Consider the following 56,857-nt stretch of genomic DNA (forward strand, 5'->3'; position numbering starts at 1 on the left):
GAGCTTCTCGGTGTCCGGCAAGCATTCCTGCGCAGTCTCGACGCCGCGAAACTCCTCACCCCGCAGCGGTCCGGCGGCGGACATCGCCGCTACTCCCGTTATCAACTCCGTCTCGCTGCCCGCGCCCACGAGCTCGTCGCCGAAGGCACAGCTCTGGAGTCGGCGTGCCGGATCATCATCCTCGAAGACCAACTCGCCGAAGCTCGCCGTATCAACGCCGAACTCCAACACACCCAGCAGTGGAAAAACGGTTCCGGCGCCCCTCCCGAATGATTCCGATCCCGAACGCGGCCCCTGCGTAGTCACTCCGCGGTCAGGACCGGCTTGTACCGCGTGGGAGGATAGAGCCATCGAGATCGGGACTTCGATGTGAAACCCGGATCGATTTTGTTGGGAGTTTGTATGGCGCAGGGCATCGTGAAGTGGTTCAACGGCGAAAAGGGCTTCGGTTTCATCGCCCCCGACGACGGAACACCGGATCTGTTCGTTCACTTCTCTGAGATCTCGGGCAGCGGCTACAAGTCGCTCGAGGAGAACCAGCGTGTGGAGTTCGAGGTTGGCCAGGGCCAGAAGGGCCCGCAGGCCACCGATGTGCGCACTGTCTAGTTAAAAGACCATAAGGAGAGGGTCGCCCCCGCAAGGGTGCGGCCCTTTTCCTATGTCGCGGCGGTCTTTCGGGCTGCCAAACGAACACTTCGACAGAACCACCACACCCGATCGCGGCCCGAGAACACGACAGCCGGCCCGGTCCAAGACAGGAATCGCGACATGACCGAACCCACCCATCACGTACACCCAGTCACCATGCACGTGAATTCACGCCGCCCCCGCCAACCGCGGGCAACGATCACCAAAACAAAAATTCTCGAAGCCGCTGCGCGAGCATTCGCTGACGACGGCTATGCCGCCACCTCAATGACCGATCTCGTCGCTGCCTCGTCATCGACGAAAGGTGGAATCTATTTCCACTTCGACTCGAAAGAGGCGATAGCTCGAGAACTCGTCACGCACTGGTCGAGCGCGCTTCATCATGCATACTCCGCGACACAGGAGTCACCGCAACACTCCGTCGCCGACATCAGCTCGTTTTTCCGGGATCTTGCGGCCAGTGTTGCAGTCAGTTCACTGGCACGTGCCGGTCTCCGACTCGCTGCGGAAACCGGAATCGACGGCGCCCGAGAAGCATTTGCCTATTGGGTCGATATCACTAGCCGGCTCGTCGCTGCTGCGATCAAATCAGGAGAGCTTCCTGACAACTCCGTAACGCGTCAACTCGCGTGGAATCTGTGCGCGGGATTCTTCGGAACCGTCACTATCATCCGAGTCGTCGGCGACCCGGGCGATTTCACCACTCGGATGCAGAACCTGGCCGACGCGCATCTTTCGGCATGCGCGAGCGCGAAGATGAGTTGACAATCCGGAACCGCTATTGTCACCGCAGCAGGGGGACGCGCAGCAGTAGTCGGAATACCCAACCTCGGGCTCCTCGCAGCAATCGAGTAAGGGGCAGATTTGTCGCGATTATCGCTGCTCAGAGGGTCAGGACCGCATTGGAGTTCCCGGGTACCGACTGAATCCAGATGGGAGGGGATTTTGGAGAGGTCCGCGAACAGTCGCGAGAGTAGCGCTGCGCCATCGACCTTTCCTCGCCGACCGCCTGGTGCGGTAGCGAAGCTGGTTATGTGGGCGATGTACGAGAACGGTTATAAGTGCTGAATTATGCTGTGCTGCAGCGCCTTCGCTGGCGCAGGAAGGGAAGTATCGTGCAGCGATCTCAGATCAAGTTTCGGGTCAGGTAGGCAAGACGTGTCTGGTTCGCAGTCTGCGAGACAGCGGCGTGGGGCACGAGGCTGTTGAAACCGTGGAATCCGCCCGGCCATACGTGCAGCTCGACTGGCACGCCTGCGTGGGACAGTCGGGTCGCGTAGTCGACCGCCTCGTCCAGAAAGATCTCGCTGCCGCCGACGTCGATATAGGCAGGCGGCAGACCGGAAAGATCGTCGGCCCGCGCCGGGGAGGCGTATACGGAGACCTCCGGGCCGCCTGCGGCGTCTCCCAACAACGCAGTCCAGCCTGTCTCGATCCCCGTCTTGAAGTTGGTGCTCTCGACATCGGGCATGCAACTTGAAGGCGTCAGCATCCGGTCGTCGAGCATGGGGCAACCAAGCATCTGGTACCTCAGCGCCGGACCTTTTCGATCGCGTGCGAGTAGTGCCACCCCGGCGGCAAGGCCGCCCCCGGCGCTGCTCCCGAACACCACGATCCGGTCAGGATCGACTCGGAGCTCGTCGGCATTCTGTGCTATCCATTCCAGACCTGCATAGCAGTCCTCGACCGGGGCAGGATGGGGGTGCTCAGGGGCCAGTCGGTATTCCACGGACACGGCAACGATGCCGAGGGTTTCGACCCACTCCGCCAGAGCGATCGCCCCCAGGTATCGATCTCCAGCAACCATTGCCCCACCATGTGTGTGGTAAACGGCGGGCCACGGTCCTGCGCCGCGAGCGGGTGACATGATCAACACAGTGATGTCGGGAGCGCCTGCAGGGCCGGGAATCAGCTTCTCCGCGACGATGACTGTTCCGTCGCGTGTGAGTTGGTTCGGGCTCGGTCGATGGTTGGTAAATCTGCGCATCTCTGCGATGTTCATCGGTTCGATTCCGGCTCCGGGGAGACTGGCTCGCCCAACTTCGAGTTCGGGGTCGTAGGGCGGTCGGATCGATGTCACTGCGGTACTTCTCACGCTTGTTGCTCGTTCCTCGGGAAGCGTCGATATGGTCGTCACAATCGTCTGTGTTCGGCATCTGGAAGTCGACATCCAACTGTCGGCAATCTCTGCCGTCTGGCCGACATTTGGCGAATATTTATCCCGCCGTAGCGATTTCATCCCAGATCAGTGCGATCCAGGGCTGTCATTCGGCTCGTCCATCGGGCTGTGTACAAAATGGAGTGCTTGCAGCGCGATATTTGCGCGGAGTACCCCGCCCGAGGATCCCAAGTCCCATCCGACTTTCTGCTCAGTTCGCGCGATACGGGTGGCGATCGTGCTGTGATGCATGTGCAACAACACCGCGGCCTGTCGCAGAGAACCGGTTTTACACAGGGCAGCCAGAGCGGCAAGATCTTGTCTGCCGTGTTCTGTGGTGGCGAATTCGGCGAGCGCTGCGACGTCTGCGTTTGCGAGCAGTCGTTGCGACGGGATGTCTGCCAAAAGCGCGAGGGCACCGAGATCGTCGTGGTCGATGACAGCGGACTCGGTGCGGGCAACGCTGAACTTGAGCGCGAGCTTGCCTTGCATCCAGGACTGCGGTGCCTGGTGCGGCAGAACGGCGCTCCCCACTCCCGCTACTATGCCTGACGCCGCTCCCTTACCTGATTTCCAGTTAAGAGGTGACACGTGCAGATTTCCGCGAAGATTCGAGGGGATGGCGGAAATGTTCGACCGGGGCTGCAAAACGACTGCCGCGACTGTTCCGATCGTGGCAACCCTTACCAATTTGGCTGTCGGCAGCCCGTAGCCGACCAGTGTTTTTGCTGCTTCCCCGGGATTTTGCTGATCTACCGTGGATACTGCAACCATCCGCACCGGTCGTGACGGGTCGAGTCCGAGCAGACTGATCGCGCGAGCTCGATCTTCCGGGGAAGGTGACTTGGAGATCAGGAGTTCGATCAATGCGGGATCCGCCAAGTCTGTCGGTGCTAACCGGTTGGGGGGTGTGAGGAGGATTCGAGCGGCCATTGCAAACCGTTCGAGAACGAGCCCGTCCAAAGGATGGGGCGGTCCCGAGCGCTCGAGCCACACTGAATGTCCGTCGAACCAGCTGGCAGTGAGCGAGGACGTTGCGTGAACTCCGTCGAGCTGTCGGCCGTCGGAAGTGAAACGAATTACGGAATGATCGGGACGGTGGATTCCTGCAGTGCACTGAGCCAGCGCAGCAGTGGCCCGTGTCAGTGCTCCTGCCGGTACTCGCGCTTCGATGAGGGTATCGAATGCAGCGATGATGCGTACAGCTGCTTCCGCGCTCGTATCCAGCCCTGACAGCTGCGTGATCAGTTCAAGCATGCGTCCCACACTAGAGGGCCTCCCAAGTTACATGCCAGGTCAAAACAAGAATGTATTTCAGCGGTACGTGGAGTACGTCGTTCATCTCAGCCGCACCACACAACGTGCAGGTGTTGCGCGAATCGCACCATCACTAACTCAAATGTGTTCGATCACTGCGCCAGATTTGCGCGCACACTCACCACCCGACTGGTCGAGGAGTCCGCCACCGTCGTCGTTGAAGAGTTGAATGTCGCCAGAATGACCCGATCCGGAGGCGTCTACAAGAAAGGCTTGAACCGCGCTCTCCATGATGCGGCGCTCGGCGAGATCCGCCGTCAGGTCACCTACAAATTGGATTGGGCAGGGACCGGTCTGGTGGTGGCGGATCGTTGGTATCCGTCGAGCAAGGCCTGCTCGAACTGCACGGTAGTGAAAGCCAAACCGCCGTTGAAGGTTCGGATATTCGTATGCGATGCGTGCGGGTTTCGCGCGGATCGTGATCGCAATGCTGCCCCCAACCTTGCTGCACTCGCAGCGAGTATTGAGGGTGGCGCGTCTTCGGCGAGTTGCGGACGAGACGTTGATCAAGATGCTCGACAGAAACTAAACGTAAGACCCGCCACCCCGCGGGCGGACGGTATTGCTGCGGGAACTCCACATGGTGGTGAACGTGGTCGGGGCAATCCGGCCACTCGTGTTGGGTGCACCAAACACCGCTCAATGTGAACGGCTTCTAGGGTTGACGCGCTAGGCGTCGGCCAGCAATTGCTCGAGTCGGTGCTTGCAGAACGCGGTGATGTCCATGTGCTCACCGAGTTGCAGGTGAGTGGACAGGCGCAGCAGGGGTAGTGAGAGTTGCACTGCCGCCAGCACCTCGTTGAAATGCAGGTTTTGAACCTTCCATCCCGTCAGCTCCTCGTATCGAGCGACGGTTTCCTCCCGGGTTGGGGTGCCGGGAAGGGCAGGGTGTCCCTCGAACTCGCTGCATGCCCAGTCCAGGAATACCAGCCAGGCTAGGTCGGCCTCGTGGTCGCCTAGATACGCCATCTCCCAGTCCAATACTCCGGAGACTTCGAGGTCCGGGCTGTAGAGGATGTTCGACATGCGTGCGTCGCCCCAGACAAGAGTCACGTGCTCCGGCTCGTAGATATTGTCCTTGAGCCAGGCCAGGGCTTTCTTGAAGATGGGCGGCAGGTCCGGCGCCGCCCACGGCAGCGCCGCGTCGAAGTAGTTCACGGCCTGTTCGACGGGAGTAGTACCGAACCTGGGGTACGCGAGAAATCCGAGTTGGAGATCCGCTGGGTCCAGGCGGTGAACATGCGCGATGGTTTCGACGCACTCCCACCACATCTTCGCCCGGCCGACCTCGTCGGCTTCGAAGTAGTTTCCGGCGGTGTGGTACGACGGAAAGTCGCTGGGGGCCTCGGCATTTGCGATGCGATCCATCACGTAGTACGGGGTGCCGAGCGGGTTGTCTCCTTCTTCGATCCAACGCATGTGGGGGACCGCGAGGTCGGTCGGTTCGAGGCGTTGTGCCACCAGGAACTGGCGGCGAAGGTCGTAATCGGGGAACAGGGAAACCTCGGGCGGGCGTCGGAAGACGAATCCCGACGACTCGTAGGTGGAGCCTTCGAGGTCGAACAGGTATGTCTCTGTGGAGAATCCGCGTTCGGTGCGCTTGAAGTTGACAATCTTCGCCTCCTGAGCACCCGGGATGCGTTCCCGGACAATGGGTTCGAGGGCGGCCGCGAGTTCTTCCGGGGCGATGCGATCAGCCATTGTTCTGGCCGGTTCGGTTATTGCTCCAGTCGGTGTAACCGTAGCGAGGGTTGACGCCCATGAAGACCATCTCGACCAGGCCGTATCCGACCTTGTCGCCCATCTTGACCTCACAGAGCGTCTCGGACAGCATGCTGACCTGGCGGATCTCGTTCAGGTCGGAGAGGTCGACGTCGAAGCTGTCGCTGAAGTCCTTGCCGCGGTACATGCCTGACGCGTAGCCCTTGTACTCGTCGTAGCCTGCGAGTCCCGGCCAGAAGTCGCATACGGGCTTGACCTCGATGACGTCCGTGGAGCGGTCGGCGCGGTGCACGGTGAACGTGCCGGACTTGACGACGCGGAGGTCGTCGCGGAAGTCAAGGTCGTGCTCGACGTCGATGATGGGCAGCGGGTCCTTGCCGGAATCGATCGGGAAGAGCACCTCGCCCTCGAACTGCCAGCGCTCACCGGTGTGGGTCTCGCGTTGCGCGAAGTGCACCACTTCGTCGTCGAACTGGAAGATGCCCATGTAGTAGAGGACGCCGGCGGGTACCTCGGAGGGCTGCATGTTCCCGCCCTCGGTCAGGCTGCCGCCGCCGCCGCCGTGGCGCACGCCCCATGAGTGGTCGCGGCCGAACCACCAGTTGTCGGGGTCGATTTCGATGCGCTCGCCATCGATCTCGATCCAGCCGGTGATGGTGCCGTTTTGGTAGAACCGGCGCGCGTCCTCGCGGACCCGTCCGCGGCTGCGGTGGAAGGCCGCTGTCTGCTCGTAGACCGGGAAGTCGCCGGTGAAGTCGAGTTGCAGGCTCAGGCCGTGCTCGTTGGCCTCGACGGTGGAGCTCACCTTGCGCAGCGGCTCGACGATTTCGTAGGTGTACGGCCCGACGCTGAACGCGTTCAGGGCTCCGGTCTGCGGGTTCAGTTCGGTAGACAGGCGGACGACGCGAGCCTGCTCGCCCTTGCGGGTAACCATCGCGTAGGCGTCGAGAACGTTGCGGTTCGGGTATTTGGCGATGCCGGTCATGATGCTGATCTCGCCGGTTTTGTCGAAGCCGTACATCACGATGCGCTCGGTCCAGCGCAGGTCGCTCTGCGAGACGTGGTCGAGAGTCGTGGGGAGTTGGTGAATGAGCAATTCGTCGTGCGGAGTGATCACTGCCGGACCTTTCGTAGGTGAACGGGTGAAGTCGATGAACTGAAGCTAATCTATTACGGAGCACACCGCAACGTAATAGTTTCGGTGAAATTCGTCAGGTAGTGTCCGCGAATGTGGATGAACGCAAAGATCGTCGTATCGGCACCGCTGGAGTAGGGCGACCCCGTGACCCGCAGGTAGACCTGGCAATTCTCGCTGCCACCCGGGAATTACTGGCTGAGGACGGCTATCAGAAGACCACCATCACCGCGATTGCGCGTCGGGCGAACCTGGGTACCGCTGCGATCTACCGACGGTGGGCAACCCGGGAATCGATCATCGAGGACGCGGTTTTCAGTATGCAGGATGCGGCGTTGCCGGTGACTACGTCGAACCTGCGTGACGATCTCGTCACCTGGACGCGATGGTTCCTCACACAGGTTGCGGAACCGGCGACCCGTGCGGCTATTCCGGGTTTGCTTTCGGCCTATCACGTCGAGGATGGCGCGTACGAAAATTTGGTCCATCGGTCTGAAGATCCGGCCCGCTTCGCGATGGTCGAGCGGGTGCGTGCCGAGTTTCCGGAGCGTTCTGATGCTGACATCGTCGCCGCCGCCGATGTTGCGTTCGACTTCCTCGTTGCTGCCACCATCATGCGCGGGCTTACCAGCGGCCTCGCCGACGCCGATGCGTTCTGCTCCCGTACCGCCGGTTCGTTGCTTCTGCTGATTACTGAGACTCGCGCTGCGCTCCAAGGGAATTGACGGGCTCCGGCCGATCCGAGCCAGTGAGTAGTGTGACGAAATTGCGGAAGGCGGCCGGCATGTCCACCTCGTCCGGTGCGAGTAGCCATTGGATCTGTACGCCGTCGATGACCGCGATCAGTAATGGCGCGGCCTGTTCGGGGGTGAGTCCGCCCGGCAGTTGGTCGCCGAACTCCATGCGCAGCAACACGGCCATGCCCGCTCGTAGGGAGGCGTAGCGCTCGGTAAAGAACTCACGCGCGGGGTGCTGTCCGGTCGCGCTCTCAGCGGCAAGTGCAGTGAATGTCTGGACCATCCCGGGCCGTTCGACGTTGAACTCCACGACCTGTTCAAGGTGGGATAGTCGCACATCCGCCGTGTTCGCGAGAAGTGCAGCGGTATCCCATTGGTCGCGTGCTTCGAGCACCCCGATCAGCAGGTGTTCTTTGCTCGGGAAATAGTGCAGAACACCCGGCTGAGTCAGACCGACTCGCTCGGCCACCGCGGCGATGGTGGTAGAGCGATATCCACGCTCCGCGATCTCGGCCATCGTCGCGTCGAGAATGGCCTCGCGTCGGGCCTCGGCCTTTGCCGCGCGGCCACCCTTTTGTCGCTCAGTCATGACGTGAGCCTAGCGACGAGAGCGCTGGTCGGGCGCGGCGCCCCGTCAGGATCGGGTATGTCTCGGAGTCCATCAGGGACCGTTCTGGGAGAGTGCGGCGGCCATTAGCCCGGCCTCTTGGCTCTGGGTCGCCATGATGTCGCGAGCTGCCTGCTTGACCGGGCCATGGGTGAGCAGGGCGTCGGCGGCTCGAGCCATCTCGACGCCGCCGAGGTGATGGCGGTACATCAGCTGGAGGAACAGCACTTCTGCGTCGTGTCCGCGGGCGCTAGCGAGGCCGTCGAGTTCCGTCATGGTCGCCATTCCGGGCATGAGTCCGGTCGGCGAGTCAGCTGGGCGGGAGGAAGGTGAATGCTTATGTGCAGCAGTGGTATCTGCAAACATCCAGGACATGGGCTGCCGGTTGGTGGGTGGTGCTTCGGCGAGGCGAAGCCAGCCGAGGAACGTGCCGATCTCCACGGACTGGGCATCGCGAATCTGTCGGGCCAGTGCGGCGATACCGGGGTCGACGTCCGGATCGAGGCGCTGGACGATCTGTACGGCTTGCTGGTGGTGGGCCGCCATGTCTTGGATGAAACCGATCTCGGTGGCGTTCAGTACCGGGTCGGCGACGGGTGGGTTCACCGGCGCGAGCAACGGGCGCAGGGCTGCCCCGATCACCAGCAGCAGCACTGCCAGCGATGTGAATGCGAATGCGCGCACAACGGCGGATCGTGTCATGACCCGATGGTCGACTGCTGGTTCGCGGGCGGGCTGTACACGTCATTGTCGAGATGCAAAGCCAAGAAACCGTTGTCGGAGCACGTAACCCACAGTTCGTTGCCATGCCATGCCGGCGGTGAGAAGCACCAGTCGGTGGACAGGTCGCCGCCGGCGAGCATGCCGGTACGCGGCGACAGCGCTTGGGCGGGATCGAACTCCCCGCGACTGTTGGCCGCAAGCGCCGACGGAAGTGCGAGCACCGGGAACCCGATGATCGATGCCAACGCGTGCGGCGAGTTCCACCGCTCGAGGTTGCGGCCCGTCATTGCGGGCGGATTGAAGTAAGCGATCTCCCGTACATCGAATGGATCCCGCACATCGAAGACCCGGATGCCCGAGGATTCCCAGCCGCAGGCCAGTGCCGTCGGATCCACCGGCCGGTCCGCTGTGCAGTAGTGGGCATCGTAGGCGAAGGCAGATCCGCCTGCTGCCGAAGCCATTTGGCTGTCGATGTTCTCGGGGAGGTTGATCTCGAGTTTGATGCCACCGACGATCTTCGGGTTGGCGTCATCGGCGACGTCGATCAGTTTCACTCCTCCGGAACCGCCTTCGTCGACGGTGAACAGGTAAGGGTCGCCGCCGTACGTCACGGCGATGCTGTGCTGGGTTGCCACTCCGTCGGTCCAGGTCATCTGAGCCAGCACGGGCAGTTGAGGATTCGGGTCGCGCCGCTGCACCGCGCTGGTGTCGAGGACTCTGAGGCCGCCGGCGTTGTCCGACAGGAACATCCGGTTGCCGTCGGGGCTGAAGCCGAAGCCATGCGACGACGGGCCGGACATGCCCTGCCAGATCACTCGCGGGTTGGTGGGATCGTCGAGGTCGACTGCGCTGACGAGTCCCGGGGCTACGCCTGACGACCAGTAGGTACGGCCGTCGGGGGAGAACCCGCCCTCGTGGGACGTGATGGGCAACGGCATCTGCAGGTTGGTCCCCGCTCCCAGATTGAGCAGCCGGGGATGTGCGCAGTCGGAGATGTCGTAGACCGAGAGCAAACCCGACCCGGTGAGTGCCGGAACTCCGGTGCCTACCAGCAGCTTTCGTCCGGAGTGGACCTTGAGGCTTTCCCAGGTACCGGCGAGCATGGCCGGTTCGGTCAGGTTCACGGTCGGAACCGGGTTGGCGGGATCGGAAACGTCGAGAACTTGCACTCCTGGCGCCGGCCCGAGGAGGTTGCCCGGGAAGATTGTGCCCAGGTAAGCGCAGTGGTCGAACGCCGCGGAGACGATGCCGGCGCCGCGGCCGGCAAAGCCTCCGACGCGAGAGATGTTGCAGCTGTAGCCCTCGGTGCTGCGTCCGCTGTCCCGGTCGGCTGCGGGGACGTCGCCCTGCAGTCCGGTTTCCGGCATCGAGCCCGGCCCGCAGTCAGCAGGCTCAGCCACGATCCGGCTGACATCGTGCGACTCGATCACCACCCCCGAGGTGTCGGTTCGGGGGTCGGCTGAACTGACGACGGGCAGTATCAGTGCCAAGGTGGCCGCGACGGTGAAAACGCGAACGGTGTTCAAGGACTTCATGTTTGAGTCTCTCTCGAATCGGACACCTTGGCCCGGATGAAGTTGTAGCGATACGTCGTTTCTGATAGTTCTCCGCGTAGGTGGGGCCTCAGCGCACCGTCAGTCAGCAGCCTCGATGCGAAGGGTGAGAGGACAATCGGCCGACGAGCTGCCGACCTGGAGGTCGTACGAGCCGAGTCGATAGATCCAGTCCCCGCTCTCCTCGTCCCAGATTTCGAAAGCACGACGCGGCAGAGTGATTGTCGCCGTTACAGTTTCGCCGGCGCCTGCTTCGATGCTCGCGAAGCCGGCCAGCGCTCGGGCCGGCCGCGACGGGTCGCCGTCGACCGGAGCGAGGTAGACCTGCACGACCTCGCGACCGTGCCGGGATCCGATATTGCGAACACGGACTGTGACGGTGTCACAGTCCCGCTCGACGCTCTCGTACGCCCACGTGGTGTAGCCGAGGCCGTGCCCGAACGAGTACGCGGGTGCGACATCCAAGCGGTCCCAGGCGCGGTAGCCGATGAACAGGTCTTCGGAGTACGTGAGCTTGCCGTCGACCGGGGTGACGTCCGTGACCGGGCAGTCCGCGAGAGTGGCAGGCCAGGTAGTGGGCAGCCGACCGCCGGGCTCGGCCGCACCGGTGAGCACCTCGGCCAGCGCCGCGCCGGCGTCCTGGCCGGGGAACCAGGTCAGGAGCACCGCGGCGACGTCGTCGCGCCACGGCATCTCCACCGGGGCACCGGAGTTGACGACGACGACGGTGCGCGGATTGACGGCGACCACGCGGGCGACCAGCTCGTCCTGGCGTCCGGGCAGCTTCAGGGTGGTGCGGTCGAAGCCCTCGGACTCCACCTTGTCGGTGGTTGCCACGACGACGACGGCTACGTCGGCCTGGGCTGCGGCGGCCTCGGCCTCGGCCATAAGTTCCTCGGGGTCGCGCTGCGGTTCGAGGTGGCCCAGACCGGTGCTGACGATGGCGATGGGGGAGCCCTCCATCTTCATCGGCTCATACCGCAGGGCAACCTCGACGGTGCGGCCAGCCTCGAGCTCGACGACGGCACGGTCCTTCGGGGAGCCGAAGAGCATCTCGAACGGGTCGAAGCTCTCCAGCGTCTGCTCGCCTTCGAATACCGTCTGGCCGTCGACGATCAGGGTGAACTGGCCGATGCCCTTGGTGCCGAAGCGGTGCGGGCCGGACAGCTCCGGTGTGAAGGTGCCGGCGATCTCGATGGTCTGCAGTGACGGGTAGTCGATACCCTCGGGGAGATCGCCCATCCACATGATGTTGCCGTCCGCCAGCGGGAGCTCGCGCTGCAGCGAGCCGTCGGCGTTGAGGCAGCGGGCCACCAGAGTGAACCCGCGGTCGGCGATGCCCATATCGTCGCTCAGCACCGTGCCGACGCTGTAGCTCAGCGCGTCCGCGGGCAGCGAAGCCTTCAGCCCGTCGAGGGGGGAGACGACGGCTTCGGGGAACACCATGGCGGAGCCGCCGCCGAGTACCCGAGCGTCGCGTGCGGCCAGGCCGATCAGGGCGACGGTGGACTCGGTCGGGGCGATCGGCAGGACTGGAATGTTGTCGATGGTGGCGTTGCGGGCGAGCACAAACGACCGGCGGGCAACCTCGCGGGCGATCTCGCGGCCGTCGATCTCGGCGGGGAACTCGGTGACGGCGGCCGGTGCTCCCTCGAGCAGGCCGACCCGCGCCGCGAGCAGCAGGACGTGACGCACGGCGTCGTCGACCACGGACTCGTCGACCTCGCCGTTCTGGACTGCCTTGACCAGCAGTTCGCCGTAGACGTTGGCCGGACCGGGCATGGCGACGTCGAGGCCACCGAGGATGGCGCCCACCGTGGAACGCGTGCCCATCCAGTCGGAGACCACAATGCCGTCGAAGCCCCACTCGTCGCGGAGCACTCCCTTGAGGAGCTCACTGTGCTCGCTCATCGTGGTGCCGTTGACGCTGTTGTAGGCGGACATGATCGCCCACGGTGCGGCGTCGCGCACGATCGCCTCGAAGGGAGCGAGGTAAACCTCGCGCAATGCGTTCGGGGACACGATGTTGTCGACGAACATGCGGTCGGTCTCGGCGTCATTGGCCACGAAGTGCTTGACGGTGGCGCCGACGCCCCCGGACTGCACGCCTCGGACGAAGCCGGAGCCGATAGCGCCGGTGAGCAGCGGGTCCTCGGAGTACGCCTCGAAGTGTCGGCCGCCGACCGGCGTGCGGTGCATGTTCACGGTGGGAGCGAGCAGCAGGTGCACACCTTTGCGGCGAGCTTCTTGGGCGAGCAGCGCCCCGGCGCGGGCGATCAGCTCAGGGTCCCAGGAGGCGGCCATGGCGGTGGGCGACGGCAGCAGGACGGACGGGTCTTCCGGTCCCCACGTGGCGCCGCGGACGCCGACGGGGCCGTCGGACATCACGATCGAGCCGAGTCCCACCTCGGGGAGCGGGGGCAGTGTCCAGATGTCTTGGCCCTGGAGCAGTCGCGCCTTCGCGTCCAGATCCAACTTTGCGAGGGCTGATTCGACGGCCTCGTGAGTTGATTCGTCGTGCATTGTGTACTCCTTCACCATGGGGTTTGATGCGTCGGCCCGAGGGTTGGTCGTCGGCTTACCGGTCTGCTGAACGGTAATACTGCCATTATGCCTAATGTTCACTAGGTGTTGTTATTAAAAAGTTATAAAAAGTACGATACGGAGGTGAGGTGCACCCGTGAAGGCTTGTCCGGATATGCGGATGCTTGCCGCATTGCGACCCGCCTACTGGTCTACGCCCCGTGTCGAAGATTCGTCTCCGGCAAGGCAATTCGTGTTTGTAACAATTAAATAACAAAGCCTAAGGCTCGCTAGGTTTTGTCGTTAGTCTGCAGCTTATGAAAAGTCTGATGAGCAAAGGTGTAGTGCTCCTCGCCGCGGCAACCCTGGTTCTGCTGGGATCCGGTGCCAGTGCGCAGGCGGGCGGAATCGTCTCCGGCGCCGAGCCGACGGCAACTGTCGAAATCAGCAAGTCCGTCGACGACATGTACTCCCAACGTGGACCGTGGGAGGTGAGCAAGCAGGCGGGGTTCGGCTGCTGCGACTCCTCCGGTCACAAGTTCGACGTCTGGTACCCGACAGGCGTAGGGGCAAACGGCGACCGGCACCCGATCATCACCTGGGGTAACGGCACCTTTGCGCATCCCTTCCAGTACGACTACTTGCTTTCACACCTGGCGTCCTGGGGTTTTGTCGTGATCGCGCCCGACAACACCAATACCGGCTCGGGGCAGGAGATGCTGCAGGCAGTGGACTTCCTCAAGGGGCAGGACAATGACCCGTCGAGCGTCTTCTATCAGAGCTTGGATACCGACAACGTCGGCGCAATGGGGCACTCCCAGGGTGCGGTCGGAACACTCAACGCTGCGATCATGGCGGGTGGTGCAATCAAGACTGCGGTCCCGATCGAGCTTCCCGGCCAGTTCATGTGCACCCTCAACATGCCGAAGCCGGATCCGGCGATGAACGTCTGCACGAACCCCCAGGCGCTGACCACGGGCTCGGTCTTGTACATCAATGGCACCGCCAGTCCCATTGCGCCTTCCACGCAACCGCTTCCGTGGGAGCAGATCGGTGTTCAGTCCATGCAGGGCTACTTCGACGCCACCCCGAACTCGGTGCAGAAGGCCAAGGCGACGCTGATCGGCCCGAACCACAACGACATTCAGGGTCAGCCCGGCTGCCCGCCGAACGATCTGGGCTGCGTAAACGGAGTGCAGGGATTCCTCGGTGTTCTCACCGCCTGGAACATGGACACACTTCAGGGAGATGAGTACGCCCACGGAGCTTTTGTCTCCGGCACCGGCTCGATGTTCGGCCTTCCCGCCTGGATCAACCAGGCAAGCAACATCACCGGCTGACACCGGCAAGGTCAAACGCGATCGGTTCCCACCAGCTTGAATGGGCAGGTGGGAACCGATCGTGCTTTTGTGTCTCTCGGTCAGATGAGTTCGACGATGGTGGCGTTGGCCATGCCGCCGGCCTCACACATGGTCTGGAGACCGTACTGAATTCCGTTGTTACGCATGTGATGTACGAGGCGCGTCATGAGAATTGCGCCCGATCCGCCGAGTGGATGCCCAACGGCGATGGCGCCGCCGAGCGGGTTCAGCAGCTTTTCGTCCGCACCGGTCTCGGCGAGCCAGGCGAGGGGCACGGGAGCGAACGCCTCGTTGACCTCGAAGGCGCCGATGTCGTTGATGGACAGGCCCGAGCGTGAGAGCGCCTTTGCGGTGGCAGAGATGGGACCACTGAGCATCATCACCGGGTCGTCGCCGGTGACCGCGACGGTGTGGATGCGGGCAATCGGATCGAGACGGCGTTCCGTAGCGATCTTGCTGGTGGTGATCAGCAGTGCAGCAGCGCCATCGGAAATCTGGGATGCGTTGCCCGCGTGGATGACTCCGTCGGCCTTGAAAGGGGCCTTGAGTGTTCCGAGCTTGTCGATCGAGCCTCCGCGTCGCAGGCCCTCGTCGACGGCGAGCTTGCCCTCGATGGGTGCGAGCTGTGAATCGAATGCGCCGGAGTCGATGGCCGCAGCGGTGAGCTCGTGGGAACGTAGCGCGTACTCGTCGAGCGTGCGACGGTCGAGGTTCCAGCGCTCAGCCATCATCTCGGCCCCGAGGCCCTGGCTGAAACTGTCGACACCGTAGCGAGTCTGAACACTCGGCGGTGTTGCCGAGCTGCCTTCCTTGGCGGCGCTGCCCATGGGCACTCGGGTCATGGACTCGACTCCGCCGGCGATGATGAAGTCCGCGTGCCCCGCGATCACCGATGCCGCAGCGAAGCTCACCGACTGCTGGCTCGACCCGCAGGCACGGTTGACGGTTGTGCCGGGAACCGACTCGGGCCAGCCCGCAGCCAGTGCGGCGGTTCGAGCAATGTTTCCCGCCTGATCGCCGGCCTGCATGACACATCCCCAGATGATGTCGTCGATCTCCGCCGGATCAAGGCCGGTACGGGCGGTGAGGGACTTGAGAATATGTGCGGAGAGGTCCGCGGGGTGCACGTCGGCGAGGGACCCACCTCGCTTTCCGATGGGTGTCCGAACGGCGTCGACGATGACAGCGTCGTGCATGGATGCTCCTACTGTTTGTGGGTGGGGATCTCGAAGTGGTGAGTGGTCGTCGCCTGCGAGCTGGTTCGACTGGACCGCCTGGCGTCTGATGTGGTGCTGGGAAATTGCACCGTGCCATCGCAGAGCCGTCCAGGTCTCGTGGCGGGACTTCCACGTTAGCGACTTCCGTAACGTTTCGCTCCGTAATGGAGGGATCTGATTCTGAGTTCCTCACCCGAGCGAAAGGTACGCCTATCGCCTTGGATGCGACGGAAGGTACGTTCGCTCGGAATGGGGTGGGGATCACCGTGCCGGATTCGGGCGTTCACCGCACCGGTCGCCGGTTGAACAGGTGCCGAGCCCACACGTAGGAGAGAACGGCGATCGCAACGCTCCACGCGATTGCCAGGATCGCGTTGTTGCCGATCGGACCGCCGAGCAGTAGGCCTCGCAGTGTTTCGATGATCGGCGTAAAAGGCTGGTATTCGGCAAACCATCGCAATCCGGTCGGCATCGACTCGGTCGGAACGAACCCGCTGCCAAGAAAAGGTAAGAGCACCAACAGCATTGGTAGATTACTTGCAGTCTCGACGCTCTTGCTGACGAGGCCGAGTGCGGCAGACAGCCAAATGAGGGCTGTGGTGACCAGAATAAGTAGACCGATGGCCGCGATCCATTCGACCAGTCCGGCCGTGGGGCGGAACCCGACGGCGATGGCCACGGCGATCACGATCACGAGGCTCACCGCCGTTTGTAGAATGCTGCCCAGAACGTGTCCCGTCAGAACTGACGTGCGGGTGATGGACATGGTGCGGAACCGCGCGATGATTCCCGCCGTCATATCCATCGCCACTGAAATGGCTGTCCCTTGCGCCGCTGAAGCCACGGTCATCAAAATGATTGCCGGTGCAACGTAATTGACGTAGTCCGCCCGGCCGCCGCCTCCTGGGCCGAGTCCGTTTCCGAGGGTTCCTCCGAGGACGTAAACGAACAGCAGTAGGAAGACGACCGGCATTCCCGCCAGCATCAACGTCATCGACGGATATCGCACGATGCGTCGGAGTGTGCGGCGCACCATGGTTTTGGAATCCTGATAGGCAAAAGTCATGGTTGTCATCGCGTCGGGGTCCTTTCGATACCGGTGAGGGTGAGGAACACGTCATCGAGATCAGGGGTATGGACGGAGAGTTCCTTGACATCGATCGAGTGAGCGTCGAGTTGATCGAGAAGTGAGCGCAGTGAACTGACTCCGCCGTCACTGGGAATCTGCAGGACGAAGGCGGCGTCGTCGCGCGACGATTCCATGAGAACTTCTGCTGCCGAATCGAATTGGATTCTGTCGGCGAAGTGAAGGCGAATATGTCCGCCCGGAATACGTCGTTTGAGTTCTGCGGCCGTGCCTTCGGCGACGATCCTGCCCTGATCGAGTACGGCGATGCGATCCGCCAATTGGTCGGCTTCCTCGAGATACTGAGTCGTGAGGAAGATCGTGACACCGTCGCCGACCAACTCGCGGATGATCTGCCACATGGTGCGTCGGCTACGAGGGTCGAGTCCGGCAGTGGGCTCGTCCAGGAAGATGATCTCGGGCCGGCCGATCAACGTCATTGCGAGGTCGAGGCGTCGACGCATTCCGCCGGAATATGTGGATGCGAGTTTCTTCGCAGATTCGACCAGATCAAACTTTTCGAGGAGTTCGGAAGTGCGACTGCGACGTTCGTCTCGGCTCAGATGATGAAGGTCGGCCATCAGGAGGAGGTTCTCCTCGCCGGTCAGGTAGTCGTCGACTGCTGAAAATTGGCCGGTGACACCGATATTCGAACGTATGGCATCAGGATCGTCGGACAGGTTGTAACCCGCGATTCGGATGTCGCCACCGTCGGCCGGTGTGAGTGTGGAGAGAATTTCGACGATGGTTGTCTTGCCGGCGCCATTGGGGCCGAGTAGCGCGAAGATGGTTCCGCGGTCGACGGAAATGTCGATGCCGTCCAGTACCGTCTTGTCGGAGTAGGACTTTCGTAAGTCTGTTGCAGTGATAGCAGTGGTGCTGGTCATCAGCGTTCCTTTCACTGGGTGGTGGGGGGCTCCGCACGTCGAATGACGATGTCGCCGTAGCTGGTATGTGCGTGGACCTCGACCCGGCGCTCGGTGGAGGCCGGTCCGTCGGTGGTGGTCATCTGGTTGTCGACGCGGCCGAAGGATGTGTGGGCGTCGAATCGGGCAGCGGTGCCTGACCGCACTCCGATGTGTATCTTCCCGGCAGCGGTTTTAGCTGAGGCAACTCCGCTTTCGAGGTTGCCGAGACGGATGTCGCCGTTGGCGGTAGCGGCAGTGACGTCGGATTGGGCGCTGTCTACGACAACATCGCCGTTGGCTGTTTTAGCCTTCAGAGCGCCGGCTACCACTCCAATCCTGATGTCGCCGTTGGAATTCTTGACTACCGCGCTGCCGTCGATGGTGCCGAGGTGGATGGTCCCCGATCCGGTGCTTGTATCGGTATCGCCCCTGATGTGTTCGACGGAGACAGTGCCGGCGCCGGTGCTGACGTCGAGCGGCCCAGTGGTGCCGAGAGTGCAGTCACCGCTCGAGAGCTTCAGGCGGGACTTCCCGAGGGTCCCGGTGACGTGGAACGTCGCGAGTGAGGCGTTACCGTCGAGTTGAGAGCCGGCGGGTAGTTGGATTGTCACCTCGATCGAACCGGTCTTGCCGAAAATGCCGAGTCCGCGTTGCTTCGGCGCCTTGATCTGGAGCCTTCCGCCGGCGAAGTCGACTCGAGTTTGTTCTGCCACGCGAACATCTGCTTCGTGAGAGCTGTTGCTGGGCAACACTTCTACGAGGGTATCCGCACTGTCGCTGGCAGTGATGCGGACGTTCCCGACGGGGAGGTCGATGCTGACCGAGATGGGGCTGGGGGTGCTGAATGTGGGCATGGTGATACTCCCGATGAAGTCGTCTTCGGTTGCGAAAAAGGTTGGCGCGTCGGCAGGGCGGAGTGTCAGTGCACCCATCCGGTGAAGCTTTCGGCACCCTGGGATGCGCGTTGTCTCGGAGCGGTTCGGCTGGTGCCGCCGTCCAAAGTTGTTGCCGCGCAGCGAACGAGCCACGCATTGACGGAGATTCCGGCGTCACGTGCGGCGGCATCGACCCGATCCTTGAGCTCTTGGCCGAGCCTCAGATTGATCCGCGTCATAGTTCCGTCGTCGGCTTGCGTGATCAGCGGCGGCGCAGCGAAGTCGGGTTCAACCGCCGCGCTCTCGTTCGGTGCCGGCGTCACGACGAAGCTGGGTTCATTTCCGCGGAGGCGGAGGTCGACGGAACCCGGTGCCAGGTCGCGGGTGATTTCAGCAGCAGCCGCAGATAGTGCGTCGAGGAGCGTCAGTCGGATCGCTGATTCCAGTGGCGCCGTCAATCGTTCAGCGAGCGCCCGGGCGTCGTCTCCGCCCGCTTGTGCTGCGACTGCCAGTTCGTGACGGAGGTTGTCGACGTACGGTCTCAAGTCCATGGCACCACTATGGCACCATTCGTGTGCCATCACAAGAGTTTGGTGGCGCCGAATGTGGCGTGCGCACGCGGGCCTTCTCGCCGAGAGGGCCGAACAAGTGCAAGATCTCGACAACCTGGTCACCTGTCGGGCCGAACCAATGGGGTTCCGAGGTGTCGAATTCCGCGACTTCTCCGGGCCGGAGTACAATCTCGTTTTCGCCGAGGATCAGGCGTAGTTCGCCGGCGAGAACATAGAGCCACTCGTATCCGGCATGTGTGACAAGTTTCGGTGGACGGGGCCCGATTACCTGCTTGAAGACCTGAACTCGGCCCGGATAGCGCGTCAACGGCACTACGGCACTCCCGTTCCGGCGCCGACTCGGTGTGAGGTGAACTCTGGGGTCCCCGGTCGCGGGTGCTCCAACCAGTTTGTCGAGTGCCACACGATGGGTTCGGGCAAGAGGCACAAGCAAATCGAGGGTAGGGCGGCGCTTGCCGGACTCGAGTCGTGACAGTGCACTGACGGAGATGCCGGTGGCGTCGGACAGAGCTTCGAGGGTCATGTCGCGATCGCGTCGAAGTGCCCGCAATCTCGGTCCGATATCGCTGAGCATCTTCTCCAGTTCGGCATCCATGCGCTCATCTTTGCAGTTTCCGCAAATTTCCTACCGAGTTCGGGTGCCCGGTTGCGACGATCCTTTCGACAGGCGACTACGGCACAGCATCAGCACAAAGGGAGTCCAACCATGAAACCTTCGAGCGGAATCGATAGACCGCCGGCGATCGGAATGCATACCCGACGGCGGTGGGGCGTCCTGGCAATCTGCTGCACGAGCCTGTTCGTGGTCGGATTGGACACGACCATCGTCAATGTCGCGTTGCCAACGATCGGGGAGAGTTTCCATGTCGGCATCGCTGGTCTCGAATGGGTCGTCAACGCATACACACTCGTTCTGGCGAGCTTGCTGATTTCGTCCGGAACCCTGGCCGACAGGTTCGGCCGCAGACGCGTTTTCCAGCTCGGACTGGTCGTCTTCGGAGTCGCGTCGATAGCGTGCGCACTTGCGCCGTCGGTAGGCGTGTTGATCGCCGCGAGAATTGCACAGGGCGTGGGTGGTTCGATGTTGAGTCCGGTTGCGCTGGCAATAGTGGTCAACGTGATGACCGACCCGAAGGAGCGAGCCAAGGCGATCGGCGTGTGGGCCGCGGTGTTCGGTCTGAGTATGGCCATCGGGCCGATCATCGGCGGAGTGCTCATCGAAAGCTTCGGCTGGCGATCCGTGTTCTGGGTCAACGTCCCGGTGATCGTGATTGTTCTGATGTTGACTGCCGTCTTCGTGCCGGAATCGCGCGCTCCGCAGCCGCGAAAGCTCGACCTGCCGGGGCAACTATTGTTGGTCGCTGTTGTGGGCGGCGCGGTGGGACTGCTCATCGAGGGCCCACGAATCGGATGGACGTCACCAAGTGCGGTGACCGGATACAGTGCAGTCGCACTAGCTTTGGCCTCGTTTGTTGCTGTCGAATCGAGGAAAACCGAACCACTCGTCGACCTTGCACTGTTTCGGCACAGGCCCTTTTCTGCGGCGGTTCTCGGGGCAGTCGTGGTGTTTGTTGCATTGAACGCGACACTGCTGCTCGGCACGCTCTATCTGCAACAAGCACGCGGCATGACCCCGGCTGCCGCGGGCGTCATGATCCTCCCGATGGCCGTTGCAGCAACCGTGTGCGCGCCGCTGTCGGGCATTCTGGTCGGACGATTCGGGCCGCGGTTACCGCTTCTGATCGCGGGCAGCTTCACCGCATTGGGTGGTCTGTGCCTGGTATCTCTCGACAACAACACCGGACTTTCAACTGTGCTGGTCGCCTACCTGTTTCTGGGTATCGGTTTCGGTTTCTCGAATGCCCCCATCACCAACACTGCTGTCAACGGACTGCCGAAATCGCAAGCCGGACTTGCCGGTGGAATCACTTCCAGTGCACGACAGTTCGGCGCTGCTCTCGGCGTCGCATTGGCCGGCGGCTTTGTCGCGAACACTGTCGAGTCGGACGTCGCGCAGGCATCACACGCGGGGTGGATGCTCGTTGTCGGGTGTGGGTTGGTGGTTCTTGTCATCGCCGGTGCATCGGCTCACTCGGCGGTGGTTCACCCAGTACGGGTGATTCCAACGAACCCTCCGGCCGGATAGAGATGTGGGTGTAACCGAACGCCGTAACCGAACGGGGAGTGCCATGTGCCAGAACCATCAGGACGCAGCACCGGCCACTGTGACGGTGAATCGCGAAGCCGTCGCGCGGTATGCCATGGAGGACCGGCAAGATTTCGTGGATGCGGATCGTGGCTTGATCGCTCCGTTGCCGGGAAAGGTGTTCGGCGATGACGGTCACGTGGTGTTCGACCCGGAGGCGATGGCGTACCTCACCGACGACACTTCTGCGCCGGATACCGTCAATCCGAGCTTGTGGCGTCAGGGCCAATTGATGCGCCGGGGCGGGCTGTACCAAGTCACGGATCGCCTGTATCAGGTGCGAAACAACGACCTCGCCAACCTGACGGTCGTAGAAGGCGATGAGGGCCTGATCGTCATCGATTGCATGGCGGGCGTTGAATCGGCGCGCCAGGGCATGAAGATGATTCGTGAGCACGTCAGCGACAAACCGGTGGCGGCAATTATCTACACGCACACACACATCGACCACTACGGCGGCGTCAAGGGAATCGTCGATGTCGACGACGTCGCGTCGGGGAAGGTGCCGATCATCGCGCCAGGCACGATCGCGTCGTTCGACAAGTTCGCAATCGGTGAGAACGTGGTTGCGGGTAATGCCATGGCCAGGCGTTCGTTCTACGCATTCGGCGGACTGCTCGACCTCGGGCCGAAGGGGATGGTTACGTGCGGGATCGGAACGATCAGCACCAAAGGTCCACTGGTCTCGTACATTTCCCCCACGGACAGCATCACCGAGACCGGAACGAAACGAGAAATTGCCGGTCTGGAGTTCGAATTCCTCTACGCACCCGACACCGAGGCTCCGGAGGAAATGCACATCTGGATCCCCGAACTCGCAGCGCTGACCTGTGCGGAGAACGCCAATCATTCGCTCCACAACATCCAGACATTGCGCGGGGCACGTACGCGCGACGCCCGCAACTTCGCCCGATATCTGGATGAGACTCTTGAACGATGGGGAGACGACGCAGCAGTTCACTACGGTCCGCACACCTGGCCGGTGTGGGGCAACGAGAACCTGGTGCCGTTCATCGAATCCCAAAGAGACACATACAAATACATTCACGACCAAGCACTGCGTCTGGCAAACAAGGGGTACACACCACTCGAAGCTGCCGAGGTCATCGAGCTACCGGAGGAACTCGGCCGTAAGTGGTACAACCGCGGATATCACGGAACCCTGCACCACGACGTTCGAGCCGTCTACACCAAGGAGTTGGGAATGTGGGACGGCGATCCGGTGTCGCTCCATCCGCATCCACCGGTGGAGTCGTCCAGACGGTTTGTCGATCTCCTTGGTGCACAGAAGATTCTGGACGAGGGTAAGCGGGCTTTCGATGCGGGAGACTACCGCTGGGCCGCTGAGATCCTGCACAAGTTGGTGTTCGCGCAACCGGAGAACACCGAGGCGAAGAACCTCCAGGCCGACGTCTACGAGCAGATGGGGTATCAAGCCGAAGGGCCGCAGTGGCGCGGAATCTACCTGTCGGCCGCCCTGGAATTACGTGAAGGCTCGCAACCTCCGCCCTACATCACGGCGAGTGAGGACAGTGTCCTCGCGATGCCCATCGACATCCTGTTCGACTTCGTCGCAGTACATCTCATCGGGGACCAGGCGGCTGATGTCGATCTCCGCATCGATTTCGTGTTTACCGATCACGACAACGAGACGTGGACTACGTGGGTCAAGCGTGGCGTACTCAACGCTAGGCGGGGAGCGGCGTCGAACACACATCTGACGGTGTCGGGACCGAAACCTGCGCTGATCGGTGCACTTTTGCAACCCGGTGCAGCGCCTGAGTTGGCTCGGGCCGGGAAGATCTCGCTCGACGGCGACGACTCGGCATTGAAGACGTTGGGAGAGTTGTTGGATACCTTCGATCCCAGCTTCAATATCGTCACGCCGTAGCTTGTAGCCGAAGGGACAGATTTTTCGATGTGTACGCGATTGGTATATCTGGGGCCGAACGACACTGTGATCACGGCCCGATCGATGGATTGGAAGGTCGATCTCGGAACCAACCTGTGGGCGTTTCCCCGTGGCATGGAGCGTGCGGGGTGCGCCGGGCCGAGTTCGATAACGTGGACATCGTTGTACGGCAGCGTTATTGCCACCGCCTACGACTTGTGCACGACGGACGGGGTGAACGATGCGGGGCTCTCGGCGAATCTGCTGTGGCTGGTCGAGTCCGAGTACCCAACCTATGATGGATCGACGCCCGGCTTGTCCATCGCGCTGTGGGCTCAGTACGTGCTGGATCGATACGCGAGTGTGAAAGAAGCCGTCGAGGCATTAGCGGCGGAACCCTTCACACTTGTGACCGCGTCCGTTCCCGGAGAAGACCGGCTTGCGACATTGCACATGTCGCTCTCGGATGCCGGCGGTGACAGTGCGATCGTCGAATACATCGATGGCCGTCCGACAATTCATCACAACCGGGACTACCAGGTGATGACCAATTCCCCGATCTTCGACAAGCAACTCGCCGTCAACGAGTACTGGAAGCAGATCAACGGAACCGTCATGTTGCCCGGAACCAATCGTGCTGCGGACCGATTTGCGCGGGCCTCCTTCTACGTCGACGCAATTCCGAAGACCGACGACGCTCGGACCGCGTTGGCCGCGACGTTCAGTGTCATCAGGAATGTCTCCGTGCCCCTGGGTATTTCAACTCCCGACGAGCCGAATATCTCGTCGACGCGGTGGCGCACCGTCGTCGACCACAAACGCGGGCTGTACTTCTTCGAGTCGGCGATGACGCCGAACACTTTCTGGGTGGACGTGTCATCGATCGATCTGAGTGAGGGGTCGGGAGTACGCAAGCTTGACCTCGGGCCGAACGAGAGCATCGTCTATTCGGGAGATTCGACTGATCAGTTTGCGCAGGCTGAACCGTTCGTCTTTGCCGGACTGTGAGTGCTGGCAGGGGCTGAGGGCCGGCAGGGTTTGAGGGCCGGCAGGGTTTGAGGAACAACCGGTCGTATTCGGTCCGCTGCTCGCAGCCGCGGAGATTGGATCGCGTACCGTTTCCTTTCATGGAACTGACTCGAGTAGCGGTGGGCAAGGGGTCGTGCACCGTTCGGATCGACGGACCGGTCAGCAAGCATGCGGTTCTGTTGCTTCCGGGCAAGGGTGATCCTGTTGATGTGTACGACAAAGTGTGTGAACGGCTGCACAATTCGGATTTGCGCACCGTAGCGGTGGAATCGATCGAGAATCTCGACGAAACGACTGCTGTGGTCCTTCTGGACGAGTTGAACATTGCGTGGGTGAATTTGGTGGGGCACCGGGAGGGCGCGGATCTTGCGTGGTTGTTGGCGGCACGTCAGTTCGGACGGTTTGCGAGTCTGATTTCGGTGGATCGTGGTCATCCGGCGGCCAGTGACGCTGTTGGAGTTCCTCCGGTCGAGGTGCCGACGACCATTGTTGTGGGTAGTGCCGGACGTGCACTGGCGGACGCCAGCGGCCGGTTCGTGTACTCCGATTTCCGGGTGGCCGAAGTGCCCGGTGTTGACGACATCGTGAAGTCGGCGCCCGCAGAACTCGCGACGGAGATCGTGCTTCGCACCAGTTCCTGGTAAACATCTGACAGACGACAAAGGCGGGCACTCCACAATGGGAGTGCCCGCCTTTTCTGTTGAAAGCCGATCAGATGTCGAGTCCGAGCAGTGCGTTCTCGACTACCTCGGCCAGAGCTGGGTGGATCCAGTACTGGCCCCGTGCCATGTCCTGAGCGGACAGCCCGAAGCTCATGGCCTGGATGAGCGGCTGGATGACAGTGGGCGCCTGGGTGCCCATGACATGGGCGCCGAGGAGACGTCCGGTCTCGCGCTCCGCGATGACCTTGCAGATGCCTTCTTGGTCTTCCATCGCCCAGCCGTAGGCGACGTCGCCGTAGGCCTGGACCTTCACGGTGATGTCGAGTCCGGCGTCGCGGGCCTGCTTCTCCGTCATACCGACGTCGGCGATCTGGGGGTCGGTGAAGACCGCAGCCGGGACGAACCGATGATCGGTGCTGCGAAGCTCCGACGTGTCGTTCCAGGCGTCCTGCAGCAAGTTGTGCTGCACGACCCGCATCTCGTGGTTGGCGACGTGCTTGAGCTGATACGGCGAGGAGACGTCGCCGAGCGCGTAGACGCCTTCAACGCTGGTGCGCTGGTACTCGTCGACGACGATGGAACCCTTGTCGTCGAGTTCGATGCCGGCTTTGTCGAGGCCGAGAAGATCGCCGTTGGGCTTGCGGCCCACCGCAACCAGGAGGACGTCGCCGGAAACGACCGTGCCGTTTTCCAGCTCGACGGCGATGTTGTCGCCGTCAGCCTTGACGGATTGCATCGGCGAGCCGAGGTGGACATCCCACTTCTTTGTCGCGAGTTCGGTGAAACGCTCCGAGATCTCGTCGTCCAGATGACGCAGCAGCCGCCCACTGCGGCCGATGATAGAGACGCGAGAACCCAACGCGGAGAACACGTGTGCAAATTCGGTAGCGATGAATCCGGAGCCGACGATCACAAGATGCTCGGGAAGTTCCGGCAGACGCATGATGTCTTCGTTGGTGTAGTACTTCACACCGCTCGCGGAGATCTCCGCGGGAATGATCGGGCGCGACCCGGCCGCGATGACTACCTGATCTGCCGTGATGGTTTCGCCCGTACCGGTGTCGATGGTCTTCGGACCGGTGAAGGTGGCGTGGCCGCGGTAGACGGTTGTGTTGGGGAGATCCTCGCTGCGGTAACGCTCACCGCCGGCGGAGATGGGATCGATGCGCCCGAAAACGCGCTTGACGATGTCCGACCAGCGGACGCCGTCCAGGGTGGCGTCGATACCGAACTTCTCGGAATGCGTGATGGTGTTGGCAACCTCGGCGGCGTAGACGAACATCTTGGTCGGGATGCACCCGACGTTGAGGCACGTGCCGCCGAATGTGCCTTCTTCGAGGATGGCGATCTTCTTGCCGTCGAAACGCTCGTCGGGCAACGAGTTTCCGGAACCACTGCCGATGATGGCAAGGTCGTAATGCGTCACTGCGCAGTCTCCTGTGTGATGTCAGCGTCTGCGGCGAGGTGGCCTTCGAGCCACTCCAGCCACAGATCCAGTTCGGAAAAAGCTGCGGCCAGAGGCTTCTCGGTGGAGAGAAAGACGTCATGGCGCGCGCCGTCGATAGGAACGATGGTAGTGCGGTCGCCTAGGCAGCCGGCCCACCGCGCGATCTGCCGCACGTCGAGGACCGAATCCGCGATGTCGACGCTCGGGTTGTAGGACTTGGCGAATTGTGACTTCTTGGAGCGCAGGACCAGTGCGGGCACTCCGATGTCGAGGCCGCGATGCAGTTGCGCGTGTCCGGCGCGAACTGCTCGCATCCAGCCGAACGTGATGGGACAACCGGCCAGCGGCTTCCAGTCCAGGTTGTAGTCCCACTCGCCGTTGGCGGAGACGTGCAGGCTCGAGCCGTACGTCGGCAATCCGGTACCGGGAATGACGGTCTTCGCGGACACTCGGCCCACGGCATCGATGGCCGCCGTGCCGACAGATCGAACCATCGGCGGGCCCTGCAGGTCGAACCACGGGCTGTTGAGCACGATGCCGGCGATGCCGAGTCCGGCGGTTCCGCCAGGCCTGCGCTGGAGTCGGTCCAGCCACAACGGCACGATCAATCCGCCGGTCGAGTGAGCCATCAGCAGCAGTTCACTGCCGTCGGTTTCGGCATTGACGATGCGCAGTGCCTCGTTGAGTTCCGCGTCGTACAACGCGAGATCCGACACGTAGTGCGCGGTGTGGCCCGGTTTCAGCGATCGCCCGCACTTGCGCAGATCCAGCGCGAAGAACGCGTAACCCTGCGCAGCGAAGTGCTCCGCCAGATGTTTCTGGAAGAAGTAATCGGTGAACCCGTGTACATACAGAACTGCACGGGTTGCGCGGGCGGCGTCGCCTGGCGGTTGATAGCGGACGAGTGTGGCATCCACCTCACCTTCACCGTCCGGATCGGTTCCGAGAGGAATGGTCAGCTGCTGATATCCGTCTCCGAGGACGTCTGGAACCCATGTAGTCACAGATCACAATCTAATCGTCGTTTCACGTCCGCGTTGTAGCGCACAATTGGGTGTGGTTAACGGCGCACTTACGCCCAGGTAACCTGTTCGGCGTAACACAGCAGGCGGATGCGCGCACGGCAAATGACAAGGAAGTCGATTCTCCAGTGTCGAATCAGAACGCGGTAGAGACGAAGACGGATGTAGTGCTCGTGGGCGCAGGCATCATGAGTGCGACGCTGGGCGCCCTGTTGCGCCAGTTGCAGCCCGATTGGTCGATCTCGACCTTCGAGCGCCTCGATGCCGTCGCAGCCGAGAGCAGCGACCCGTGGAACAACGCAGGAACCGGTCACTCCGCGCTCTGCGAGCTCAACTACACCCCCGAGAACCCGGACGGTACGGTCGACATCAAGAAGGCCGTCAACGTCAACGAGCAGTTCCAGGTGTCCCGCCAGTTCTGGGCGCACGCGGTTGAGCAGGGAATCCTGACACAGCCCAAGGAATTCATCAATCCCGTCGCACACGTGAGTTTTGTCCACGGTGAGGCCAACGCCAAGTACCTGCGTGCCCGCTACGACGCACTTGCCGGCAATACCCTCTTCCGCGGCATGGAGTACATCGACGATCCGGCCGAGTTCACCAAGCGTCTGCCGCTGATGTCCAAGGGCCGTGACTTCTCGGACCCCATTGCCCTCAACTGGAGCCAGGACGGTACCGACGTCGATTTCGGAGCGCTCACCAAGCAGCTCGTCGGCCATATCGGCAAGACCGGCGGCAAGATGTACTTCGGCCACGAGGTCACCAACTTGACGCAGAACTCCGACAAGACGTGGACCGTCAAGGTCACAAACACGCGTACCGGTGAAAAGCGCGTCGTCCGTACACGATTCGTATTCGTGGGTGCCGGCGGTGGCGCGCTGCACCTGCTGCAGAAGTCGGGCATCAAGGAAGCCAAGGGCTTCGGCGGGTTCCCGGTCAGCGGCGCGTTCCTGCGTTGCACCAACCCCGAACTCATCGCGCAGCACAGCGCGAAGGTGTACGGCAAGGCTGCTGTCGGTGCTCCGCCCATGTCGGTTCCGCACCTCGACACGCGCGTCATCGGCAACAAGCCGGGACTGATGTTCGGACCGTACGCCGGCTGGTCACCCAAGTTCCTCAAGCAGGGTCGCGTCACGGACTTGCCGGGCTCGGTCAAGCCCAACAACATCCTCTCGATGCTCGGCGTCGGCGTCAGCGAACTCGGCCTGGTCAAGTACCTCGTCAGCGAGCTCACCAAGAGCGAAGCCGGCCGTATCGTCGACCTCCGTGAGTTTGCGCCCCAGGCACAGGCTCAGGATTGGGAGCTCATCACCGCGGGTCAGCGTGTCCAGGTGATCCGCCGGGCCAAGGGCAAGGGCGGCGTTCTCGAATTCGGTACCGCCGTCGTGGCCGCCGAAGACGGATCGATCGCCGGCCTGCTTGGTGCATCCCCGGGTGCGTCGACGGCGGTTCCGGCCATGCTCGACGTCCTCGAGCGCTGCTTCCCGACTGAGTTCCAGGGATGGAAGGGCAAGCTTCGCGAGATGATCCCGTCCATCGGCGTCAAGCTCGCCGACAACGAGGGCCTGTTCGACCAGGTGTGGGATTGGTCTTCGAAGGTGCTCGAGCTCGACTCGGCCGCCGCAACCGGGTCTTCTCCGGTCGCGGATACTGCAGCAACTGTGTGATAGTCCAGTCCATGACGGCAACAGCAGCACTCAAGCGTTCGTGGGCACTCGATCTCGACAACAAGACGTTTTACGAGTTGTTGAAGCTTCGGGTGGAGGTCTTTGTCGTCGAGCAGGCTTGCCCGTATCCCGAGCTGGACGGGCGTGACCTGCTGACGGAGACGCGCCACTTCTGGCTCGAACAGGACGGCCAAGTGGTGTGCACCCTTCGTCTTCTCGAAGAGCATGACGACGGCAAGAAGAGCTTCCGAATCGGACGACTCTGCACTTCTCGTTCGGCTCGTGGCAAAGGTCACACGACGCGGTTGCTGCAGGCAGCGCTCGCCGAGGTCGGCGAAGCCCCTTGCCGCATCAACGCCCAGACCTATCTGGTCGAGATGTACAGCAAGCACGGCTTCAAGACAGACGGTGAAGAGTTCCTCGAGGACGGAATTCCCCACACTCCGATGCGTCGTGGCGGCGGCGAAGCGTTTGTAGTCGCCAGCTAGTTCTGTAAGACAATTGACCCTGGTCGCGCCGCGACAATTGACCCTGGTCGGCTCGCTGAAAAGTGAGCCGACTAGGGTTTTTTCGATACCGAATGCTCGCGGGGAAGTCCTGTTCGATTCAGGCGCGGTCCCGCCACTGTGAAAGATCTCGTCTGCGAAACGAGATCTCAGCCAGGTTGCCGCGACATTCGGATGAAGCCAAGTTCTCGGCGAGGAAACCGAGAGGTGGAGGGATGTCGACGTGCGTGTAGAAGATGATCAGACGGCGGTAGCGGGTTTTCCGTTCAGCGCCGTTGTAGGCCAGGACCAATTGAGGCTGGCGTTGATCCTGTGTGCGGTGCACCCGGGAATCGGCGGTGTGCTGGTTCGCGGCGAAAAGGGAACGGCCAAGTCCACGGTGGTGCGCGCTTTGACGGCGCTGCTGCCGGCTGTCGACGCCGCCGGTGTCAGCCGTCCCGCGCGGCTGGTGGAACTTCCCGTCGGTGCGACGGAAGATCGGGTGATCGGCTCGATCGACCTCGAGAAGGTCCTTCGCGACGGTGAACGAGCTTTCCAGCCCGGTTTGTTGGCCGCAGCCCATCAGGGCGTTCTGTACGTCGACGAAGTGAACTTGCTCCACGATCATCTGGTGGACGTTCTTCTCGACGCCGCAGCAATGGGCCGGGTGCACATCGAACGTGACGGAATCTCGCACTCACATGCGGCGAAGTTCGTTCTCGTGGGAACCATGAATCCCGAAGAGGGAGAACTGCGTCCACAGTTGCTGGATCGTTTCGGTCTCGCAGTGGATGTCGTAGCGTCCCGGGATGTGGACGTGCGCATGGACGTTGTGCGCCGCAGGCTCGACTACGAACGCGACCCGCAGGCTTTTGCGGCTCGCTACGCGCCGGCCGATCAGGAACTGGCGGCCGAAATTCTTGCGGCACGTGGGCAATTGGATTCCGTGGAGTTGAGTAACCGTGAGTTGCGCAGAATTGCGTCACTTTGCGCATCTTTCGACGTCGACGGTATGCGTGCCGATCTGGTTCTCGCTCGCACCGCTACCGCCCATGCCGCGTGGCGTGGGGACACCGAGGTTACCGAAGAAGACGTCCGGGTTGCCGCGGAATTGACTCTGCCACATCGTCGTCGACGCGACCCGTTCGATGAGCCGGGCCTCGATCAGCAGCAGTTGGATGACGCGATGCAGCAGGCAGACGAAGATGCGCGTGCTGGTGAGCCTGAGCCTCCCGAAAATCCGGAAGCCGGGAACGAGCCTGAAGACGGTAGCCCTGACGACGGTGGCCCGAAGGATTCTGGCCCCGACGATGACGGACCTGACGATGACGGCCCGGAGGATCCTGACGGTCCCGGTGGGGGAGTGCGTGCCGCCGACCGACCCTCGGCTCCACCGAGCAGTCAATTTGCCACCAAGCTCCTCGAAGTTCCCGGTGTGGGCGAAGGTGCGCCCGGACGCCGTTCGCGGTCACTGTCTTCGCGTGGACGGGTCGTGCGGTCCACTTCCGATCGTGGCCACGGATTGCACCTGACAAGTACGGTCTTTGCGGCTGCGGAATCCCAGGTTGCCCGAGGCCGCACCACAGGACGGCTTCGGTTGGCGCCGACGGATCTGCGGGGCGCGATTCGTGAAGGGCGAGAAGGCAATCTGATCGTCTTTATTGTCGACGCATCGGGTTCGATGGCGGCGCGTGATCGCCTGTCTGCCGTCACGGGCGCGGTGGTTTCGCTTCTTCGTGACGCGTATCAGCGCCGCGACAAGGTTGCCGTGATTACGGTGCGCGGGCGCGAGGCAGAAATCGTACTGCCGCCGACGTCGTCGGTGGACATTGCTGTTCGTCGGCTGCAATCCATGCGGACGGGCGGTAAATCGCCACTGGCAGAAGGGTTCCTGCGAGCTCGGGAGGTTGTTCTGCGTGAACGGCTTCGCGATCCGCAGCGCCGCGCACTGGTAGTCGCTCTCACCGACGGCCGCGCTACCGGCGGCAAGGATGCACTGCACCGCGCCAGGGTCGCCGCGCACCTACTCGCCGATGCCTCGGTGGCATCGATCGTCGTGGATTGCGAAACCGGTCTTGTCCGTTTGGGATTGGCCGCCGAACTGGCCCGAGAATTACGCGGCGGATGCGTCCGCCTTGCCGAATTGTCAGCGCAGCAGGTCGCGGGCGTCGTCCGCGCTGCAGCCTAACGTTTCTTCCTCAGGAGATCATCATGCCCAAGGGCGTTCCCGAATCAGTTCCCGACGACGGCTTGACCACGCGTCAGCGTCGTAACGCGCCGGTGCTGGCAGTCCACACCGGACCGGGCAAAGGCAAGTCCACCGCAGCATTCGGTATGGCACTGCGCGCCTGGAATCAGGGTTTCGACATCGGCGTCTTCCAGTTCGTGAAAAGCGCGAAGTGGAAGGTCGGCGAGGAAGCTGCGTTTCGCGCGCTCGGAAACCTGCACGACGAGACCGGCGTCGGCGGTCCGGTGCAGTGGCACAAGATGGGCGAAGGCTGGTCCTGGACCCGAAAGGCCGGCAGCGAAGAAGATCATGCGGTTGCCGCTGCAGAAGGGTGGCAGGAGATTGCCCGCCGCCTCGCCAACGAGGAACACCGCTTCTACGTGCTCGACGAGTTCACGTACCCCCTCAAGTGGGGATGGGTCGACGTCGACGAGGTTGTGCAGACGCTGCGCAACCGACCGGGCAATCAGCACGTCGTCATCACCGGACGTGATGCGCCACAGGCTTTGATCGACGCGGCTGATCTCGTCACCGAGATGACCAAGGTCAAGCACCCGATGGACGCGGGCCGGAAGGGCCAACGGGGCATCGAATGGTGAGTTCGTCTACTCCTGCAGTTGTCATCGCCGCACCCGCCTCTGGTAGCGGAAAGACTACGGTGGCAACGGGATTGATCGGGGCGCTCCGGCGTGCCGGCAGCAGTGTCGCACCTTTCAAAGTGGGCCCCGACTACATCGACCCCGGCTATCACGGACTTGCCGCGGGGCGGCCGGGACGCAATCTCGACACAGTTCTGGTGGGCGCGGACCGAATCGCACCGCTCTACAACCACGGCGCCGCAGGTTGCGATGTCGCGGTCGTCGAAGGTGTCATGGGCCTGTTCGACGGCAAGATCGACGAGGCCAACTCGCAGGCATCAGCCGAGGGTTCGACGGCGCAGGTAGCCGGGATTCTCGGCGCGCCGGTTGTCCTGGTGATCGATGCCCGCGGCCACAGTCAAAGCCTCGCCGCGGTGCTGCACGGCTTCGCGACCTACGACGCGAGTGTGCGCATCGGGGGAGTGATTCTCAACCGCGTCGGCAGCGCCCGTCATGAGCAGGTGTTGCGACACGCGTGCGACAAGGTCGGGATCCCGGTTCTCGGTGTCGTTCCGCGCCTGGCCGAGTTGGAAGTACCCTCCCGCCACCTCGGATTGATTCCGGCGGCCGAACACGGAGCGGCAGCGGTAGCGGCAGTCGATGCGATGTCGGAGTTGATTGCAACGCACGTAGATCTTGATGTCGTGCGCACTTTGGCTACCTCGACGGTCAGCGAAGCCTCCTGGGACCCTGCCGTGGAAGTGGGGGACCATCGCGCTTCGAGGCCTGTGGTTGCGATGGCCGGCGGGCCGGCCTTCACCTTTGGATATGCCGAGCATCGGGAACTGCTCGTCGCGGCGGGCGCCGACGTACAGGTCTTCGATCCTCTCAAGGATGAATTGCCCTCCGGCGCGGCGGCATTGGTTCTACCCGGCGGATTTCCCGAAGAACATGCCGTTGATCTGGCATCCAATACCGTTTTGCTGCAGCAGGTTCGAGCCCTCGCCGACGGTGGCGCCCCGATTCACGCCGAGTGCGCGGGCCTCCTGTACCTCGCCCGCAGTCTCGACGGGCATGAGATGGCCGGTGTGATCGGCGTCGACGCACGTTTCGGCAAGAAACTGACTCTCGGATACCGGGCAGCAGTTGCGCTGGGGGATTCGAGCCTGCTCGAAGCGGGAACCAGGGTTGCGGGGCACGAGTTCCACCGGACTTCGCTGGATTCGGAGTCGGCGGACGGGTACGCCGGTGCCTGGGGTTGGCGGCCCTGGGACGGCGGAACCAAGCGCGAGGGCTTTGTTCGCGGCGGTGTGCATGCCTCCTATCTGCACACACATCCGGCGGGGCAGCCGACGTCGATCGCACGGTTTGTGGACGCCGCCCGTGCCTGAGTTGTTCGTCGGAGTGGGGTTCACGCAGTCGGCGACCGTCGTAGACGTAGTGACCGCAGTACGTGCCGTTGCCCCTGAAGGTAATTCGATCGCGGGACTCGCCACCGTGACGAGTAAAGCAGCGTCACCCGTGCTTATCGCCGCCGCCGATATGCTGTCGATTCCGATCATCGCATTCGAACCGGAAGTCCTTGCTGCAGTGACTGTTCCGTCTCCGTCCTGGCGCGTCGAGCAGATGGCAGGCACGCCGAGTGTGGCGGAAGCTGCCGCAATCCTTGCCGCCGATCACGGGCAATTGATCGTGAGGAAGACTTCCACTGATGCGGTGACCGTGGCTGCTGCCCGTAAAGTTCTACCAGCGTGTACAACGATCCAGAAATGAATGGAGTGCGAGTGAGCGAGCCCACCGCAGACGAGACCAACTACCTGGTCGGACTTAACCTGACCGATCGACGCGTTGTCGTGTTCGGCGGCGGGACGGTTGCCCAGCGCCGACTCGGCTTGCTGATCAGCTCGGGCGCCCGCGTGCACGTCATCAGCCGTGCGGTCACACCGGCAATCGAGGGTATGGCGACGGCCGGCCAGATCACGGTCGACGAGCGTCCGTACCAGGACGGCGACCTCGACGGTGCCTGGTATGCCATCGCATCGACGGATGAACCGGAGACCAACGCGGCGATCGTCGCGGAGGCCGAGCGTCGTCGCATCTTCTGTGTGCGCGCGGACAACGCGAAGCATGGTACGGCCGTCACGCCGGCCAGCGCCGAGTACGACGGTATGAGCATCGGAATCCTGGCCGGCGGCGATCATCGTCGTTCGGCAGCTGTTCGCACCGCCGTGGTCGAAGGGCTGCAATCGGGTCTTCTCGCGGATACCGCCGAGCCTGCTGCGCCTGGCGTGGCGCTCGTCGGCGGTGGCCCCGGTGATCCTGACCTGATCACTGTGCGTGGCCGACGACTGTTGGCGCGTGCCGATGTCGTCGTCGCCGACCGCCTGGCACCGCCGGAACTGCTGGCGGAACTCGGTCCCGACGTCGAGGTGATCGATGCCGCGAAGATTCCGTACGGCCGGGCCATGGCTCAGGAAGCCATCAACGCTGCGCTGATCGACAATGCCAAAGCCGGAAAGTTTGTCGTTCGGCTCAAGGGCGGCGATCCGTACGTGTTCGGCCGTGGCTACGAAGAGCTCGAAGCCTGTGCCGTAGCAGGTGTCCCGGTGACGGTTGTGCCGGGAATTACGAGCGCGATTTCCGTACCGTCGGCGGCCGGTATTCCAGTCACACATCGCGGCGTCACCCACGAGTTCGTGGTTGTCAGCGGTCATGTTGCTCCGGACCACCCGGATTCGTTGGTCGACTGGTCTGCTCTGGCGAAGTTGCGGGGCACAATCGTTCTGCTGATGGCAGTCGAGCGCATCGAGTTGTTTGCCGCGGCTCTGATCGACGGCGGGCGCCCCGCGAGCACTCCGGTGATCGTGATCCAGGAAGGTACGTTGCGCACTCAGCGTGAGGTCCGGGCCGACCTGGCGACTGTCGCTGCGCGGGTCAAGGACGAGGAGATCAAGCCTCCGGCAATTGTTGTGATCGGACCGACTGCGGGATTCTCGCTCGCCGGGTAACACGTTGCACCACAAAAGGTCTGGCCTTCACTCGGTAGAGTGAAGGCCAGACCTATTTGTGAAGGTGGTGTCGGGCTAGAGCGCGGCACCGGTGAGAATTGCGGCGACGATGGACGCTGGCGCTGTGAAAGCGACGGGGGTCTTGGTGTCCTGGCTGCGGTCAGCCGAGCCGTGTGCTGCGACGGTGTAGAACGAGCAGGCGCTGACGAGGCAGTTCGACTCACCCTTGATGGCTGCGGCGTCGACGGTGGCGGTCCAAGCGCCATCGACGATCTGGGTCGGGCGAATGAATGCGGTGGTCATCCATGCTCCGGCGTCGGTGACGGAGAACTTGCTGTCCTGGACGAGGCCGACGTAAATGCCGGGGCCGGTGCTGGCAAATCCGGTGCCGGAGAGGGTGATGGTTTCACCGGCAGCGGCGATGCCGGAGGTCTTCGACGCTGTGACTGCCGGTCCGGTCGGAACAACCACGGGTGCCTTGAAGGTGACGGGGGTCTTGGTGTCCTGGGTGCGGTCTGCCGATCCGTGGGCGGCGACGGTGTAGATCGAGCAGGTGTTGGCGAGGCAGTCCGACGCGCCCTTGACGGCGACTGCATCGACGGTGGCGGTCCACTTACCGTCGACGATGTCGCCGGTCTTGAGCCAGGCGGTGGTCATCCAGGCGGTGGAGTCGGTGGCGGAGTACTTGTTGTCCTGGATGAGTCCGACGTAAAGGCCGGATCCGGCGCCGGAGAATCCGGTGCCCGAGACGGTGATGGTCTCGCCGGCAGCAGTGAGGTCGGTTGCCTTCGACAGGGTGACCGCCGGTGTGGGGTCTGCGGGCTCTTCAGGTTCGCTACCGCCGAGGCTGCCCAGCGAGCCGGTGTTGAGTCCGCCGAACGGCGTGATCTGTGCTCCGGCTACGCCCATCGACATCGTCGCGGCGATTGCGGTGGCTGCGGTGATGATCGCTACCTTGCTGAATACGCGCATGGTCCTGCTCTCTTGTGTGAGTCGCCCTTTTGGCGGCCTGATTCGAACTAAGTTAGGTAAAGCTAGCCTAATTAATGAACGGTTGTCTAGTTGCGATCCACCTTGTGGGACAACAGAATTCGTGCTGGTTCTGCACGGGTGGGCAGCGCTGAACGCCGGCCCCGATTCAGGGAATCCGTTGTCATGTCATGCAATTGGTTTTGCGGGTCGGACGGCTCGCGTCGAGCCATCCGACCGGTGCGAGAAACCTGGTTCTAGGTTCGGCGGCGGAGCGCGAAGGCCGTTGCTATCGCACTTCCGGCTCCGATGAGGCTGCCGACCACCAGTGGCGCGATCCAGCCGTAGCCTCCCGAGAACGAGTCTGCGAGGTTGCGGATCGCTGCATTCGAGTCACCCGGAGCTCCGGCCGCCAATGCGTCGGACTCCGACGGGTTGTCGCCAAAGGAGACAGGAGTCTTCGTGTCCTGGCTGCGGTCGCTCGAGCCATGGGCGGCGACGGTGTAGATCGAGCACGTGTTCTTGGTGCAGTCGGAGTCGCCCTTGACTGCCATGATCTTCATGGTGGTAGACCACGCGCCGTCCTTGATCTTGCTCGGGAGGATGAAAGCCGTGGTCATCCAGGCACCGGCATCGGTGGTGGAGTACTTGTCGTCCTGGATGAGACCGACGTAGATGCCCGGCTGCGCACCGGAGAATCCGGTGCCCGAGATGGTGATCTCTTCGCCCTCGATCTTGACGCCGCTCGACTTGGACAGGGTCACGGCTCCAGTCTTTGCGGCGTCGCTGTTGGCGGCACCGTTATTGGCCGGAGGCGCCGTGACAGTACCCGGCGCGACGCCGCCGACGAAGCCCACCGGGGTGCGGCTGTCCTGGCTGCGGTCACTCGAGCCGTGAGCGGCGACGGTATAGATCGAGCACGTGTTCTTGATGCAGTCGTAGTTGCCCTGGACGGCTGCAAGTTCCATGGTGGTGGACCAGTTGCCGCCCGAGATTGCCTCAGGCTTGAGGAAGGCTGTTGTCATCCAGACCGAGGCATCGGTGGCGCTGAAGACGTTGTCCTGGACCATTCCGACATAGAGGCCGGGCGATGCGCCGGAGAACCCGGAACCGGAAATAGTGACAGTTTCACCAGCAGGCGTGATGTCAGTGGACTTCGAAAGTGTCACCGACAGGGCGCTATTGGTCGTTATCGCGCCGGCACCAGTCCCGGTGCCAGTCCCGGCACCTGTGCCGGTTCCTGGTCCGGTGGTTGCACCGGGCGCCGGGGTGCCGACGAAACTGATGGGGGTGGAGGTGTCCTGGCTGCGGTCGCTCGAACCGTGTGCTGCGAGGGTGTAAATGGCGCAGGCGTTGGCCTGGCAGTCGCTACCGGTGAAAATGGACGACACGTTGAGTGACGTCGACCAGGAACCGCCGGGCATATCGGTGGGCTTGATGAACTTCGCGTCCTGGAAGACCGAGGCATCGGTGGACGAGTACCGGTTCGATTGCGCCACGCCGATGTAGATGCCCGTTCCCGAGGTCGAGAATCCGCTGCCGCTGATGCTGATCGTGTCGCCCGCCGCGTTCAGTCCGCTGGTTCGGTCCGCACTCACGCTCGGCCCGCCGGTCGGCGTCGTCGGTTTCTTGGTGGTGGTGATGACCGGAACGTCGATCGTCGGTTCGGGATCTTCGGTGGTGGTCGGCGGCTTGGTGGTCGTGGTGGGAGGCTTCGTTGTCGTCGGCGGCTTCGTGGTGGTTGTCGTTGTCGGTGCAGCTGCGAAGGTCACCGGCGTCTGGGTGTCCTGGCTGCGGTCACTCGAGCCGTGTGCCGCGACGGTGTAGATCGAGCAGGAATTCTCGGTGCAGTCCGAGGCACCCGCAATGGCCTTGACTTCAACCGGTATCGACCACTCGCCGCCGGTAATCTGGGTGGGACGGATGAATGCGGTCGTCATCCAGGCGCTGGCGTCGGTGGCCGAGAACTTGTTGTCCTGAACGAGGCCGACATAGATGCCGGGCTCGCTGCCGGAGAATCCGGTACCCGAGACGGTGATGGTTTCACCGCTGACATTCAGTCCGGTCGTCTTCGAGACCGTCGTATCCGGAGTACCCGAGATAGCGGGGGCGGCCGGGGCGTCACCTGAGGTTCCGGGGGCCGCGATGGCGACGCTCACCGATGTCGTCAATGCCACGGCGACGGCCATAGTCGCGAAAGCAGCCCTGCTCAACGCTCGCATCGTTCTTCTTTCCTTCTGGCGACAATCGCAGTCACAGCACGATCCGTCGAACACATACTCGAGTAAGTTAGCCTAAGCTAGCAGAGGCAAGCCTAAGCTACTGCATTTTGGTTCAATTTGGGCTATCCATGGAGTTTCTTTACGGTTGTGCCGGGGATCACCGGGGTGGTCTCGCTACCCTCGCAGTGCTGGCCAAGAGCGACGAGATCGAGCCTTACGCCGGCTGGGTATCGGACCGGTGACGAGCTTTTCCGTCGACGCTGGGTAACGTGAGGCCCTGTGTCTGATTCCCTGAGATCCGAAAATGCCGGTGGGTCCGAAAACCTTGCTGTGAAATACCCCGTGACCACCCGGGCGTTCGGTCTGGCCATCATCGTCTTGAGCGGTATGCAGTTGATGATGGTGCTCGACGGCACCGTCGCTTCACTGGCACTCGCTCGGATCCAGGAGGATCTCGACCTCAGCGATTCCGGACGCAACTGGGTCATCACGTCGTACGCGCTTACCTTCGGCGGTTTGATGCTGTTGGGCGGTCGACTCGGCGACACCTTCGGGCGTAAGAAGGTCTTCCTCAGCGGCGTCATCCTGTTCACGCTCGCATCCCTGGCGTGCGGTCTGGCCACCAACGAAGCGATGCTGATCGCGGCGAGATCCCTCCAAGGTGTCGGCGCGGCAATTGCGTCGCCGACGGCATTGGCTCTGGTGGCAACCACGTTTGCGCCGGGACCCGTCAGGAATCAGGCGATCGCTATCTTTGCCGCGATGACGGGCATCGGATCCGTCACGGGCCTGATCATCGGCGGCGCACTCACCGAGGTGTCGTGGCGATGGATCTTCCTGATCAACGTGCCGATCGGCCTGTTGATCATCGCGCTCGCGTTCGGTGCCTTGGTGGAAACGGGGGCGGAGCGGCTGGCGTTGGATGTACCGGGAGCGATCCTCGCGACGCTCGGCTGTACCGGAATTGTCTTCGGATTTACCGAGGGACCCGAAATGGGCTGGACCAGCGCGCCGGTGCTGGGTGCGCTCATCGGCGGCGTCGCATTGTTCGTCATCTTCCTGATGGTTGAGCGCCGTGCCGAGAATCCACTACTGCCGTTCAGTCTGTTCAAGAACAAGAATCGCGTCTTCACGTTCATTTCGCTCGCATTGATGGGTGCGGTGATGTTCTCGCTGGCCCCGTTCGTGGCTCTCTTCGTCCAGGACATTCTCGGTTACAGCCCGCTCCACGCGGGTCTGGCCTTTGTTCCGTTCGCCTTCGGGTTGGGCGCCGCAGCATTTGTCGCGTCCAAACTGGTGGTTCGGGTGCAGGCTCGCTGGTTGATCGTCACCGGTGCGGTAATGACGTTCCTCGGACTTCTCTACGGTTCGACGCTCGACCAATCCACCACGTACATGGGCAATCTGTTTGTGCTTGTTGTCGGTATCGGCTTCGGCGTCGGACTGGCAGTCGTGCCGCTGCCGCTGTGCGCGATCGCGGGAGTCGGCTCGCAGGACATCGGCCCACTCACCGCTATCGCCCAGGTTGCGCAGGTACTTTTCGGCCCGGTCGGCTTGGCTGTCGTGGGAGCAATGGCGACGTCTCGCACACTCTCGCTCGGCGGTGTCAGCGGTGTTGCCGCAGACATGAACGAGGCACAGTTGTCGGCCTTGAGCGAGGGATACGTCTTCGCTCTGTTCGGGTGCGCGATCTTCGCGGCGCTTGCCGCAATCTCCGCCCTGTTCATCAAGTTCACACCCGCTGACGTTGCGCAGGCGCAGGCTGCCGAGAAGGTTGCTCAGGGTATCGACTGATCAGGCCCTATTTTTGAGAGTCTTTACTGGCTACGATCGTTGCAAGGGGAGCCGAGATTCTTTACATGATCGGAGTGCCACGATGCGGATTGCGGATATCTTGCGCAACAAGGGCAACAGCATTGTCACGATCGACGCCCATGCCACGGTGAACGCGTTACTGTGCGACCTCGCCCGCCACAACATCGGTGCCATGGTCGTCCTGGACAACGACGCGGTAGTCGGAATCATCTCCGAGCGTGACGTTGTGCGACGCCTCCACGAGCGTGGCCCGGAACTGCTGTCCACCGAAGTATCCGATGTGATGACTGCTCTCATGTTCACCTGCGTGCCTGCCGATTCGGTGGACAGCATTGCGGCGATCATGACCGAGCGTCGTATCCGTCACGTGCCGGTTATCGAGGACGGAAGCTTGCTCGGCATCGTCAGCATCGGTGACGTCGTGAAGAGTCGGATCGACGAATTGCAGAGTGAGCGCGACCAACTCGAGTCGTACATCGACCAGGGTTGATCGACTGTTCGGACAGGTTCCGTTCGATCACAATTTCCGGTGGCAAAGGCGATTTCACGTCGAATGACGGCGATTTGTCGGATTCTCGGTCCCGCTCGGTGAGAGCAGTGACTCCCGAGTGAGCGGAATTTTCCTAGATTCGGATTGGAGCATTTCCCCTATAAAGAAGAGGTTTTATGAAAATCCTGGTTGTCGGCGGAACTGGCATGATCGGTGCCAACACGGCACTTTATCTGCGCGAGATGGGTAACGACGTTACGGTGGCCGCGCGTAATCCGCTTACCGACGACTCTCCCGTTGGGGACTTCCCGGTCTTGCTCGGTGACTACACAGAGCAGACCTTTACGGCCGCGCAGCTTGCGCCGTTCGAGGCCATCGTCTTTGCCGCCGGACAGGACGTGCGCCACATGGGCCGCGGCGTCGACGAGGCAGAGTTCTGGGAGAAGACGCAGTCCGGTGGGGTGCCGCGGTTTGCGGCGCTGGCCAAGGAAGCCGGCGTTGCCCGGTTCGTTCAGGTCGGTAGCTACTACCACCACCTGCGTCCTGAGATGGCGGAGACGATGCCGTACATCGCAGCGCGAAAAGCTGCAGACGAGGGAGCTCGCGCGCTAGCCGACGAGACTTTCAATGTCTCGACCCTGAATCCGCCTTCCATTCTCGGCACTATCAGCGGAGCGTCAGCGAAGCGTTACCGCAAGATGTTCTCGTGGGCTGCGGGCAACGAGGCGCAGATTCCCGATTTTGCACCGGCTGGCGGCACAAACTTCATGTCGGTGCGCTCGCTCGCGGAGGCAATCTGGGGCGCGCTGCAGCACGCCGAATCGGGTAAGGCGTACCTGATCGGCGACGAGAGCCTTACGTACCAGCAGTACTTCCAGTTGCTTCTTGCTGCCACTGGCGGCGATCGCGTCATCGAAGAACGCAACGAGGAGCACCCGATTCTCCCGGACAGCTATATCGTCCAGGGACGCGGCAACGTCATTGCGTACGAGCCGGCTGCCGAGGACACCGCGCTGCTCGGCTACACCCGGAATGACTGCGCGCGTGCGCTTGCGACGATGTACGAGACCGTGAAGGACGCCACTGTCGCACGATGACTTGGCGATAGCTGGGTCGGCGCAGGATTGCCCGGCCCAGTTATCTTTGCTCGTCCGTCCCCAGAATCGTCTTGGGGAAGTGCAGCTACGTCAGAATGATCAGCTCGCGCTCCGACGCGATTTCCACCCGCAAACCAGCTTTCGACGCCACCTTTGCGACGCCCTTGACGTCGCTCGGTTCGGCACGCGATATCACCAAAGCCCGCGCGAGCAGTCCCTTGTGATGCTTGTTGAAGTGGCTCACGACGGTACGAGAACCGTCCGGCTTTTCGGTGAGAACCGTCGCGATCACGGCGTCGGGGATCGGTCCGAGGTCCTGATAGGTGCCTGACCTCAGGTCGACGACCAGGCCGTCGGCTTCGGCAGCCAGTGCCTTCGGTAGTTCCGGCTTCCAGAGTGAACGCAGTGTTCCCATTCCCGGCAGTTTGGAGCCACCGGAAAGTCGATAGGCGGGAATCAAGTCACCCGCGCGAACTGCGCCGAACAATGCGGATCCGATCGCGATCCGGTCGAGAGCTTTGGCTTTTTGGGCGCGGGTAAACGACTTCGCGTCGAGGGCGTCGAAGAGCACGCCGGTGTACCGCTGCAAAGCGGGCCGAGTTGCCGAGACCCAGAGTTTCGCGTTGCGTTCCACCTCGTCGGCCTGCGTCGGTCCGAGGCCCAAGGCTGCGCATGACGCGTCGACATCGGCCGCCAGATCGACCAGCGTCTGCACCAACAATTCGCGTGTTTCGGTCAACTGGGGCATCGACAGTTCGGCCAGATCCAGGGGCGCATCCTTGCCGCCGTCGGACTTGGTTTCTGAGGGAGGCAGCAATACAAGCACTCCGATACCGTACCGACGCCTGGATAACCGAGTGCGCCGACTATCCTTGGACCTCGTGATTACCCGTCTGTCCCACCTGTTCCTGCGTACCCTGCGTGACGACCCCTCGGACGCCGAAGTTGCCAGCCACAAACTGCTGGTCCGTGCCGGCTACGTGCGTCGTATCGCCCCCGGCGTCTACTCGTGGTTGCCTCTGGGTCTGCGGGTGCTGCGCGAGGTAGAACGCGTTGTCCGTGAAGAGATGAATGCCATTGGGGGACAGGAAATCCTGTTGCCCGCTCTGCTGCCGCGTGAGCCTTACGAGGCCTCCAACCGGTGGACCGAGTACGGCCCCAACCTGTTCCGTCTCAAGGACCGTCGGGGCAACGACTACATGCTCGGCCCGACCCACGAGGAGCTTTTTGCTCTGACGGTCAAGGGTGAGTACAACTCGTACAAGGACTTCCCGGTCACTCTGTACCAGGTGCAGACCAAGTACCGCGACGAAGAGCGTCCGCGCGCCGGTATTCTGCGTGGACGTGAATTCCTGATGAAGGACTCCTACTCCTTCGACCTCACCGACGAGGGACTGACCGCGTCGTACCAGGCGCACCGTGACGCGTACGAGAAGATCTTCACGCGCTTGAGCGTCAAGTACGTCATCGTCTCCGCGACGTCCGGCGCGATGGGCGGCAGTGCGTCCGAGGAGTTCCTCGCCGAGAGCGAGATCGGCGAAGACACCTACGTGCGCTGCCTCGAGTCCGGTTACGCCGCCAACGTGGAGGCCGTGAAGACGGTTGTTCCCGACGCGCTTCCGATCGACGGTCTGCCCGAGGCCAAGGTCTACGACACCGCGAACACGCCCACCATCGACACCCTCGTCGACTGGGCCAACGGCGCAGGTCTCGGCCGTACGGTCACCGCTGCGGACACACTCAAGAACATCATGGTCAAGACCCGTCTGCCCGGCGGCGAGTGGGAACTGCTCGGTATCGGCATCCCCGGCGACCGCGAGGTCGACGAGAAGCGCCTCGAGGCTTCGCTCGAGCCCGCTGAGTTCGTCATGATCACCGAAACCGACTTCAAGAACAACCCATTCCTGGCCAAGGGATACATCGGTCCGAAGGCCCTGCAGGCCAACGGCATTCGCTATCTCGTGGACCCGCGGGTTGTCGAGGGTACGAGCTGGATCACCGGTGCCGACGAAGACGGCAAGCATGTTGTCGACTTGGTCGTCGGCCGTGACTTCACGCCCGACGGAACCATCGAAGCCGCTGAGGTCCGTGACGGAGATGCCTCTCCCGACGGCGCCGGCGCGCTGGTCTCCGCCCGCGGAATCGAGATCGGTCACGTCTTCCAGCTCGGCCGCAAGTACACCGACGTGTTCGCCGTCGACGTCCTCGCCGAGAACGGCAAGCCGGTTCGCCCGACGATGGGTTCCTACGGCGTCGGCATCTCGCGCCTCGTGGCCGTCATCGCCGAGCAGCATCACGACGAGAAGGGCCTGCGCTGGCCGGCCGAGGTGTCGCCGGCCGACGTGCACCTGGTGATCGCGAACAAGGACGAAACCGCTCGCGAAGGTGCCGAGGGTTTGGCGGCGCAGCTTGATCGTGCGGGCCTCGAGGTCATCCTCGACGACCGCAAGGCTTCGCCCGGAGTGAAGTTCAAGGACTCGGAACTGCTGGGTATTCCCACCGTCGTTGTCGTCGGCCGCGGTTGGGCTGACGGAAAGGTCGAGATCCGCGACCGCTTCACCGGCGAGAGCCGTGAGATCGATGCAGCGTCGGCGCTCGATGAAATCATCAGCGCCGTGCGTGGCTGATTCGACACACTGACCCCGCTCGAGCCCGGTTCCAGATTTCCCCTGGCTCCGCGCGACCGTGGCAGCCGCAGATACCTTTCGTGGTATCTGCGGCTGCTCTGTTTTTCTGCCACAATCTGTATCCATGGACCGCGAACCGGATTGGGCAGAAGTCGACGGCTATCTCGTGTCCACGTTGGTAGGTGAAGACCCCGCTTTGGATGCGGCACTCGCCGCCAATGCCGAAGGCGGTCTGCCGCCCATCGACGTGGCCCCGAATCAGGGCAAGCTCCTGCATTTGTTGGCTCGAATGTGCTTGGCGCGCAACGTCCTCGAGATCGGCACGCTGGGTGGATACAGCACGATCTGGCTGGCTCGCGCAGTCGGGCCGTCAGGACGCGTCATCACCCTCGAGTTCGAACCGGCTCATGCCGATGTCGCGCGCGCGAACATCGAACGAGCAGGTTTGGCCGATCGCGTCGACATCCGAGTCGGAGCGGCGCTCGATACCCTTCCCGGCATTGTCAAAGAGGAACTCTGTCCCTTCGACCTGGTGTTCATCGACGCGGACAAGGAAAACAACTGTGAGTACGTGCGATGGGCCCTTGCGCTCTCGCACCCGGGTACGGTCATCATCGTCGACAACGTGGTGCGTGGGGGACACGTCTCCAACCCCGATATCGACGACGAGCGAGTCCAGGCCAGTCGCGCTGTGCTCGAGATGATCGCTGCTGAGCCGAAACTCGACGGCACCGCCATTCAGACCGTCGGCTCCAAGGGCTGGGACGGGTTTGCCATTGCGCTCGTGAACGAGTGAACGTTATTGCACTAGTGAACGTGTGAGCGCACACTCGAAACGGTGAGACTGCGGCAGACGGCAAAGTCGGTGTGGGCTGTTAAGTCGGTGTGGGCATGGGTTCGCAGTGCGCCCGGAACGTATATCTGGTTGCTGGCTTTGCTTTTCACTACGCTGTTCCTACGACGTCTTCCCGAAAATGTCCAAGAACATTTCCTCGGTCGGCGGTCGACCAATCTGCACTACCTCGCCGAGAATCCGATCCGAGTCTTGTTCTCGAGCGCGTTCTGGCTCGAAGGCGGCGGTTGGCTGGGTTACCTCGTGTTGTTCACCATTTTTCATGCGACGGCGGAGCGGTGGCTCGGCACGTGGCGCTGGTTGTGTGTTGTCGTGGTGGCCCATGTCGGAGCGACGTACCTCAGCGAAGGTGTTCTCTACGAAGGCATTCGGCACGGCTACGTGGACCAGTCGGCAGTCAACACGCTCGATGTCGGTGTCAGCTACGGACTGGCGGGAATCGTCGGTGTGCTCGTCTATCTGATCGCAAAGCCTTGGCGCTACGTCTATCTGGCCGGTGCGTTGATTTTCTATGCAGTGCCTTTGATTTTTGCTACCAATTTCACGGCTGTGGGCCATATGTCCGCCTTGCTTCTCGGATTGGCGTGCTACCCGATCACCCGCGCGAGGCCGGCGGTATGGAATCCGCGGGACTTGTTGCCGTCACGAAGGATCCCCAGCGTCCTATGAACTCGGCACGCTAAGTTACTGGCTGGTAGGTTGGCGGAATCGACGAAAGGTATGACGTGTCTGACACCGACGGATTGCTGTTCAACCCCCACACCGCAGACTTCGCGCAGTTCGATCCGGAAACCCGGCGACTGTTGAAGGCCACTATCGAGTGGTTTGAGAATCGCGGCAAGAAGCAATTGCTCCAAGACGATCTCGACGCCGTGTGGGTTTCCGATTTCCTCGACTTCGTCAAGAAGGAGAAGTTGTTCGCGACGTTCCAGACGCCGTCGGCATTCGCTGACGGCGACGAGAACAGGCGCTGGGACGGCGCCCGTAACGCGGCGCTCAGTGAGATCTTCGGGTTCTACGGACTTGCGTACTGGTACGCCTGGCAGGTCACCATCCTCGGTCTCGGGCCGATCTGGATGAGCGACAATGTGGCCGCCAAGAAGCGTGCTGCTCAGGAACTTGCCGACGGCGGGGTCATGGCGTTCGGGCTCTCAGAACGCGAACACGGCGCAGACGTGTACTCCACGGACATGCTGCTCACTCCCTCCCAGGGTGATGCAGCGGCTGATTCGGCCTTCCTCGCGAGCGGCGAGAAGTACTACATCGGGAACGGCAACATCGCCGGCATGGTGTCGGTCTTCGGGCGTCGTACCGACGTGGACGGGCCTGAAGGGTACGTATTCTTCGTCGCGGACAGCGCGCACCCGAACTACCACTTGGTGGACAACGTCCTGCGCGGTCAGATGTACGTCAGCACGTTCCGTCTCGAGGACTACCCGGTCCGTGAGGAAGACATCCTGCACACCGGTGTCGCAGCATTCGAAGCCGCCCTCAACACAGTGAACGTCGGAAAGTTCAACCTCTGCACCGGTTCGATCGGCATTACCGAGCACGCCTTCTTCGAGGCGATCACTCACGCGCAGAACCGAATTCTGTACGGAAATCCCGTGACTGATTTTGCTCACGTTCGCGCGGCATTCGTCGACGCCTACTCCCGTCTGATCGCGATGAAGCAGTTCAGTGGCCGGGCAGTCGACTACTTCCGGAGCGCAAGCCTCGATGACCGTCGTTACCTGCTGTTCAATCCCCTGACCAAGGCGAAGGTCACGTCGGAGGGCGAGCGCGTTGTCGGCCTTCTGCACGACGTGATTGCTGCCAAGGGTTACGAGAAGTCGACGTACTTCCGCGAGGCCGCTCAGGTAATCGGCACCCTGCCCAAGCTAGAGGGAACGGTCCACGTCAATGTCGGTCTGATCCTCAAGTTTCTACCGAACTACCTGTTCAACCCGGCAGAGTTCCCCGAGGTCGGTACCCGCCTGGACGCTGCCGACGACGAATTCTTCTGGAATCAGGGACCGACTCGCGGCGCCGCGAAGATCAGGTTTCACCAGTGGAAGCCGGTCTACGAGAAGCACTCCGGGATTCCGAACGTCGCACGTTTTTACGAGCAGGCAATCGCATTGACCGAATTGCTCACCGCGGCAGCGCCGGACGAGCAGCAGCGCCAAGACCTTGATTTCATGCTCAATATCGGACATCTCTTCTCATTGGTCGTCTATGGTCATTTGATCCTCGAGCAAGCAGAAATTACGGGATTGGATACCGACATCATCGATCAAATATTTGACTTCCAGATTCGCGACTTCTCCGGATATGCGATTGCATTGCACGGAAAGCCGTCGTCGACACCCGAGCAGCAGGCGTGGGCGCTGGCCTCGGTGCGCAAGCCACACGTCGACGGCGAGCGATTCGATCGCGTCTGGCAGCACGTCAAGGCATACGACGGCGCTTACGAGATGCGCCCATGACCGCCCCGGTGACCCGTGACCAGTTGATGGCGGTGGTGGAGGGATCCCCCAAAGCCGTAGGCGCGCACGATCGGTCGACGTGGGTAGCGCTCTTCGCCGGTGACGGCCAGATCAACGATCCCGTGGGCTCACGCCCGCACAACGGAACGTCGGCGATCGAGAGTTTCTACGACACTTTTATCGCACCGAACACCATCACGTTCTACGTCGAACGCGACATCGTGTGTGGACAAACGGTGTGGCGTGACTTGAGCCTCGCCACGGAGATGTCGACCGGGGTGGTGCTGAATGTTCCGATGCATCTGCGCTACGACGTGGTTGGCGAACCCGATGACCTTCGCATCGGAAGCCTCTACGCCCATTGGGAATTGGCGACTATGCTGCGGCAACTCGCCGCTGCTGGTTTTGACGGTCTCAAGGCCGGGGCCAAGCTGACCCCGCAACTGCTCTCCAATCAGGGAATCGGGGGAGCGCTCGGCTTCTCCCGCGGCATCCTGGGCGTCGGAGCAAAAGGCAAGCAGGCGGCGACGAGGTTCCTCGACGCTGCCACTGTCGGACGGACGCCACCCATTCCCGTGGAGCTTCCGGCAGGGACGCACCTGTCCCCGGCCGACGTCAACGATCTGCTGACGGGCATGACCCGGAGCAAGGTCCTCGCTGCGGGCCGCACCGTCACCGTGAGCGTCGTAGTGTGCGGGGAGCCGGGCATTGCGCTCTTCGGATTCGAGCCTAAGGGGCATCGGATCAATCGGGTGCAGTTCTTTACCGAAAGCTGAGTACTCGGGTTCGGCGCACCGGTTGCTGTGCCGAACCCGATCAGTCTTGCTTCGAGGTCTGCTGAGCGTCTTCATTGCAACGGCAAGTCACGGACCTGCTGCTATTTGGCGCGCGGTGAGGTTGATCCGCCGGGTAGGTGAGGGTTTCGCCTCCGATCGTTGTGCGTAGCTGGTCAACGTGTGCCGTGACCGTCACAAATAACAGAGCGCCTGCTCTGTTATGTTGTGTCTATGCCCCGACCACGCACCCACGACCTCGAGCAGCTGATGGATTTCACGGAGCAATTAGCTGTCGATACCGGCGCCGCTGCGGTCACCGTTCGCGCCCTCTCGGAGCTCACCTCGGTGTCGAACGGCGCGATCTACCACGCCTTCGGCTCCCGAGCCGGTTTGGTCGGCAGGGTCTGGCTGCGGGCTGCGCAACGGTTCCTGGTCGTACAGAGCGAGGCAGTCGATGCCGTGCTGAGTCATGAATCCGCGCCGGGAGCAGCAATCGACGCTGTCATTGCTGCCGCGGACGCACCCGCCAGATTCTTGCTCGAGTTTCCGCTCTCGGGCCGATTCCTACTCACGGTGCGACGCAGCGAACTTCTCGGTGCCAACGACATACCTACCGAGATCGCGAACGACCTCCGTGCGCTCGACACGTCGATTGCCGGCTTGCTGGTCCGATTGTCGCTGGCGATGTGGGATCGAGCCGACCGAGAGGCGGTAGCGGTCATCAAAGACTGTGTCGTCGAACTACCCACAGCACTCCTCCTGCGAGGCCAACGTACGCCCGATCCTGCAGTGCGCGAACGGCTCGCGGCTGCGGTACGGGCCGTGCTGGCCCTGCCTCCACCCGAATCCCCACCTTCAACCACGACAACCGGCAACTAGAAGGACAGCAACGATGACCGCAACACTGGACTACCGCGACGACATTGCCGTATTGACCCTGGGCGACGACGAGAACCGTTTCTCGCCGGAATGGCTCGAGGCGATCTCCACTCATCTCAGCGAAATCGATTCCACTGCAAAGGGTTTGATTACCGTCGGCTCGGGCAAGTTCTACTCCAACGGCCTGGATCTGGAATGGCTGATGTCCAACGGTGACCGCGCCGAATGGTACGTCCAGCAAGTCCAAGACCTGTTCAACCGGATCCTCACCTACCCGCTGCCCACTATCGCCGCCGTCAACGGCCACACCTTCGGCGCCGGAGCCATGTTCGCCATCGCGCATGACTACCGCCTCATGCGCGAGGACCGCGGCTACTACTGCTTCCCTGAAGTCGACATCAACATCCCCTTCACCCCTGGAATGGCTGCCCTGATCCAGGCCAAGCTCACACCGCAGACAGCGATCACCGCGATGACTACCGGACACCGTTACAGCGCAGCCGATGCCCTGGCCGCCGGCCTCGTCGACGGTACCGCTTCACAAAGCGAACTGGTGGCGGCTGCACTCGGCCGACTGACGCCGATCGCCGGCAAGGACCGCGGCACTCTCGCAGCTATCAAAACCACCATGTACAGCTCGGTCACGGCCGCACTGGGGCAACGCCGAAACTGACTATCTCCTCGCCCGACGAAGGTCGTCCCGCCGACGACCACCCGGACTGCCCCCCGGCGACACAAATCTGACTGCGCGCCTTGTCGGTTGGTTGTAGTCGCTCCCCGAGCGGATGTACGCGGCGGTTGGTTCTGCCGAAACCATTCGGCGCCGGGTGAGATGGAGAGGTCGTCCGCAAGACAACTTGCGGCGAATGCTTCGGAATCCGAGAGCGGGCGCTTCTACTGTCCGGGACTCCGACGTGCTGATCACCCCGGGCGCGCAAAGCGCATTGGCTTGTCGTCCACCGTCGTCGCGGGGGGCGTCGTGGTGATCGGCTGTGCCTGCCTCGCGCTCAAGGCGCGCGTAGTGGCGCCGCCGGTCGACCCGACAGGCGACGCTGCTACCGCGTCGGATCTAGGCGGGTCCGAAGAGCGGTCCACCGCCAAATGCGTTCCGATGTGACGCCGGTTGCTTGCCGTTGGCGTCGGTGATTCCGTAATCGAGTGCGGTCTCCGCCGTGATCAGGGTGTGGCCGTTGCGAGTGTTGACCTCGGGGTCGTTGGCGAGAGCGGTGATGACCTGCCCGACGAACTCCGGGGTTTCCGCCTCTGCGAGTGAGAAGCCCTCGAAGTCGGTCATTTCGCTGGCTTCCATCCGCTCGTTCCGGATCAAGCCGAGCCAGAAGGACAGGGCGGTGACTCCGGTGCCCTTCAAATCGACGGCCATGTCCGCGGCCATTTTGTCGAGTCCGGCTTTCGACATGCCGTACAGAACCGAATGCAGATATCCGCGGGTGCCGAAGGACGAAATATTGCCGATTACACCGCTACCGCGGGGAACCATCAACTTCGCGGCTTCCACGGAGGCGACGTAATGCGCGCGCAAACCGATCCCGATCAGCGAATCCCAGTCCGCGACAGGTCGTTTCCAGAATGGATCACTGAAACCTGCATATCCGGCCGGATTGGCCCAGACGTTGTTGATCAGAAGGTCCAGTTGGCCGGACTGCTCTTCCGCGATGCGCGCGAACAGGTCCACGATCTGCTGGTCGTCGCTGTGATCGACCTGCACTGCGATTCCGTGCCCGCCGCGCTCGGTGATTTCGGCGGCGGTCTTGTCCAAGGCGCAGCCGGTGCCGACTTCGCCGCGGGCAGTCACGTAGACGGTCCAGCCGTCGCTGCCCAGAGCCAGCGCGATTCCTTTGCCGACGCTCCGGCTTGCACCGGTGACCAGGGCGACCTTCTGCGCGTTCATCGCTTACCGCCGAACATGCCCTCGGCGATAACGGCTTCGGGGTGCAGGGGAGTGGTGATCGACCACGTCTCCGTGAAATGGCACTGACTCATTTTCCAGATCCCGTCCTCGATCACGTAGGCGTCGTCGTATTCACCGGTCATGAGTTTCTCGGTTCGACGGACCGTGTCGATCTGACGAAACTTGAGAGTCCATCGTCCGAGTGCTGTTGTCTCCGAGGTTAGGTCGATATCGGCATGCTGGCCGTGATGCATGTCGAGGACCGCGTACTTGCCCTCCACCTGCCGCAGGGCAACCGCTGTGAAGATGTCGGCCATGGGGCCGGCGTCGTCGAACGCGCCGAGCCCGCCGTAGTTGATGGAAGCGCCGGTCCGAATGAAGCTGTCACGAAACCCGACCGGGTCTTTGGCGTCGCAGGCGCGCCAGTAGCGGTACTTGAGCTTCTTGATCTCTTCGATCTGCTCGAGTGCGTCGATGCGTTGTGCGAGATCCAACGTCGGTCCTTTTCGTCAGGGTTTCCCGTGATGTGTCGAATCGACTGTATGGCTCACTCGGTCACGCCTGTGACGTGGATCCCATTGATCGGTTAGGAAACTGGGTCAGTGTCAGTCGTGGTCCCGGCGACTGCGAGCGCAATTGCCGCAGATTCGCCGAAAACGCTGGTCCACAGTTCTCCCAGTGCAGGATCCTCGTCGACATTTTCGGGCGCCTTCATTGCAAGCAGATTATTGATCAGCATGCCGTTGGCGATGAACAAGCGGGCCTGCGCGGGGGTGCAGCCGGTTCGATTGCGTAGAAGGGTGTATATCTCGGCCATCGCGGATCGTGAGGCGGCGGCGATATCGTCTGTGCTGGTGGCGAATCCGTGCAACATGACAAGAAGTAGATCTCGGTCGAGGACTAGTTCGCCGTAAGAAGTGCCGAGTTCCGCCCAGAATTGCGGATCGCTGGGCTCGATGCGGAGTGTGTCCAGCTTGTCGGTGAAGGTGCGGACGATCTCGCCCAGCGCGCGCGAGAACACGGCCTGGAACAGATCTGCCTTTGTTCCGAACATGCGAACGACGTACGGCTGGGATACGCCGGCTTCCTTGGCAACGGCGTCGGTGCTGGTGCCCGAGTATCCACCGCGAGCGAAGGCTCGCGTGGCCGCGGCCAGGACGAGTGCCCGGCGCGCGGGTGCGCTCATCCTGCGTTTGGGCTGCGGGGATCTTTCACTCGACATATTGACAGGTTATCAGTTGATGCCTTAGCGTCGATTAAGTAATCAAACGATGCCTAAGGCGAGGAAAATGCGATGACTGTTTTGGCGAATGCCGGCGCCGGGGCAACCCCCGAGTCGGAAGCGCAGGGCCGACGAACTGTGCCAGTCGCGATAGCGATCCTCGCAGCCTCGCTCCCGATGTTCATGGCGACTCTCGACAATCTTGTGATGACCAGCGCATTGCCGGTGATCGAGAAGGATCTGAACGCATCCGTCGGCCAGTTGCAATGGTTTATGAATGCCTACACTCTCGCCTTTGCCACGCTGATGTTGTCGGCGACGACGCTCGGAGATCACTGGGGTAGGCGACGCATGTTCGTGGGCGGAATCGGTTTGTTCACGGCAGCATCGATCGCGTCTGCATTGTCGACATCGGCCGGCCTGTTGATCGCAGCACGTGCCGTTCAAGGTGTCGGTGCTGCTGCAATCATGCCGCTCTCACTGACGCTGCTGGTCGCTGCAGTTCCGGAAGCCAAGCGCGCCATGGCAATCGGCGTGTGGGGTGGCGTGTCGGGCCTCGGAATCGCTCTGGGGCCGGTGGTGGGAGGCGCAGTGGTCGACGGATTCTCGTGGCAAGGGATCTTCTGGATCAACGTGCCGGTGGCAATCGTCGCTGTTCCCCTCGCGATGTACGCATTGCGGGAATCGACCGGTCGCACACAACCTTTGGACCTACCCGGAGTTGTACTCGCCGGTCTGGGTGTGTTCCTGGCAGTCTGGGGCATCGGTCACGGCAACGATGACGGGTGGACTTCGTTCGGAGTTGTTGCCTCGCTGGTTGGTTCAGCTGTTGCTTTGGTGCTGTTCGTCCTGCGGGAGGTGAAGACCCCGTATCCGGTGATGCCGTTGCGCTTGTTCCGCTCGCGCAGTTTCGCGATGGCGAACGTGATCGGGTTGACCTTCTCGATCGGCATCTTCGGTGCGGTGTTCCTGCTCTCGCAGTACCTTCAAATCGCCATGGGTTTCAGCCCGTTCGAAGCAGGGTTGCGGACACTCCCGTGGACGGCGGCACCGATGATCTTCGCTCCGCTGGCCGGACTGCTCGCGCCGAAACTCGGACTGCGTTCTCTGCTGCTCGCCGGTCTCAGTCTGCAAGCCGGCGCCTTGTTCTGGTTGGCCGCGCTCATCGAGCCAGGCGTCACCTACGGTTCGATGATCCCGGCACTTCTCATGGCCGGCGTCGGTATGGGCCTGACCTTCGCCCCGAATGCGACCGCAGTCCTTGTGGACATGGACGCACCGGATCACGGCACGGCCAGTTCGACCAACGCGACGCTTCGCGAGATCGGCGTCGCACTGGGAATCGCGATACTGACAGCCGTCTTCCTCGCGGCCGGTGGCGCGTTGACACCACTCGGCTACGGCGAAGCGCTCACTCCCGCACTGAAGGTTGGTGGCTGCTTTGTGCTGATCGCGCTGGGAGCTGCGTGGTTTGTGCCGGCCCAAAGGCGGTAGATCGCCCGTGCGCCTTTTCGGTATTGCACTACCGAAAAGGCGCACACGGGCTATGCGCCCGGAACTCCCGGAAATGCCGTTGTCACCGGAGTTGTCCCCAAAGCTGAACGCCACCCGGCCCCGCGAATGGAGGCGTCGGTAAGCGCGTCGACCCCGAATGTCCGCAGTTCGTCGGTATCGACCTGTTCGATGAATGCGCGATAGCTGATCGCCGTGTCGACTTCGATCTGCGCCGCCAGCTGAGCCGCGGTAATGGCATCGGTGACCGGGAACGGAATCGCGTAGGCCGCAGCGGCAAGCGGGGGAGTGAGTCCGGCCTCGGTTGCCATCGCAGTCAGAGAGTCACGCCGCGCGCGGTGAGTGGCCGTATGGACGGCGACTTCCTTGACGCGAGCCGGATTGGAAAATGCTGCGACGACGCCATAGGCGAAGATCGCGGCATTCTCGGATTCGATTGCTGCGAGCACGGCGTCGTCGCCGGCTTTCGATCTACGAACGATGCTCATGGCAGCAACACCGCTACCTGCGTCGCACAAGATGCGCTGACCGAACCCAGCAAGCCGGCGCGGTAGCCCGATACCGTGCGCGCGAGATCTCCGGCGCTGCGTGCCGATTCCGTCAAGGTTGTGCGCAAGGCGTCGACCCCCGACGGAGGCGGCGCCACAGTCGACGAAGACGGTGTGGTGGTAGCGCTAGTGGTGGTTCCGGCGGCCCGGGCAATTTCGGCGTCCAAGGCGTCTGCGTGGGCCTTACGCTCCGCGCTGATCGTGGTGAGTGCAGAAACTCGTTCCGGTGCCAACGCGATTGCAGATGATGCTGCGCTCGCGTCGGCCCGTGCGCGGTCGGCTTGCGTGATCAGTTGGTCGACTTCGGCGGCAGTTTTTGCAGTGCCGTTGTCACTGCAGGCAGTAGCAGTGACAGCGACGGCGCCGATTGATGCCGCGCCTGCGATCTTCATCGCACTCCGACGGGAGTGCGGGGTGGTGGATAAGGACGTCAGCACTCGTCCATGGTGCCAGGTAGGGCGCGAATCGTTCGAATCCGGCGATCGTGTTCGAGTGTGACGTGCAACCGGTGGGCCTGGTCGCAATGTCGTCATGGCGTGGTCGCAGTGCCCTCGATTGGGCGGTACTGTTGGATGCTTGGCCGAGAACGTGGGCAATTGTGGTCTCGTCATGCCCCCAGTTGGGTACACGGTCGATACTGCACGCCACATCCGCAGGCCACATTGGACGCAGCAGTTTCAAGCACACCGCTTGTCAATTACACCGAGTCGACTGGGTCGACGACAACTGAAACGAGGAGTTCGCGAGATGCCGGTGCCATCCAAGGACAGGGTTATCGAGCTGGTCTCCGAACTCGTGCAGGCCCAGGGTTACGACGTCGAGGACGTCGTCGTCACTCAAGCGGGTAAGCACAGTGCAGTTCGCATCATGGTCGACAGTGATTCCGGGATCGAGCTCGATGCGGCGGCTGAGATCAGTCGGCTCGTGTCCGAGCTGTTCGACAGCCTCGAGGAGATCGGCGAAACGCCGTACATGCTTGAAGTCACGTCACCCGGAATTGATCGTCCGTTGACGTTGGGACGCCATTGGCGTCGGGCGCGTGGACGCAAGGCTCGGATCGACCTCGCCGATGAAACGGTTGTCGGCCGTATCGGACTGCTCGGTGAAGATTCGGTTGCGGTCGTGTTGAACAGTCGGGGCCGCTTCACGGTGCGTGAGATTCCCCTCGCCGACGTACAGAAAGCTGTTGTCCAGGTCGAGTTTTCGAAGCCTGGTGAGCAGGAACTCGAGTTGGCCGGTGGAATCCTGGAAGGACGCGCTGTTCCTTCGGATGTGAACGCGGATGTAGACGAGACCGACGATTCCCACGTGGTCGGTTCCGAAGAAGACGAAGAAGACGTAGAAAACGAAGAAGGGTTCGACAAGTGAATATCGACATTGCAGCGTTGCGGGCGATCGAGGCCGAAAAGGGCGTCCCGATCGACACGGTGATCGCCACGATCCAGACCGCGCTGCTGACGGCGTACCGGCACACCGAGGGCCACAAGCAGAACGCTCGGATCGACGTCAACATCAAGACCGGATCGGTGCGAGTCATGGCGCACGACACCGATTCCGACGGACGCATGATCGGTGAGGAATGGGACGACACCCCGGAGGGATTCGGCAGGATCGCGGCTACCACTGCGCGTCAGGTCATCCTCCAGCGTCTGCGTGACGCCGAGCATGAGCGCAGCTTCGGCGAGTACGCCACGCATGAGGGCGAAATCGTCGGTGGCGTCATTCAGCGTGACACCCGCGCGAATTCGCGCGGCATGGTCGTCGTTCGTATCGGTAGCGACGCGCACGGCACCGAAGGGCTACTGCCGCCCGCCGAGCAGGTTCCGGGCGAGACATACGAGCACGGCGAGCGCATCAAGTGCTACGTGGTCGGTGTAGCACGAGGCCAGCGCGGCCCGCAGATCACACTTTCACGTACGCACCCGAACCTCGTTCGGAAGCTGTTCGCGCTCGAGGTCCCCGAAATTGCCGACGGCAGCGTGGAGATCATCAACGTCGCCCGCGAGGCCGGTCACCGTTCGAAGATTGCGGTTGCCTCACGAATTCACGGACTCAATGCGAAGGGC

The 56,857-nt window shown here is 62.3% G+C and carries 54 protein-coding genes, 1 pseudogene and 1 riboswitch (1 of these 56 cut by a window edge); of the genes and pseudogenes, 31 read left to right on the plus strand and 24 right to left on the minus strand.

The annotated features are described in order from the left end of the window. From MTX36_RS19920 to MTX36_RS19935, 4 genes and pseudogenes are all read left to right on the plus strand, one after another. A partial coding sequence (locus tag MTX36_RS19920; protein WP_243621408.1) for a MerR family transcriptional regulator occupies positions 1-273 on the plus strand: 273 nt, incomplete at its 5' end. Between the two features lie 129 nt (positions 274-402). Beyond that, entirely contained in the window at positions 403-606 is a 204-nt protein-coding gene (locus MTX36_RS19925; RefSeq protein ID WP_243621409.1) for a cold-shock protein, read from the plus strand. Between the two features lie 162 nt (positions 607-768). Further along, complete coding sequence (locus MTX36_RS19930; protein ID WP_243621410.1) at positions 769-1,413, plus strand: TetR/AcrR family transcriptional regulator; 645 nt, start codon at positions 769-771, stop codon at positions 1,411-1,413. Positions 1,414-1,416: 3 nt separating this feature from the next. Then, positions 1,417-1,500 (plus strand): annotated as a pseudogene (locus MTX36_RS19935) (hypothetical protein); the annotation flags it as partial. Positions 1,501-1,774: 274 nt separating this feature from the next. Here MTX36_RS19935 and MTX36_RS19940 read toward each other — a convergent pair. Both MTX36_RS19940 and MTX36_RS19945 read right to left on the minus strand, forming a co-directional pair. Continuing rightward, complete coding sequence (locus MTX36_RS19940) at positions 1,775-2,743, minus strand: alpha/beta hydrolase (RefSeq protein ID WP_243621411.1); 969 nt, start codon at positions 2,741-2,743, stop codon at positions 1,775-1,777. 150 nt (positions 2,744-2,893) lie between these two features. Then, entirely contained in the window at positions 2,894-4,063 is a 1,170-nt protein-coding gene (locus tag MTX36_RS19945; protein ID WP_243621412.1) for a CdaR family transcriptional regulator, read from the minus strand. A 144-nt stretch (positions 4,064-4,207) separates the two neighbouring features. Here MTX36_RS19945 and MTX36_RS19950 point away from each other — a divergent pair, with 144 nt between their 5' ends. Further along, a complete protein-coding gene (locus tag MTX36_RS19950) occupies positions 4,208-4,771 on the plus strand; it encodes a transposase (RefSeq protein ID WP_243621413.1) in 564 nt (187 codons plus the stop codon). A 21-nt stretch (positions 4,772-4,792) separates the two neighbouring features. Here MTX36_RS19950 and MTX36_RS19955 read toward each other — a convergent pair whose 3' ends face one another. Both MTX36_RS19955 and MTX36_RS19960 read right to left on the minus strand, forming a co-directional pair. Beyond that, positions 4,793-5,824 carry a phosphotransferase family protein gene (locus MTX36_RS19955; RefSeq protein ID WP_243621414.1) on the minus strand — a complete coding sequence of 344 codons (1,032 nt, stop codon included), beginning with the start codon at positions 5,822-5,824 and terminating at the stop codon, positions 4,793-4,795. Beyond that, the gene (locus tag MTX36_RS19960; RefSeq protein ID WP_243621415.1) at positions 5,817-6,962 is read right to left on the minus strand and encodes a hypothetical protein; all 1,146 of its coding nucleotides are present in this window, start codon (positions 6,960-6,962) and stop codon (positions 5,817-5,819) included. Before MTX36_RS19960 ends, MTX36_RS19955 begins: the two co-directional genes overlap by 8 nt. Positions 6,963-7,075: 113 nt before the next feature. On the opposite strand from MTX36_RS19960, the gene MTX36_RS19965 reads away from it, so the two are divergent. Further along, positions 7,076-7,705 carry a TetR/AcrR family transcriptional regulator gene (locus MTX36_RS19965; RefSeq protein ID WP_243621416.1) on the plus strand — a complete coding sequence of 210 codons (630 nt, stop codon included), beginning with the start codon at positions 7,076-7,078 and terminating at the stop codon, positions 7,703-7,705. On the opposite strand, the gene MTX36_RS19970 is transcribed toward MTX36_RS19965, so the two are convergent. From MTX36_RS19970 to MTX36_RS19985, 4 genes are all read right to left on the minus strand, one after another. Next, positions 7,671-8,306, minus strand: coding sequence for a TetR/AcrR family transcriptional regulator (locus MTX36_RS19970; RefSeq protein ID WP_243621417.1), 636 nt, complete (start codon positions 8,304-8,306; stop codon positions 7,671-7,673). The two genes, MTX36_RS19965 and MTX36_RS19970, sit on opposite strands and share 35 nt — an antisense overlap. A gap of 72 nt (positions 8,307-8,378) precedes the next feature. Beyond that, positions 8,379-9,026, minus strand: coding sequence for a DUF305 domain-containing protein (locus MTX36_RS19975; protein ID WP_243621418.1), 648 nt, complete (start codon positions 9,024-9,026; stop codon positions 8,379-8,381). Continuing rightward, positions 9,023-10,582 carry an LVIVD repeat-containing protein gene (locus MTX36_RS19980; RefSeq protein ID WP_243621419.1) on the minus strand — a complete coding sequence of 520 codons (1,560 nt, stop codon included), beginning with the start codon at positions 10,580-10,582 and terminating at the stop codon, positions 9,023-9,025. The genes MTX36_RS19975 and MTX36_RS19980 overlap by 4 nt, the downstream gene beginning before the upstream one ends. Before the next feature lie 99 nt (positions 10,583-10,681). Then, a complete protein-coding gene (locus tag MTX36_RS19985; protein WP_243621420.1) occupies positions 10,682-13,123 on the minus strand; it encodes a glycoside hydrolase family 3 protein in 2,442 nt (813 codons plus the stop codon). 329 nt (positions 13,124-13,452) lie between these two features. On the opposite strand from MTX36_RS19985, the gene MTX36_RS19990 reads away from it, so the two are divergent. Continuing rightward, entirely contained in the window at positions 13,453-14,463 is a 1,011-nt protein-coding gene (locus MTX36_RS19990) for a hypothetical protein (protein ID WP_243621421.1), read from the plus strand. 80 nt (positions 14,464-14,543) lie between these two features. On the opposite strand, the gene MTX36_RS19995 is transcribed toward MTX36_RS19990, so the two are convergent. The 6 genes from MTX36_RS19995 to MTX36_RS20020 all read right to left on the minus strand — a co-directional run bounded on the left by MTX36_RS19995 (position 14,544) and on the right by MTX36_RS20020 (position 19,777). Then, positions 14,544-15,680, minus strand: coding sequence for an acetyl-CoA C-acyltransferase (locus MTX36_RS19995; RefSeq protein WP_243621422.1), 1,137 nt, complete (start codon positions 15,678-15,680; stop codon positions 14,544-14,546). Between the two features lie 304 nt (positions 15,681-15,984). Then, on the minus strand, positions 15,985-16,776 hold the full coding sequence (locus MTX36_RS20000; RefSeq protein WP_243621423.1) for an ABC transporter permease: 792 nt from the start codon (positions 16,774-16,776) through the stop codon (positions 15,985-15,987). Beyond that, entirely contained in the window at positions 16,773-17,714 is a 942-nt protein-coding gene (locus MTX36_RS20005; protein ID WP_243621424.1) for an ATP-binding cassette domain-containing protein, read from the minus strand. The genes MTX36_RS20000 and MTX36_RS20005 overlap by 4 nt, the downstream gene beginning before the upstream one ends. Before the next feature lie 11 nt (positions 17,715-17,725). Beyond that, positions 17,726-18,589, minus strand: a complete 864-nt coding sequence (locus MTX36_RS20010; RefSeq protein ID WP_243621425.1) for a DUF4097 family beta strand repeat-containing protein — start codon at positions 18,587-18,589, stop codon at positions 17,726-17,728. Positions 18,590-18,654: 65 nt separating this feature from the next. Next, positions 18,655-19,161, minus strand: a complete 507-nt coding sequence (locus MTX36_RS20015) for a CopG family transcriptional regulator (RefSeq protein ID WP_243621426.1) — start codon at positions 19,159-19,161, stop codon at positions 18,655-18,657. Positions 19,162-19,168: 7 nt separating this feature from the next. Then, positions 19,169-19,777: a helix-turn-helix domain-containing protein gene (locus tag MTX36_RS20020; RefSeq protein ID WP_243621427.1), complete on the minus strand. Its 609-nt coding sequence runs from the start codon at positions 19,775-19,777 to the stop codon at positions 19,169-19,171. 111 nt (positions 19,778-19,888) lie between these two features. On the opposite strand from MTX36_RS20020, the gene MTX36_RS20025 reads away from it, so the two are divergent. The 4 genes from MTX36_RS20025 (at position 19,889) to MTX36_RS20040 (ending at position 24,952) form a co-directional block, all read left to right on the plus strand. Continuing rightward, positions 19,889-21,328, plus strand: a complete 1,440-nt coding sequence (locus MTX36_RS20025) for an MFS transporter (RefSeq protein ID WP_243621428.1) — start codon at positions 19,889-19,891, stop codon at positions 21,326-21,328. A gap of 43 nt (positions 21,329-21,371) precedes the next feature. Continuing rightward, positions 21,372-23,279, plus strand: a complete 1,908-nt coding sequence (locus tag MTX36_RS20030) for an alkyl/aryl-sulfatase (RefSeq protein ID WP_243621429.1) — start codon at positions 21,372-21,374, stop codon at positions 23,277-23,279. Positions 23,280-23,306: 27 nt separating this feature from the next. Further along, positions 23,307-24,287 carry a linear amide C-N hydrolase gene (locus tag MTX36_RS20035; protein WP_243621430.1) on the plus strand — a complete coding sequence of 327 codons (981 nt, stop codon included), beginning with the start codon at positions 23,307-23,309 and terminating at the stop codon, positions 24,285-24,287. Positions 24,288-24,406: 119 nt separating this feature from the next. Further along, positions 24,407-24,952 carry an alpha/beta fold hydrolase gene (locus tag MTX36_RS20040; RefSeq protein WP_243621431.1) on the plus strand — a complete coding sequence of 182 codons (546 nt, stop codon included), beginning with the start codon at positions 24,407-24,409 and terminating at the stop codon, positions 24,950-24,952. 67 nt (positions 24,953-25,019) lie between these two features. On the opposite strand, the gene mtr is transcribed toward MTX36_RS20040, so the two are convergent. Beyond that, a complete protein-coding gene (gene mtr, locus MTX36_RS20045) occupies positions 25,020-26,396 on the minus strand; it encodes a mycothione reductase (protein WP_243621432.1) in 1,377 nt (458 codons plus the stop codon). Beyond that, on the minus strand, positions 26,393-27,421 hold the full coding sequence (locus tag MTX36_RS20050; protein ID WP_243621433.1) for an alpha/beta hydrolase: 1,029 nt from the start codon (positions 27,419-27,421) through the stop codon (positions 26,393-26,395). Before MTX36_RS20050 ends, mtr begins: the two co-directional genes overlap by 4 nt. A 146-nt stretch (positions 27,422-27,567) precedes the next feature. On the opposite strand from MTX36_RS20050, the gene mqo reads away from it, so the two are divergent. The 7 genes from mqo to cobA all read left to right on the plus strand — a co-directional run bounded on the left by mqo (position 27,568) and on the right by cobA (position 35,404). Next, on the plus strand, positions 27,568-29,106 hold the full coding sequence (gene mqo, locus MTX36_RS20055) for a malate dehydrogenase (quinone) (protein ID WP_308198239.1): 1,539 nt from the start codon (positions 27,568-27,570) through the stop codon (positions 29,104-29,106). Positions 29,107-29,117: 11 nt separating this feature from the next. Beyond that, positions 29,118-29,594 carry a GNAT family N-acetyltransferase gene (locus MTX36_RS20060; protein WP_169633376.1) on the plus strand — a complete coding sequence of 159 codons (477 nt, stop codon included), beginning with the start codon at positions 29,118-29,120 and terminating at the stop codon, positions 29,592-29,594. 75 nt (positions 29,595-29,669) lie between these two features. After that, a riboswitch (adenosylcobalamin (AdoCbl) riboswitch) is annotated at positions 29,670-29,826 on the plus strand. A 9-nt stretch (positions 29,827-29,835) separates the two neighbouring features. Further along, positions 29,836-31,779, plus strand: coding sequence for a magnesium chelatase subunit D family protein (locus MTX36_RS20065; protein WP_243621434.1), 1,944 nt, complete (start codon positions 29,836-29,838; stop codon positions 31,777-31,779). 23 nt (positions 31,780-31,802) lie between these two features. Next, complete coding sequence (gene cobO / locus MTX36_RS20070; protein ID WP_243621435.1) at positions 31,803-32,417, plus strand: cob(I)yrinic acid a,c-diamide adenosyltransferase; 615 nt, start codon at positions 31,803-31,805, stop codon at positions 32,415-32,417. Further along, complete coding sequence (locus MTX36_RS20075; RefSeq protein ID WP_243621436.1) at positions 32,411-33,787, plus strand: cobyrinate a,c-diamide synthase; 1,377 nt, start codon at positions 32,411-32,413, stop codon at positions 33,785-33,787. The genes cobO and MTX36_RS20075 overlap by 7 nt, the downstream gene beginning before the upstream one ends. Further along, a complete protein-coding gene (locus MTX36_RS20080; protein WP_243621437.1) occupies positions 33,780-34,169 on the plus strand; it encodes a cobalamin biosynthesis protein in 390 nt (129 codons plus the stop codon). Before MTX36_RS20075 ends, MTX36_RS20080 begins: the two co-directional genes overlap by 8 nt. Beyond that, positions 34,166-35,404 (plus strand): uroporphyrinogen-III C-methyltransferase, encoded by a 1,239-nt coding sequence (gene cobA, locus MTX36_RS20085; protein WP_279394828.1) that lies wholly within the window; start codon positions 34,166-34,168, stop codon positions 35,402-35,404. The genes MTX36_RS20080 and cobA overlap by 4 nt, the downstream gene beginning before the upstream one ends. A 75-nt stretch (positions 35,405-35,479) precedes the next feature. Here the strand turns inward: cobA and MTX36_RS20090 are convergent, their stop codons facing one another. After that, on the minus strand, positions 35,480-36,376 hold the full coding sequence (locus MTX36_RS20090; RefSeq protein ID WP_243621439.1) for a hypothetical protein: 897 nt from the start codon (positions 36,374-36,376) through the stop codon (positions 35,480-35,482). Between the two features lie 254 nt (positions 36,377-36,630). After that, on the minus strand, positions 36,631-38,595 hold the full coding sequence (locus MTX36_RS20095; protein ID WP_243621440.1) for a hypothetical protein: 1,965 nt from the start codon (positions 38,593-38,595) through the stop codon (positions 36,631-36,633). A 279-nt stretch (positions 38,596-38,874) separates the two neighbouring features. Here MTX36_RS20095 and MTX36_RS20100 point away from each other — a divergent pair, with 279 nt between their 5' ends. The 3 genes from MTX36_RS20100 to MTX36_RS20110 all read left to right on the plus strand — a co-directional run bounded on the left by MTX36_RS20100 (position 38,875) and on the right by MTX36_RS20110 (position 41,997). Then, a complete protein-coding gene (locus tag MTX36_RS20100; protein WP_374230508.1) occupies positions 38,875-40,389 on the plus strand; it encodes an MFS transporter in 1,515 nt (504 codons plus the stop codon). An 82-nt stretch (positions 40,390-40,471) separates the two neighbouring features. Then, positions 40,472-40,900 (plus strand): CBS domain-containing protein, encoded by a 429-nt coding sequence (locus MTX36_RS20105; protein WP_243621441.1) that lies wholly within the window; start codon positions 40,472-40,474, stop codon positions 40,898-40,900. A 176-nt stretch (positions 40,901-41,076) separates the two neighbouring features. Beyond that, the gene (locus MTX36_RS20110; RefSeq protein WP_243621442.1) at positions 41,077-41,997 is read left to right on the plus strand and encodes an NAD(P)-dependent oxidoreductase; all 921 of its coding nucleotides are present in this window, start codon (positions 41,077-41,079) and stop codon (positions 41,995-41,997) included. A gap of 85 nt (positions 41,998-42,082) precedes the next feature. On the opposite strand, the gene yaaA is transcribed toward MTX36_RS20110, so the two are convergent. Next, on the minus strand, positions 42,083-42,823 hold the full coding sequence (yaaA, locus tag MTX36_RS20115) for a peroxide stress protein YaaA (protein ID WP_243621443.1): 741 nt from the start codon (positions 42,821-42,823) through the stop codon (positions 42,083-42,085). A 55-nt stretch (positions 42,824-42,878) separates the two neighbouring features. Here yaaA and MTX36_RS20120 point away from each other — a divergent pair, with 55 nt between their 5' ends. The 7 genes from MTX36_RS20120 (at position 42,879) to MTX36_RS20150 (ending at position 50,273) form a co-directional block, all read left to right on the plus strand. Beyond that, positions 42,879-44,624 carry a proline--tRNA ligase gene (locus MTX36_RS20120; RefSeq protein WP_243621444.1) on the plus strand — a complete coding sequence of 582 codons (1,746 nt, stop codon included), beginning with the start codon at positions 42,879-42,881 and terminating at the stop codon, positions 44,622-44,624. Between the two features lie 124 nt (positions 44,625-44,748). Continuing rightward, positions 44,749-45,420 (plus strand): O-methyltransferase, encoded by a 672-nt coding sequence (locus MTX36_RS20125; protein ID WP_243621445.1) that lies wholly within the window; start codon positions 44,749-44,751, stop codon positions 45,418-45,420. Between the two features lie 42 nt (positions 45,421-45,462). After that, on the plus strand, positions 45,463-46,146 hold the full coding sequence (locus MTX36_RS20130) for a rhomboid-like protein (protein ID WP_243621446.1): 684 nt from the start codon (positions 45,463-45,465) through the stop codon (positions 46,144-46,146). Between the two features lie 56 nt (positions 46,147-46,202). Further along, positions 46,203-47,945 carry an acyl-CoA dehydrogenase family protein gene (locus tag MTX36_RS20135; RefSeq protein ID WP_243621447.1) on the plus strand — a complete coding sequence of 581 codons (1,743 nt, stop codon included), beginning with the start codon at positions 46,203-46,205 and terminating at the stop codon, positions 47,943-47,945. Next, entirely contained in the window at positions 47,942-48,721 is a 780-nt protein-coding gene (locus MTX36_RS20140; protein WP_243621448.1) for a ketosteroid isomerase family protein, read from the plus strand. Before MTX36_RS20135 ends, MTX36_RS20140 begins: the two co-directional genes overlap by 4 nt. Before the next feature lie 231 nt (positions 48,722-48,952). After that, on the plus strand, positions 48,953-49,600 hold the full coding sequence (locus tag MTX36_RS20145) for a TetR/AcrR family transcriptional regulator (protein WP_243621449.1): 648 nt from the start codon (positions 48,953-48,955) through the stop codon (positions 49,598-49,600). A gap of 13 nt (positions 49,601-49,613) precedes the next feature. After that, positions 49,614-50,273 (plus strand): enoyl-CoA hydratase-related protein, encoded by a 660-nt coding sequence (locus tag MTX36_RS20150; RefSeq protein WP_243621450.1) that lies wholly within the window; start codon positions 49,614-49,616, stop codon positions 50,271-50,273. Positions 50,274-50,669: 396 nt separating this feature from the next. On the opposite strand, the gene MTX36_RS20155 is transcribed toward MTX36_RS20150, so the two are convergent. From MTX36_RS20155 to MTX36_RS20165, 3 genes are all read right to left on the minus strand, one after another. Next, positions 50,670-51,509, minus strand: a complete 840-nt coding sequence (locus MTX36_RS20155) for an SDR family NAD(P)-dependent oxidoreductase (RefSeq protein WP_243621451.1) — start codon at positions 51,507-51,509, stop codon at positions 50,670-50,672. Next, the gene (locus MTX36_RS20160; protein WP_243621452.1) at positions 51,506-52,003 is read right to left on the minus strand and encodes a nuclear transport factor 2 family protein; all 498 of its coding nucleotides are present in this window, start codon (positions 52,001-52,003) and stop codon (positions 51,506-51,508) included. Before MTX36_RS20160 ends, MTX36_RS20155 begins: the two co-directional genes overlap by 4 nt. Before the next feature lie 92 nt (positions 52,004-52,095). Next, complete coding sequence (locus MTX36_RS20165) at positions 52,096-52,731, minus strand: TetR/AcrR family transcriptional regulator (protein WP_243621453.1); 636 nt, start codon at positions 52,729-52,731, stop codon at positions 52,096-52,098. Positions 52,732-52,803: 72 nt separating this feature from the next. On the opposite strand from MTX36_RS20165, the gene MTX36_RS20170 reads away from it, so the two are divergent. Beyond that, positions 52,804-54,225, plus strand: a complete 1,422-nt coding sequence (locus MTX36_RS20170; RefSeq protein ID WP_243621454.1) for a DHA2 family efflux MFS transporter permease subunit — start codon at positions 52,804-52,806, stop codon at positions 54,223-54,225. Positions 54,226-54,275: 50 nt separating this feature from the next. Here the strand turns inward: MTX36_RS20170 and MTX36_RS20175 are convergent, their stop codons facing one another. Together MTX36_RS20175 and MTX36_RS20180 are read right to left on the minus strand one after the other, a co-directional pair. Continuing rightward, complete coding sequence (locus tag MTX36_RS20175) at positions 54,276-54,731, minus strand: ferritin-like domain-containing protein (protein ID WP_243621455.1); 456 nt, start codon at positions 54,729-54,731, stop codon at positions 54,276-54,278. Continuing rightward, positions 54,728-55,183 carry a hypothetical protein gene (locus MTX36_RS20180; RefSeq protein ID WP_243621456.1) on the minus strand — a complete coding sequence of 152 codons (456 nt, stop codon included), beginning with the start codon at positions 55,181-55,183 and terminating at the stop codon, positions 54,728-54,730. Before MTX36_RS20180 ends, MTX36_RS20175 begins: the two co-directional genes overlap by 4 nt. Before the next feature lie 355 nt (positions 55,184-55,538). Here MTX36_RS20180 and rimP point away from each other — a divergent pair, with 355 nt between their 5' ends. After that, positions 55,539-56,159: a ribosome maturation factor RimP gene (gene rimP / locus MTX36_RS20185; RefSeq protein ID WP_243621457.1), complete on the plus strand. Its 621-nt coding sequence runs from the start codon at positions 55,539-55,541 to the stop codon at positions 56,157-56,159. Continuing rightward, positions 56,156-56,857: the 5' portion of a transcription termination factor NusA gene (gene nusA / locus MTX36_RS20190; RefSeq protein ID WP_243621458.1), read on the plus strand. 330 nt of this gene lie beyond the right edge of the window; only the first 702 of its 1,032 coding nucleotides appear in the window; the start codon lies at positions 56,156-56,158; the stop codon falls past the right edge of the window. The genes rimP and nusA overlap by 4 nt, the downstream gene beginning before the upstream one ends.

Origin of the sequence: Rhodococcus sp. ARC_M6 (assembly GCF_022810305.1) — a bacterium.
GTDB lineage: Bacteria > Actinomycetota > Actinomycetes > Mycobacteriales > Mycobacteriaceae > Rhodococcus_F.

Excerpts from the sequence above, each read along its gene's own strand:
- MTX36_RS20105 (WP_243621441.1), top strand. The coding sequence starts at position 40,472 with ATGCGGATTGCGGATATCTTGCGCAACAAGGGCAACAGCATTGTCACG.
- MTX36_RS20165 (WP_243621453.1), bottom strand. The coding sequence starts at position 52,731 with ATGTCGAGTGAAAGATCCCCGCAGCCCAAACGCAGGATGAGCGCACCC.
- MTX36_RS19925 (WP_243621409.1), top strand. The coding sequence starts at position 403 with ATGGCGCAGGGCATCGTGAAGTGGTTCAACGGCGAAAAGGGCTTCGGT.
- MTX36_RS19930 (WP_243621410.1), top strand. The coding sequence starts at position 769 with ATGACCGAACCCACCCATCACGTACACCCAGTCACCATGCACGTGAAT.
- MTX36_RS19945 (WP_243621412.1), bottom strand. The coding sequence starts at position 4,063 with ATGCTTGAACTGATCACGCAGCTGTCAGGGCTGGATACGAGCGCGGAA.
- MTX36_RS20125 (WP_243621445.1), top strand. The coding sequence starts at position 44,749 with ATGGACCGCGAACCGGATTGGGCAGAAGTCGACGGCTATCTCGTGTCC.
- MTX36_RS20025 (WP_243621428.1), top strand. The coding sequence starts at position 19,889 with ATGAAACCTTCGAGCGGAATCGATAGACCGCCGGCGATCGGAATGCAT.
- MTX36_RS20060 (WP_169633376.1), top strand. The coding sequence starts at position 29,118 with ATGACGGCAACAGCAGCACTCAAGCGTTCGTGGGCACTCGATCTCGAC.
- cobA (WP_279394828.1), top strand. The coding sequence starts at position 34,166 with ATGAATGGAGTGCGAGTGAGCGAGCCCACCGCAGACGAGACCAACTAC.
- MTX36_RS20020 (WP_243621427.1), bottom strand. The coding sequence starts at position 19,777 with ATGGATGCCGAACTGGAGAAGATGCTCAGCGATATCGGACCGAGATTG.
- MTX36_RS19985 (WP_243621420.1), bottom strand. The coding sequence starts at position 13,123 with ATGCACGACGAATCAACTCACGAGGCCGTCGAATCAGCCCTCGCAAAG.
- MTX36_RS19990 (WP_243621421.1), top strand. The coding sequence starts at position 13,453 with ATGAGCAAAGGTGTAGTGCTCCTCGCCGCGGCAACCCTGGTTCTGCTG.
- MTX36_RS20180 (WP_243621456.1), bottom strand. The coding sequence starts at position 55,183 with ATGAAGATCGCAGGCGCGGCATCAATCGGCGCCGTCGCTGTCACTGCT.
- MTX36_RS20000 (WP_243621423.1), bottom strand. The coding sequence starts at position 16,776 with ATGACAACCATGACTTTTGCCTATCAGGATTCCAAAACCATGGTGCGC.
- MTX36_RS20140 (WP_243621448.1), top strand. The coding sequence starts at position 47,942 with ATGACCGCCCCGGTGACCCGTGACCAGTTGATGGCGGTGGTGGAGGGA.
- MTX36_RS20005 (WP_243621424.1), bottom strand. The coding sequence starts at position 17,714 with ATGACCAGCACCACTGCTATCACTGCAACAGACTTACGAAAGTCCTAC.
- MTX36_RS19995 (WP_243621422.1), bottom strand. The coding sequence starts at position 15,680 with ATGCACGACGCTGTCATCGTCGACGCCGTTCGGACACCCATCGGAAAG.
- MTX36_RS19980 (WP_243621419.1), bottom strand. The coding sequence starts at position 10,582 with ATGAAGTCCTTGAACACCGTTCGCGTTTTCACCGTCGCGGCCACCTTG.
- MTX36_RS19970 (WP_243621417.1), bottom strand. The coding sequence starts at position 8,306 with ATGACTGAGCGACAAAAGGGTGGCCGCGCGGCAAAGGCCGAGGCCCGA.
- MTX36_RS20090 (WP_243621439.1), bottom strand. The coding sequence starts at position 36,376 with ATGCGCGTATTCAGCAAGGTAGCGATCATCACCGCAGCCACCGCAATC.
- MTX36_RS20170 (WP_243621454.1), top strand. The coding sequence starts at position 52,804 with ATGACTGTTTTGGCGAATGCCGGCGCCGGGGCAACCCCCGAGTCGGAA.
- cobO (WP_243621435.1), top strand. The coding sequence starts at position 31,803 with ATGCCCAAGGGCGTTCCCGAATCAGTTCCCGACGACGGCTTGACCACG.
- MTX36_RS20175 (WP_243621455.1), bottom strand. The coding sequence starts at position 54,731 with ATGAGCATCGTTCGTAGATCGAAAGCCGGCGACGACGCCGTGCTCGCA.
- MTX36_RS20075 (WP_243621436.1), top strand. The coding sequence starts at position 32,411 with ATGGTGAGTTCGTCTACTCCTGCAGTTGTCATCGCCGCACCCGCCTCT.
- MTX36_RS20035 (WP_243621430.1), top strand. The coding sequence starts at position 23,307 with ATGTGTACGCGATTGGTATATCTGGGGCCGAACGACACTGTGATCACG.
- MTX36_RS19975 (WP_243621418.1), bottom strand. The coding sequence starts at position 9,026 with ATGACACGATCCGCCGTTGTGCGCGCATTCGCATTCACATCGCTGGCA.
- MTX36_RS20155 (WP_243621451.1), bottom strand. The coding sequence starts at position 51,509 with ATGAACGCGCAGAAGGTCGCCCTGGTCACCGGTGCAAGCCGGAGCGTC.
- MTX36_RS20010 (WP_243621425.1), bottom strand. The coding sequence starts at position 18,589 with ATGCCCACATTCAGCACCCCCAGCCCCATCTCGGTCAGCATCGACCTC.
- MTX36_RS20095 (WP_243621440.1), bottom strand. The coding sequence starts at position 38,595 with ATGCGAGCGTTGAGCAGGGCTGCTTTCGCGACTATGGCCGTCGCCGTG.
- MTX36_RS20030 (WP_243621429.1), top strand. The coding sequence starts at position 21,372 with ATGTGCCAGAACCATCAGGACGCAGCACCGGCCACTGTGACGGTGAAT.
- MTX36_RS19955 (WP_243621414.1), bottom strand. The coding sequence starts at position 5,824 with ATGGCTGATCGCATCGCCCCGGAAGAACTCGCGGCCGCCCTCGAACCC.
- MTX36_RS20015 (WP_243621426.1), bottom strand. The coding sequence starts at position 19,161 with ATGGACTTGAGACCGTACGTCGACAACCTCCGTCACGAACTGGCAGTC.
- MTX36_RS20145 (WP_243621449.1), top strand. The coding sequence starts at position 48,953 with ATGCCCCGACCACGCACCCACGACCTCGAGCAGCTGATGGATTTCACG.
- MTX36_RS20150 (WP_243621450.1), top strand. The coding sequence starts at position 49,614 with ATGACCGCAACACTGGACTACCGCGACGACATTGCCGTATTGACCCTG.
- MTX36_RS20110 (WP_243621442.1), top strand. The coding sequence starts at position 41,077 with ATGAAAATCCTGGTTGTCGGCGGAACTGGCATGATCGGTGCCAACACG.
- rimP (WP_243621457.1), top strand. The coding sequence starts at position 55,539 with ATGCCGGTGCCATCCAAGGACAGGGTTATCGAGCTGGTCTCCGAACTC.
- MTX36_RS20040 (WP_243621431.1), top strand. The coding sequence starts at position 24,407 with ATGGAACTGACTCGAGTAGCGGTGGGCAAGGGGTCGTGCACCGTTCGG.